At 72.3% G+C, this 55,554-nt stretch carries 59 protein-coding genes and 2 pseudogenes (2 of these 61 only partly in view); 35 read left to right on the top strand and 26 right to left on the bottom strand.

Annotated features, from left to right (window positions below; genetic code table 11):
• From AMK27_RS06580 to AMK27_RS06565, 4 genes are all read right to left on the bottom strand, one after another.
• Positions 1–1,197, bottom strand: the 5' portion of a protein-coding gene (locus tag AMK27_RS06580; RefSeq protein ID WP_073903415.1) for a cytochrome P450. 42 nt of this gene lie to the left of the window's left edge; the window shows 1,197 of its 1,239 coding nt (coding positions 1–1,197); its start codon is at positions 1,195–1,197; its stop codon lies beyond the left edge, outside the window.
• 24 nt (positions 1,198–1,221) lie between these two features.
• Positions 1,222–2,646 carry an NAD(P)/FAD-dependent oxidoreductase gene (locus AMK27_RS06575; protein WP_198955799.1) on the bottom strand — a complete coding sequence of 475 codons (1,425 nt, stop codon included), beginning with the start codon at positions 2,644–2,646 and terminating at the stop codon, positions 1,222–1,224.
• A complete protein-coding gene (locus AMK27_RS06570; protein ID WP_073904044.1) occupies positions 2,603–2,827 on the bottom strand; it encodes a ferredoxin in 225 nt (74 codons plus the stop codon). Before AMK27_RS06570 ends, AMK27_RS06575 begins: the two co-directional genes overlap by 44 nt.
• A 125-nt stretch (positions 2,828–2,952) precedes the next feature.
• Positions 2,953–4,056, bottom strand: coding sequence for a PP2C family protein-serine/threonine phosphatase (locus AMK27_RS06565; RefSeq protein ID WP_073903409.1), 1,104 nt, complete (start codon positions 4,054–4,056; stop codon positions 2,953–2,955).
• 243 nt (positions 4,057–4,299) lie between these two features.
• Here AMK27_RS06565 and AMK27_RS06560 point away from each other — a divergent pair, with 243 nt between their 5' ends.
• From AMK27_RS06560 to AMK27_RS06550, 3 genes are all read left to right on the top strand, one after another.
• Positions 4,300–4,986, top strand: coding sequence for a hypothetical protein (locus AMK27_RS06560; RefSeq protein WP_079188230.1), 687 nt, complete (start codon positions 4,300–4,302; stop codon positions 4,984–4,986).
• A gap of 152 nt (positions 4,987–5,138) precedes the next feature.
• Entirely contained in the window at positions 5,139–5,879 is a 741-nt protein-coding gene (locus tag AMK27_RS06555) for a class I SAM-dependent DNA methyltransferase (protein WP_073903406.1), read from the top strand.
• 118 nt (positions 5,880–5,997) lie between these two features.
• Positions 5,998–7,227, top strand: coding sequence for an FUSC family protein (locus AMK27_RS06550; protein WP_073903404.1), 1,230 nt, complete (start codon positions 5,998–6,000; stop codon positions 7,225–7,227).
• 27 nt (positions 7,228–7,254) lie between these two features.
• On the opposite strand, the gene AMK27_RS06545 is transcribed toward AMK27_RS06550, so the two are convergent.
• Positions 7,255–7,887: a hypothetical protein gene (locus tag AMK27_RS06545; protein ID WP_073903400.1), complete on the bottom strand. Its 633-nt coding sequence runs from the start codon at positions 7,885–7,887 to the stop codon at positions 7,255–7,257.
• Between the two features lie 99 nt (positions 7,888–7,986).
• On the opposite strand from AMK27_RS06545, the gene AMK27_RS06535 reads away from it, so the two are divergent.
• On the top strand, positions 7,987–8,796 hold the full coding sequence (locus tag AMK27_RS06535) for a hypothetical protein (RefSeq protein ID WP_198955798.1): 810 nt from the start codon (positions 7,987–7,989) through the stop codon (positions 8,794–8,796).
• A 135-nt stretch (positions 8,797–8,931) separates the two neighbouring features.
• Here AMK27_RS06535 and AMK27_RS06530 read toward each other — a convergent pair whose 3' ends face one another.
• The 3 genes from AMK27_RS06530 to mgrA form a co-directional block, all read right to left on the bottom strand.
• A complete protein-coding gene (locus AMK27_RS06530; protein ID WP_073903394.1) occupies positions 8,932–9,489 on the bottom strand; it encodes a hypothetical protein in 558 nt (185 codons plus the stop codon).
• A gap of 214 nt (positions 9,490–9,703) precedes the next feature.
• Positions 9,704–10,441 (bottom strand): VOC family protein, encoded by a 738-nt coding sequence (locus AMK27_RS06525; RefSeq protein ID WP_073903391.1) that lies wholly within the window; start codon positions 10,439–10,441, stop codon positions 9,704–9,706.
• A gap of 464 nt (positions 10,442–10,905) precedes the next feature.
• Positions 10,906–11,898, bottom strand: a complete 993-nt coding sequence (mgrA, locus tag AMK27_RS06520) for an L-glyceraldehyde 3-phosphate reductase (protein ID WP_073903388.1) — start codon at positions 11,896–11,898, stop codon at positions 10,906–10,908.
• A 145-nt stretch (positions 11,899–12,043) separates the two neighbouring features.
• On the opposite strand from mgrA, the gene AMK27_RS06515 reads away from it, so the two are divergent.
• Positions 12,044–12,931: a LysR family transcriptional regulator gene (locus AMK27_RS06515; RefSeq protein WP_073903385.1), complete on the top strand. Its 888-nt coding sequence runs from the start codon at positions 12,044–12,046 to the stop codon at positions 12,929–12,931.
• A gap of 115 nt (positions 12,932–13,046) precedes the next feature.
• Here AMK27_RS06515 and AMK27_RS06510 read toward each other — a convergent pair whose 3' ends face one another.
• Positions 13,047–13,961: a YncE family protein gene (locus AMK27_RS06510; RefSeq protein WP_241847329.1), complete on the bottom strand. Its 915-nt coding sequence runs from the start codon at positions 13,959–13,961 to the stop codon at positions 13,047–13,049.
• A 296-nt stretch (positions 13,962–14,257) separates the two neighbouring features.
• Here AMK27_RS06510 and AMK27_RS06505 point away from each other — a divergent pair, with 296 nt between their 5' ends.
• A complete protein-coding gene (locus tag AMK27_RS06505; RefSeq protein ID WP_073903379.1) occupies positions 14,258–15,169 on the top strand; it encodes a LysR family transcriptional regulator in 912 nt (303 codons plus the stop codon).
• A gap of 21 nt (positions 15,170–15,190) precedes the next feature.
• Here AMK27_RS06505 and AMK27_RS06500 read toward each other — a convergent pair whose 3' ends face one another.
• From AMK27_RS06500 to AMK27_RS06485, 4 genes are all read right to left on the bottom strand, one after another.
• The gene (locus AMK27_RS06500; protein WP_073903376.1) at positions 15,191–15,835 is read right to left on the bottom strand and encodes a dihydrofolate reductase family protein; all 645 of its coding nucleotides are present in this window, start codon (positions 15,833–15,835) and stop codon (positions 15,191–15,193) included.
• Between the two features lie 193 nt (positions 15,836–16,028).
• Complete coding sequence (locus tag AMK27_RS06495) at positions 16,029–16,985, bottom strand: endonuclease/exonuclease/phosphatase family protein (RefSeq protein WP_073903373.1); 957 nt, start codon at positions 16,983–16,985, stop codon at positions 16,029–16,031.
• Between the two features lie 295 nt (positions 16,986–17,280).
• The gene (locus tag AMK27_RS06490; RefSeq protein ID WP_073903370.1) at positions 17,281–18,558 is read right to left on the bottom strand and encodes an extracellular solute-binding protein; all 1,278 of its coding nucleotides are present in this window, start codon (positions 18,556–18,558) and stop codon (positions 17,281–17,283) included.
• Positions 18,559–18,796: 238 nt separating this feature from the next.
• The gene (locus tag AMK27_RS06485) at positions 18,797–19,189 is read right to left on the bottom strand and encodes a hypothetical protein (RefSeq protein ID WP_073903367.1); all 393 of its coding nucleotides are present in this window, start codon (positions 19,187–19,189) and stop codon (positions 18,797–18,799) included.
• Positions 19,190–19,471: 282 nt separating this feature from the next.
• Between AMK27_RS06485 and AMK27_RS06480 the strand changes: the two genes are divergently transcribed.
• The 11 genes and pseudogenes from AMK27_RS06480 to AMK27_RS06435 all read left to right on the top strand — a co-directional run bounded on the left by AMK27_RS06480 (position 19,472) and on the right by AMK27_RS06435 (position 27,855).
• Positions 19,472–19,906 (top strand): ATP-binding protein, encoded by a 435-nt coding sequence (locus tag AMK27_RS06480; protein WP_079188229.1) that lies wholly within the window; start codon positions 19,472–19,474, stop codon positions 19,904–19,906.
• Between the two features lie 161 nt (positions 19,907–20,067).
• Positions 20,068–20,634 (top strand): ECF RNA polymerase sigma factor SigK, encoded by a 567-nt coding sequence (gene sigK / locus AMK27_RS06475; protein WP_073903362.1) that lies wholly within the window; start codon positions 20,068–20,070, stop codon positions 20,632–20,634.
• Positions 20,631–21,398: an anti-sigma factor gene (locus tag AMK27_RS06470; RefSeq protein ID WP_073903359.1), complete on the top strand. Its 768-nt coding sequence runs from the start codon at positions 20,631–20,633 to the stop codon at positions 21,396–21,398. The genes sigK and AMK27_RS06470 overlap by 4 nt, the downstream gene beginning before the upstream one ends.
• 180 nt (positions 21,399–21,578) lie before the next feature.
• The gene (locus AMK27_RS42655) at positions 21,579–21,722 is read left to right on the top strand and encodes a hypothetical protein (protein WP_158076904.1); all 144 of its coding nucleotides are present in this window, start codon (positions 21,579–21,581) and stop codon (positions 21,720–21,722) included.
• A gap of 38 nt (positions 21,723–21,760) precedes the next feature.
• Positions 21,761–21,868: pseudogene (locus AMK27_RS44475) on the top strand (AraC family transcriptional regulator); the annotation flags it as partial.
• Between the two features lie 461 nt (positions 21,869–22,329).
• Positions 22,330–24,030, top strand: coding sequence for a sensor histidine kinase (locus tag AMK27_RS06460; protein WP_073903354.1), 1,701 nt, complete (start codon positions 22,330–22,332; stop codon positions 24,028–24,030).
• On the top strand, positions 24,030–24,431 hold the full coding sequence (locus tag AMK27_RS06455) for a roadblock/LC7 domain-containing protein (protein ID WP_073903351.1): 402 nt from the start codon (positions 24,030–24,032) through the stop codon (positions 24,429–24,431). The genes AMK27_RS06460 and AMK27_RS06455 overlap by 1 nt, the downstream gene beginning before the upstream one ends.
• A complete protein-coding gene (locus tag AMK27_RS06450; protein ID WP_073903349.1) occupies positions 24,428–24,781 on the top strand; it encodes a DUF742 domain-containing protein in 354 nt (117 codons plus the stop codon). Before AMK27_RS06455 ends, AMK27_RS06450 begins: the two co-directional genes overlap by 4 nt.
• Positions 24,762–25,391 carry a GTP-binding protein gene (locus AMK27_RS06445; RefSeq protein ID WP_073903346.1) on the top strand — a complete coding sequence of 210 codons (630 nt, stop codon included), beginning with the start codon at positions 24,762–24,764 and terminating at the stop codon, positions 25,389–25,391. The genes AMK27_RS06450 and AMK27_RS06445 overlap by 20 nt, the downstream gene beginning before the upstream one ends.
• Entirely contained in the window at positions 25,388–26,617 is a 1,230-nt protein-coding gene (locus AMK27_RS06440; protein WP_073903343.1) for a cytochrome P450, read from the top strand. Before AMK27_RS06445 ends, AMK27_RS06440 begins: the two co-directional genes overlap by 4 nt.
• Entirely contained in the window at positions 26,614–27,855 is a 1,242-nt protein-coding gene (locus AMK27_RS06435) for a cytochrome P450 family protein (RefSeq protein WP_073903341.1), read from the top strand. The genes AMK27_RS06440 and AMK27_RS06435 overlap by 4 nt, the downstream gene beginning before the upstream one ends.
• A gap of 177 nt (positions 27,856–28,032) precedes the next feature.
• Here the strand turns inward: AMK27_RS06435 and AMK27_RS06430 are convergent.
• Positions 28,033–28,264, bottom strand: a pseudogene (locus AMK27_RS06430) (M15 family metallopeptidase); the annotation flags it as partial.
• 213 nt (positions 28,265–28,477) lie between these two features.
• On the opposite strand from AMK27_RS06430, the gene AMK27_RS06425 reads away from it, so the two are divergent.
• From AMK27_RS06425 to AMK27_RS06400, 6 genes are all read left to right on the top strand, one after another.
• Positions 28,478–29,734, top strand: coding sequence for an NAD(P)/FAD-dependent oxidoreductase (locus tag AMK27_RS06425; RefSeq protein ID WP_073903338.1), 1,257 nt, complete (start codon positions 28,478–28,480; stop codon positions 29,732–29,734).
• A complete protein-coding gene (locus AMK27_RS06420) occupies positions 29,731–30,510 on the top strand; it encodes a DUF1365 domain-containing protein (protein ID WP_241847328.1) in 780 nt (259 codons plus the stop codon). The genes AMK27_RS06425 and AMK27_RS06420 overlap by 4 nt, the downstream gene beginning before the upstream one ends.
• Positions 30,507–31,829: an SAM-dependent methyltransferase gene (locus AMK27_RS06415; RefSeq protein ID WP_073903336.1), complete on the top strand. Its 1,323-nt coding sequence runs from the start codon at positions 30,507–30,509 to the stop codon at positions 31,827–31,829. Before AMK27_RS06420 ends, AMK27_RS06415 begins: the two co-directional genes overlap by 4 nt.
• Positions 31,830–31,885: 56 nt before the next feature.
• Complete coding sequence (locus tag AMK27_RS06410; RefSeq protein WP_079188273.1) at positions 31,886–32,641, top strand: DUF1295 domain-containing protein; 756 nt, start codon at positions 31,886–31,888, stop codon at positions 32,639–32,641.
• Positions 32,638–33,318 (top strand): alpha/beta fold hydrolase, encoded by a 681-nt coding sequence (locus tag AMK27_RS06405; RefSeq protein ID WP_073903331.1) that lies wholly within the window; start codon positions 32,638–32,640, stop codon positions 33,316–33,318. Before AMK27_RS06410 ends, AMK27_RS06405 begins: the two co-directional genes overlap by 4 nt.
• 205 nt (positions 33,319–33,523) lie before the next feature.
• Complete coding sequence (locus tag AMK27_RS06400; protein WP_079188227.1) at positions 33,524–35,602, top strand: hypothetical protein; 2,079 nt, start codon at positions 33,524–33,526, stop codon at positions 35,600–35,602.
• Between the two features lie 189 nt (positions 35,603–35,791).
• On the opposite strand, the gene AMK27_RS06395 is transcribed toward AMK27_RS06400, so the two are convergent.
• Positions 35,792–36,163, bottom strand: coding sequence for a fic family toxin-antitoxin system, toxin component (locus tag AMK27_RS06395; RefSeq protein ID WP_073903329.1), 372 nt, complete (start codon positions 36,161–36,163; stop codon positions 35,792–35,794).
• A 13-nt stretch (positions 36,164–36,176) separates the two neighbouring features.
• Positions 36,177–36,398 (bottom strand): hypothetical protein, encoded by a 222-nt coding sequence (locus AMK27_RS06390; protein WP_073903326.1) that lies wholly within the window; start codon positions 36,396–36,398, stop codon positions 36,177–36,179.
• Between the two features lie 129 nt (positions 36,399–36,527).
• Between AMK27_RS06390 and AMK27_RS06385 the strand changes: the two genes are divergently transcribed.
• The 4 genes from AMK27_RS06385 to AMK27_RS06365 all read left to right on the top strand — a co-directional run bounded on the left by AMK27_RS06385 (position 36,528) and on the right by AMK27_RS06365 (position 38,665).
• Positions 36,528–36,824, top strand: coding sequence for a hypothetical protein (locus AMK27_RS06385; protein ID WP_073903323.1), 297 nt, complete (start codon positions 36,528–36,530; stop codon positions 36,822–36,824).
• 179 nt (positions 36,825–37,003) lie between these two features.
• Positions 37,004–37,342, top strand: a complete 339-nt coding sequence (locus tag AMK27_RS06375) for a thioredoxin family protein (RefSeq protein WP_073903317.1) — start codon at positions 37,004–37,006, stop codon at positions 37,340–37,342.
• Between the two features lie 131 nt (positions 37,343–37,473).
• On the top strand, positions 37,474–38,043 hold the full coding sequence (locus AMK27_RS06370) for a HutD/Ves family protein (protein WP_073903315.1): 570 nt from the start codon (positions 37,474–37,476) through the stop codon (positions 38,041–38,043).
• A 241-nt stretch (positions 38,044–38,284) separates the two neighbouring features.
• Positions 38,285–38,665, top strand: a complete 381-nt coding sequence (locus AMK27_RS06365) for an FKBP-type peptidyl-prolyl cis-trans isomerase (protein ID WP_073903313.1) — start codon at positions 38,285–38,287, stop codon at positions 38,663–38,665.
• Between the two features lie 71 nt (positions 38,666–38,736).
• Here the strand turns inward: AMK27_RS06365 and AMK27_RS06360 are convergent, their stop codons facing one another.
• Complete coding sequence (locus AMK27_RS06360) at positions 38,737–39,093, bottom strand: hypothetical protein (RefSeq protein WP_241847327.1); 357 nt, start codon at positions 39,091–39,093, stop codon at positions 38,737–38,739.
• A gap of 485 nt (positions 39,094–39,578) precedes the next feature.
• Here AMK27_RS06360 and AMK27_RS06355 point away from each other — a divergent pair, with 485 nt between their 5' ends.
• Together AMK27_RS06355 and AMK27_RS06350 are read left to right on the top strand one after the other, a co-directional pair.
• Positions 39,579–39,935 carry a DUF805 domain-containing protein gene (locus AMK27_RS06355; RefSeq protein ID WP_073903307.1) on the top strand — a complete coding sequence of 119 codons (357 nt, stop codon included), beginning with the start codon at positions 39,579–39,581 and terminating at the stop codon, positions 39,933–39,935.
• A gap of 169 nt (positions 39,936–40,104) precedes the next feature.
• Positions 40,105–40,332, top strand: a complete 228-nt coding sequence (locus AMK27_RS06350; RefSeq protein WP_073903304.1) for a DUF5133 domain-containing protein — start codon at positions 40,105–40,107, stop codon at positions 40,330–40,332.
• A 172-nt stretch (positions 40,333–40,504) separates the two neighbouring features.
• On the opposite strand, the gene AMK27_RS06345 is transcribed toward AMK27_RS06350, so the two are convergent.
• The 3 genes from AMK27_RS06345 to AMK27_RS43475 form a co-directional block, all read right to left on the bottom strand.
• Complete coding sequence (locus AMK27_RS06345; protein WP_073903301.1) at positions 40,505–42,367, bottom strand: glycoside hydrolase family 18 chitinase; 1,863 nt, start codon at positions 42,365–42,367, stop codon at positions 40,505–40,507.
• A 230-nt stretch (positions 42,368–42,597) separates the two neighbouring features.
• Positions 42,598–43,236, bottom strand: a complete 639-nt coding sequence (locus AMK27_RS06340) for an SMI1/KNR4 family protein (RefSeq protein WP_073903298.1) — start codon at positions 43,234–43,236, stop codon at positions 42,598–42,600.
• Positions 43,229–43,507, bottom strand: coding sequence for a hypothetical protein (locus AMK27_RS43475; protein ID WP_241847326.1), 279 nt, complete (start codon positions 43,505–43,507; stop codon positions 43,229–43,231). Before AMK27_RS43475 ends, AMK27_RS06340 begins: the two co-directional genes overlap by 8 nt.
• A gap of 359 nt (positions 43,508–43,866) precedes the next feature.
• Between AMK27_RS43475 and AMK27_RS06330 the strand changes: the two genes are divergently transcribed.
• From AMK27_RS06330 to AMK27_RS06305, 5 genes are all read left to right on the top strand, one after another.
• Entirely contained in the window at positions 43,867–45,402 is a 1,536-nt protein-coding gene (locus AMK27_RS06330; protein ID WP_079188226.1) for an MFS transporter, read from the top strand.
• A gap of 604 nt (positions 45,403–46,006) precedes the next feature.
• Entirely contained in the window at positions 46,007–46,372 is a 366-nt protein-coding gene (locus AMK27_RS06320) for an antibiotic biosynthesis monooxygenase family protein (protein WP_073903293.1), read from the top strand.
• 93 nt (positions 46,373–46,465) lie between these two features.
• Complete coding sequence (locus AMK27_RS06315) at positions 46,466–46,669, top strand: hypothetical protein (RefSeq protein ID WP_143204813.1); 204 nt, start codon at positions 46,466–46,468, stop codon at positions 46,667–46,669.
• A gap of 819 nt (positions 46,670–47,488) precedes the next feature.
• A complete protein-coding gene (locus tag AMK27_RS06310) occupies positions 47,489–48,094 on the top strand; it encodes a dihydrofolate reductase family protein (protein WP_073903288.1) in 606 nt (201 codons plus the stop codon).
• 137 nt (positions 48,095–48,231) lie between these two features.
• Positions 48,232–48,822, top strand: coding sequence for a TetR/AcrR family transcriptional regulator (locus AMK27_RS06305; protein WP_073904036.1), 591 nt, complete (start codon positions 48,232–48,234; stop codon positions 48,820–48,822).
• Between the two features lie 19 nt (positions 48,823–48,841).
• Here the strand turns inward: AMK27_RS06305 and AMK27_RS06300 are convergent, their stop codons facing one another.
• Positions 48,842–49,189: a hypothetical protein gene (locus tag AMK27_RS06300; RefSeq protein ID WP_073903285.1), complete on the bottom strand. Its 348-nt coding sequence runs from the start codon at positions 49,187–49,189 to the stop codon at positions 48,842–48,844.
• A 187-nt stretch (positions 49,190–49,376) separates the two neighbouring features.
• Between AMK27_RS06300 and AMK27_RS06295 the strand changes: the two genes are divergently transcribed.
• Entirely contained in the window at positions 49,377–49,817 is a 441-nt protein-coding gene (locus AMK27_RS06295) for a VOC family protein (RefSeq protein ID WP_073903283.1), read from the top strand.
• A gap of 67 nt (positions 49,818–49,884) precedes the next feature.
• Here the strand turns inward: AMK27_RS06295 and AMK27_RS06290 are convergent, their stop codons facing one another.
• From AMK27_RS06290 to AMK27_RS41125, 5 genes are all read right to left on the bottom strand, one after another.
• Positions 49,885–51,450 carry an MFS transporter gene (locus AMK27_RS06290; RefSeq protein ID WP_073903280.1) on the bottom strand — a complete coding sequence of 522 codons (1,566 nt, stop codon included), beginning with the start codon at positions 51,448–51,450 and terminating at the stop codon, positions 49,885–49,887.
• Positions 51,447–52,304 (bottom strand): thioesterase II family protein, encoded by an 858-nt coding sequence (locus AMK27_RS06285; protein ID WP_079188224.1) that lies wholly within the window; start codon positions 52,302–52,304, stop codon positions 51,447–51,449. Before AMK27_RS06285 ends, AMK27_RS06290 begins: the two co-directional genes overlap by 4 nt.
• On the bottom strand, positions 52,301–53,470 hold the full coding sequence (locus tag AMK27_RS06280) for a class II histone deacetylase (RefSeq protein WP_073903277.1): 1,170 nt from the start codon (positions 53,468–53,470) through the stop codon (positions 52,301–52,303). Before AMK27_RS06280 ends, AMK27_RS06285 begins: the two co-directional genes overlap by 4 nt.
• Positions 53,467–53,769 (bottom strand): hypothetical protein, encoded by a 303-nt coding sequence (locus AMK27_RS06275; RefSeq protein ID WP_073903274.1) that lies wholly within the window; start codon positions 53,767–53,769, stop codon positions 53,467–53,469. The genes AMK27_RS06280 and AMK27_RS06275 overlap by 4 nt, the downstream gene beginning before the upstream one ends.
• 103 nt (positions 53,770–53,872) lie before the next feature.
• Positions 53,873–55,554, bottom strand: the end of a protein-coding gene (locus AMK27_RS41125) for a bifunctional SDR family oxidoreductase/pyridoxal phosphate-dependent aminotransferase family protein (RefSeq protein ID WP_079188223.1). Its footprint extends 2,548 nt past the window's final position; the window shows 1,682 of its 4,230 coding nt (coding positions 2,549–4,230); its start codon lies off the right edge, out of view; it ends in the stop codon at positions 53,873–53,875.

The raw sequence follows: 55,554 nt of genomic DNA, 5'->3' as shown, positions 1-55,554 counted from the left end.
TCCGCGCAGGACCGCGTTCTGGCGGTACGGGGGCGGGTCGTCGAGGAGGCGGGGGTTCTCCAGTCGCCTGGCCAGCTCGGCCAGGGCGAGTTGGGCCTCCAGCCGGGCCAGCGGTGCGCCGAAGCAGCTGTGGATGCCGCTGCCCAGGCCGAGGTGCTGGATGTCCGGGCGGTCCGGGTCGAAACGGTCCGGGTTCTCGAAACGCTGCGGGTCGCGGTTGCCGGACGCCAGGACCAGCCAGAGGGTGGAGCCCTGGGGAATGGTGACGCCCCGGACCTCGATGTCGGCGAGGGTGGTGCGCCCCGGGAGCAGTTGCACCGGCGGCTCGAAGCGGAGCAGTTCCTCCACGATGGGGACGGCCAGTCGCGGTTCGGTGCGCAGCCGCTGGAGGATGTCGGGATGCCGCAGCAGGGTCAGCATGCCGTTGGTGATGAGGTTGACCGTGGTCTCGTGCCCCGCGATCAGGAGCAGCGCCGCGGTGCTCAGCAGCTCCATCGTGGCCATCGGCCCGTCCGGGCCCTTCGCCGTGGCCAGTTGGGAGAGCATGTCGTCCCCGGGGTTCTTGCGGCGCTCCTCGATCAGGCCCGCGAGGTACATGCCCAGCTGCATCCGGGCCTCGTGCGCGGCGCCCGTGCCGCGCTCGGCGGGATCGGCGTCCGGGTCGGGGTCCAGGCTCGCGGCGAGCGTGTCCGCCCAGGTGTGGAAGCGTGCCTCGTCCTCGCGCGGGACGCCGAACAGTCGGCAGATCACCGTCACCGGGAACGGGTAGGAGAACTCCTCCACCAGGTCGATCCGGCCCGGGTCGCCCAGGCCGTCGATGAGGCCGGTGACGATGTCGTGGAGCTCAGGACGCATTCCGTCGACCCGGTGCGGGGAGTGCGGCGGGCCGAAGTGCCGGTTCGTCATGCGTCGCATCCGGTCGTGCTCCGGCGGGTCGAGCCGGAGGAAGCTCGGCGGCAGGGCGCTCTCCTCGGGCGACGCCTCCGCCAGCGGGTCGGCGCCGGCGGCCGTCTGGTTGCGGGGGTCGGAGCTGATCCGGGGATCGTGCAGCAGGCTGCGGATCTCGTAGTAGGTGCTGATCACGTACGGTCCGTCGGTCTCGTGGTGGACCGGCGTCCTCCGCAGCTCCTCGTAGATCGGGTACGGGTCGGCCCGGTTGGCGTAGTCCAGGATCTGGTGCAGCAGGGTTCGCGTCATGGCAGGTCCTCGTGGCCGGGCGGGTCAGTGCGCGGGGGTGAAGGTGATCCGGCGGTCGGCCGGCGAGTATCCGCTGAGGCTCACGGTGGGGCCGTGGCTGGGGACCGAGGGGTCGGGGAAGTCCGCGTCCATCGGGCGTTGTCCGTCCGCGTGCCGGTCGACCGTGGGGAACCGGGGCGGGAACGGCGCGGTGCGCTCGATGAGTTCCTGGTAGAACGGCAGCCACCGGCCGTGGTCGAAGGAGACGGCGCCGATGACGCGCCCCTGGTATCCGTACACGCCGACGAACCGGCGGCTGTCGAGCGTGCCCTGCGCGATGAGGATGTCCGTCGCCATCGACGGCACTCCGACCGACTTGATGTTGACGCCGAACTGGGAGGACCAGAAGGCCGGTACGTCCATGTGCGGCAGTCGGTCGACGCTCTCACTGAGCATGTTGTGGGCGGCGATCCCGGCCTGGGCGACGGCGTTGCCCCAGTGTTCGAGGGACAGGAACTGGTATCCGAACAGGGGGTGGGGGCAGCGTGCGACGTCTCCCGCGGCGTAGATGTCGTCGGTGACGATGCCGCGGATGTCGAAGGCCCGGCAGCCGGCGTCGCAGGCGATGCCGCGGGGCCCGGCGCCGAGCCCGGACCCGTGCAGCCACTCGGTGTTGCGGAGGGCGCCGAGCGAGACGACCACCACGTCCGTCTCGACGGTGGAGCCGTCGGACAGGTGCGCGGCACGCACCCGTCCGGACGCGTCGCCCTCCAGGGACGTCACCATGACCCCGCACCGCAGGTCCACGCCGTGCTCGCGCTGGAGGTCCGCGGCCACTGCGGCGATCACCCCGCCGAGCGCGCCGACGAGGGGCGCGGCACCTCGTTCGGCGACGGTGACGGGCAGCCCGCGTTCGCGGCAGGCGGAGGCGACCTCCGAGCCCGCGAACCCTCCCCCGATGACGAGGACCCGTTTCGGTCCCTCGTCGAGCCGCCGGGCGAGCGCGGCGCCCTCGTCGCGGGTCCGCAGCACGAAGACGCCGTCGAGTTCCGCCTCCTCCTCGCGCGGCCACGGCCGCGCCCGCACACCGGTGGCGATCAGCAGCCGGTCGTACGGCACCTCGTCGCCGTCGGCCAGTCGCACCGTCCTCGCGGCCATGTCCAGGCCGGTGGCGGGGACGCCGAGTCGCCAGGTCGCGTCGACGGACCGGAGCCGGGGCAGCGCGGTGCGGTCGGCGCGCGCCCTGCCCAGCAGCACGCCCTTGGACAGCGGGGGCCGGTCGTACGGTGCGCAGGGCTCGTCGCCGATCATGGTCAGCGACCCCGCGAAGCCCTTGGCGCGCAGGGTCTCGGCGGCCCGCAGGCCGGCCAGCGAGGCGCCGACGACGACGATGCGGCCCTCACGTCTGAGCTGCTCCAAGGCTCCGTCACCGGGCACCGGGCACCGCCTCTGCGGGCTCGTCGACGGCATCGACGAGGATGGCCTGCACCGGGCAGGCCGCGGCGGCCTGGGCCAGCTTCTCGCGGTGCGCGTCGTCGGGATCCGGGTCGTAGAGCAGCGCCTCGTCGCCGTGCATGGTGAAGATCTCGGGGGCGAGGAACGCGCACTGCGCGTACCCCTGGCAGCGGTTCAGGTCGACGGCGATGCTCACCACGGGATCCGGTCCTCTCCTACGGCTCGGTCGGGCCCCCCGCGTCCACTCTCGTCGGGCGGGCGGGCCGCAGCGACGGGGGACGGACCGATCGAGTGAGCGGTACGGCCCCGGGCGCGCGGGTGTCATTCCGGCCCTGAGGTGTCCAGGGTGAGGATCAGAAGGGTCACGTCGTCTTCGATCCTGGGGGCGAAGCGGCTCAGGTCGGCCCAGATCTCGTCGGGCAACGCGTCCAGGCCGACACCGGTCATGTGCTCCAGTCGCTCGACGAAGGGGTAGAAGGCGCCGGAGGCGTCCCGGGTCTCCAGGACGCCGTCCGACGCCAGGAGCAGCCGGTCCCCGGGCAGCAGCGACACCGTCGAGGCCGTTCCGGGCATGACGTCGGCGAGGCCCAGTCCCAGCGGCGGACCGGGGTCCAGTTCCAGGGTGCTGACGGCTCCGCCGCGCAGCAGGACCGGCGGCGGGTGGCCACAGGCCAGGACGCGGACCTCCCTCCCGTGCGGCGCGAAGTCGAGAAGGACGGCCGTGGCGAAGAGTTCCGCGTGCTCCGTCCGCGCCGAGTCGACCACCAGCCTGCGGTCGAGCCGCGCGGCGATCGACTCCGCGTCCACGTCGTCCAGCACGGCCTCGCGGAACGCCCCCAGGACGGAGGCGACGGTCGCGACGGCCGACAGACCGTGCCCCTGCACATCGCCGAGGACCGCGCGCACCCCGTGCGGACCGGGCCGGACGTCGAAGAAGTCGCCTCCCACCAGCGTGCCGCGCTCGGCGGCGCGGTACAGGCTCGCGCAGCGCACGGGCCCGACCCTGCGCCGTACGTTGGGGACGATGGCCCGCTGGGCCGTCTCGGCGACGGTCCGTTCCAGGTCGAGCTGCGCGTCCCGGCGCCCGCGGACGAAGGAGACGAAGACGCTCAGCGCGGCGACGAAGCCGAGGGTGACGAGATCGGTGTTGCCGGGCCTGTCCAGGTGGAAGAGGGGAATGGTCAGCAGCCCGATCGTCGCGGCACCGAGGAGGGCCGTGGCCAGCGGTCCGTAGGCCAGGACGGCCAGCGGAGGCACCGCGCCGAGCAGGAAGCCGATGTCCACCGGAACGGAGTCGGTGACGGAGGCCACCCCGACCCCGACCAGCAGCAGCACGGGCAGGACGCGCACCCAGCGGGGCGGCGGGGCCCCGCGGAGCCAGCTCCGCCGGGACGCGCCGGTCGCCGCCTTCCTTGGCTTCACCACACCACCAGGCTCCTATGCCGGAGTGCGGCGCGCACTCCACGGCCCCCACCCGGCCGGGGCGCCGACGGCTCGCCCGGTGCCCGCCACGCCCTCCGGCCGCCGGTCGGGGGCCGGCTGCTCCCGTCGTCGGGTCAGCCGGCGTCGCGCACCGCGTGTGAGATCCGACGTGCGGCCGTCGGCCCGCTATACCTACCGAGGGCAGCACAGCGCCACGCACCCGTACTCGACCGTAAGGGCCCCACCGTGACCGGACGCACCCCCGAGCCGACCGAGAGCCCGAGGCCGCCCGAGCCCGTCGGCGAGCCCCGATGGCCGATGGCGGCGGCCGTCGTCGCGGCCATGGGGCTGACCGTCCTGCTCCCCGACGACCTGCGGCTCGCGCCCCGCTGGTTCATTCCCACCGTCGAAGGTCTGCTCCTCCTGGCGCTCATCGCCGGCGACCCGGGCCGCATCGACCGGCGCTCGGCGGCCCTGCGGAGCCTGTCGGTCGCCCTGGTGGCCGTGCTGGCCCTCAGCGCCGTCTGGTCGACCGTTCAACTGGTCGACGACATCCTCCACGCGGGGAAGGAGACCAGCTCCGCCACCAGCCTGCTGCAGACCGGCGGCACGGTGTGGGCCGGTACCGTCCTCGCCTTCTCCCTGCTGTACTTCGAACTCGACAGCGGCGGACCGGCCGCCCGTGCTCACCGGGTGCCCTCCATGCCCGCGCTCGCCTTTCCGCAACACCTGGAGCCCCGGCTGAGCGGCGCCGGATGGCGGCCCCGCTACCTCGACTACCTCTACCTCGGGCTCACCAACGCCACCGCCTTCAGCCCCACCGACGTCATGCCGCTCGCGCCCTGGGCCAAGATCGCCATGGGCGTGCAGTCGCTCGTCTCCCTGCTCATCCTCGGGCTCGTGGTCGCCCGTGCCGTCAACGTGCTCGCCTGACGCCCCGCGGGCACACGCGGCGCGCCGCCGCCCACCGCCGCCGGCGCCGCCCACCGCCTCCCCCACCGGCCGTGGACGTGCCGGGGTGCGCCACGCTCGCGGCAGGTAAATGCGTCGACAGAGCCGCTCGGAACCCGGCACAGTGGCCGCCCGTGACGAGCAGTGAGCTGTGGACCCGTGCGACCGCCGACCGCTACGACACCGAGGAGGCCGAGATGTCATCGGCCGAGGCTCTCGGACCGACTCTCGCGTTCCTCGCCGAGCTCGCCGGAGACGGCCGGGCACTGGAGTTCGCCATCGGGACCGGACGCGTGGGCGTCCCGCTCCGGGAGCGCGGCGTGCCGGTCGTGGGCATCGAACTGTCCGAGCCCATGGCGGCGGTGCTGCGGCGCAAGGTCGACGAGGACACGCTCCCCGTGGTCATCGGGGACATGGCCACCACCGTCGTTCCCGGCCGGTTCACCCTGGTCTATCTCGTGTACAACACCATCACCAACCTGCTGACGCAGGACGAGCAGGTCGAGTGCTTCCGCAACGCCGCACGCCATCTGGAGCCCGGCGGCCGATTCGTCATCGAGCTGGGCGTGCCGCCGCTGCGGTTCCTGCCGCCCGGCCAGGTGGCGGTGCCGTTCGACGTCTCCGACGGGCACATCGGCTTCGACACGTTCGACCTCGTCGAGCAGGTGCTCGTCTCCCATCACCTCACCCGCGACGGTGACGACGGCCGCTACCGCCGCGACGACTCCCGGCACCGCTACGCCTGGCCGGCGGAGCTCGACCTGATGGCGCGGCTCGCCGGCCTCGAGAGGGAACGTCGCGTCGCGGACTGGGACGGGACGCCGTTCACCCAGGACTCCGCGAAGCACATCTCGGTGTGGCGCAAGCCGGTCTGAGCCCCGAAACGGTGGTGATCCCTCGTCCGCCCGGGCGTACCCCCGCTTGAACCCGGGGCCGTCCGGGCAGGCGGTCCGTCCAGAGGCGTTGCGGGGCGGCGAAGGGACGAGGTGGGGCGTGGCGCGCGGCCGAGGACGGCGGGACCGGGGCGACGGGGTGTTCGCGCGCCTCCGGCGGGACCCCTTCGCGGTCCAGACCGTACGGTCCGCGGCGGCGGCCACGCTCAGCTACGTCGTCGCCCTGCGCCTCAGCAGCGAACCGGCCCCTCTCACCGCGCCGCTCACCGCTCTCCTCGTCGTCCAGGTCACGCTCTACTCCACCGTGACCACCAGCCTGCGCCGGGTGAACTCGGTCGTCGTCGGGGTCCTGATCGCCATCGCGTTCAGCGTCGTCGTCGGCCTCTCCTGGTGGAGCCTCGCCCTCGTGATCCTCGCCTCGCTCCTCGTCGGCAGGCTCGTCAGGGTCGAGGAGTTCATCCCCGAGGTCGCCATCAGCGCCATGCTCGTCCTCGGCGTCACCCAGGTGTCGGACACCGCCTGGGACCGTGTCCTTGAGACGCTCATCGGCGCCGTCGTCGGCATGCTCTTCAACCTCCTCCTGGCACCGCCCGTCTGGGTCGACAGCGCGGGCGACTCCATCGAGGACCTCGCCCGGCGGATGCGGCTGCTGCTCCTGGACGTGGCGGACGAGTTCACCGGCGCGCCGCCCGTCGAGCGGGCGGCGACCCGGCTCCACGAGGCCCGGCGCCTGGACAACGACGTCGCCGACGTCGACGGGGCCCTGCGCACCGCGGAGGACAGCCTGCGGCTCAACCCCCGCGTCAAGGAGGGACTGCTGCACCGGGTGGTGCTGCGTACGGGCCTCGACACCCTGGAAATCTGCGCCGTCGTCCTGCGGGTCCTGGCCCGCACCCTCACCGATCTGGCGAAACACCGCAACGGGGACCCGCTGCTGCCCGAGCCGGCCGCCCTGGCCGTACGCGAGACCGCCCAGTACACGGCCGACGCGCTCGTCAGCTTCGCCGTCCTGGTCACCACGCAGGGCAGTGAGGACGCCGAAGCCGCGGAGACCCGGCTCGCGGGCGAGCTGCGGGCGGCCAGGGCCTGCAGGGACCACGCCGCCGACCGGCTCCTCGCCCTGGCTCTGGCCAATCCCGGCCGTTGGCAGCTGTACGGCGCGCTGCTGACCGAGATCGACCGGATCCTCGACGAGCTCGACCCGGAGCACCGCGGGCGACGGCTGATGGAGGAGCTCGACCGGCGGGTCCGCGAGAGCAGCGACCGCCGGCGCCGGCTCGCCCTCCGTCACCGGCGGGACGCACGACGGTCCACTCGTACCGGCGGATGACCGTTCACCGCTGAGGACCCGTACCGGTCAGTCTCCTGCGGGCGCCTGCCGGCCGGGCAGGGCGTGTGCGAGGAGGTACTCGGTCGCTCCGGCGATGGCCTCGGCGTAGGTGCGGTGGACGGGCTCGGACTCCGTTTCCCTGCCGTCCGCGCCAGTGGCGGTGTACCACCAGGCGTCGGCGTCGGCATCGTGGTGCACCGCGGCGGTACCGCCCGCGTGGTGGAACGGGATGGACTCGCTCGCGGCCTTCCTGACCACGGCGTGGGGCCACTTGAGACGCGCGGACTGGCGCTTGATGCCGCCCCAGGCGGCACCGAGCTGGGCGTAGTTCGCCCCGCTGCGGCCCGCGACGGTGGCGGCGCTCTCCGCCAGCCGTTCGACGGACTGCTTGGCTTCGTAGAGCGCGCGGAGCAGCGCCAGCTGCGCGTCGGGCGATGCCATGAGCACGGGGTCGAGGGGTTTGTCGGCGGCGCGGTAGGCCTGCGCGCGGGTCGAGATCCGTTCGGCCAGGGCGCGCACGGCGTCGTGGACCCTCTCGTCCATGGTGAAGGCGTCGCCCTGGTCGGGCTCGCTCCAGGGAGGCTCCACCAGGGCCGCGGCGGCGGTCCAGAAGTCCTCGTCGTTCCTGTCGGGGGTCGGCACTGCGGTCGCGTCCATCATGCGACAAGCGTACCTGTCACACGCGAGCTCCGACAGCTAAAACTGTCACTACTTCCCGCCGCGGTTCGGCAGGTGACCGCGGCAGCCTAGAGTTGCGCGATGCCCCTGCCTGCCGACCGGCCCGCGTTGGACCTGCTCGAAGCACACCTGGAGGCGCTGTGGGACGGAAGGGACCTGCCGCTCGTCCACGACCCGGTGGCCCCCGCGGCGGATGAGGGTGACGAGCTCGCCACCTGGGCCGTCGACCGGCTCCGACGCATCCCGCGCGAGCCGAAGGACGTCTTCGCCCGTCACATCGGCGACCTTCTGACGGAGGTCCGCTCCCGCCGCTGCCCCTGGAACGCGGCGGCGCTGCGGCTGCTCGGCGACACGTACACCTTCGCCGCCACCGGACCGCGGCGGTACGAGGACTGGGCGCGCGACGTCCTCGCCGTACTGCACCGGTCGGTCCCCGACCCGCGGGGCTGGATCCGCATCGACGGGGACCGCACGAACTCCGCCCGCCACACGGCGCCTGCCTACCCCTTCGATCCCCCGGACTCGTCGGAGTTGCCCCGCCGCCTGTACCCCCTGGAGGCGGAGGCGGCGGTCGCCGCGCTCGCCGTCATGGCCGAGGAATGGCAGTCGGAGCCCGCCCCGGTGCGATCCCGCCCGGACCTGAACGCGGTCCTGGCGGACGCCCGGACGCTGCTCGACCGGTACGGTCCCAGCGCCCGCTACTGGACCAACGCGACGGCCGCCGCGTCGGACCCGGCTCCGAACTTCGTCGCGGCAGGTCTCCAAGGGACCGGATCCCACAGCTTCCTCACGTCCGAATACCTCAAGGGGCTCGACCTTCTCGACGACCTGGGACTGATCGCGGTGAACGACGACGAGGTGGGCGTCTTCTGGTCGTTCGGGGCGTACTGACGGCGTCGGAGTCCTCGCTACGACACCGGGGACGGGGCGAGGCGCCGGACGGACCTCGGCGTTCGGGCGATCAGGCTCACCGGCCGCGGAGTTCGGGAGATCGGAGCCACCGGCCTCGGCGTTCGGGCGATGGAGTCACCGGCCTCGGCGGTTCTCCGCCCCTCGGCTTCGGCGGGCGCGCGGGGGGCGCTGGCTGCGGCGCGCGGCGGAGACGTCGTCCGCGTCGGTCGGCTGCGGGGAGGAGAAGGTGGCCTGAACCGGTGCCGGCGGCGCGGGATTGGCGGCTGCGGGAACCGGGATGCCGGGCGGCGCGACGGCGCCCGGCAGGAGGGTGGCGTTGACGATGTGCGGAGCGCAGGCCTGGCAGACCTCGGTCAGGGTCCACACGTCGCCCACGATCCGGTTGTGGATGAGGACCAGCAGGGTCCGGCCCGTGCATGTCGTCCTGGTGGTGTGGTGGCGGCAGTCGGCCGCTCCGCAGGCGCAGGTGGCGTTGGGGCGCGGAGTGGCGGAGCGTGCGTGGGCCTGGACGTGCTGCTGTGCGAAGCGGCGCAGGGCGTTGAGGTCCTTGGAGCGAGGAGGCATCCGGCACGCCGCGGTGCTGCAGGCCACGGTGGCGGAGTGGTCCGGGTGTCCGGTGAGGCGGACGGTCCAGGTTCTGCCCGGCAGGCGCGATCCGGGGAGGCTGCTCAAGTCACGGGTCCGTTCGGTCGTGGGGTGTGATGGTTTGGTCATACCCTCCCATGGCACGGGGGTCACATCGGCGCCGACGGCAGCGGCGAACGGTGGCCGGATACGGGCGCTCGACACCCGTCCGGCACCCCTGCGGGCACCCGGCCGCGCCCCCTGCGGGCGCGGCGGCCGGCTGCCGGGAGGATGCCGGGCAGCTGCCGGCCGGCGCGTCCGGTCAGCGAGGAGTGAGCAGGCAGAACTCGTTGCCTTCCGGGTCCGCCAGAACCGTCCAGGAGATCGCGGCCTGGTCGATGCCGGGATCGGTGGTGCCCAGGGCGCGCAGTCGCGCTTCCTCCGCCGCCATGTCGTCACCCGGGTAGGGGCGGACGTCGAGGTGGACGCGGTTCCACCCGCTCTTGGCGTCGGGGGTACGGAGGAACTCCAGGTAGGGGCCGACGCCTGCAGCGGACCGCAGGGACGCGTGGTCGTCGGTGACCTCGTGCAGCGTCCAGTCCATCGCCCGGTCCCAGAACCGGGCCATGCCCCGCGGGTCGGTGCAGTCGACCACCACCGCGGCGATCGGCCCGGTGTCCTGGTAGATCGGGCGGGGCTCCAGGACGCAGAACTCGTTGCCCTCCGGGTCGGCCATGACCGTCCACGGGACGTCGCCCTGGCCCACGTCGGCCAGCGTCGCACCAAGATCCCTGAGACGTGCGACCAGCTCCGCCTGATGGGCGGGCGAGGTGGTGGCGAGATCGAGGTGCACCCGGTTCTTCACCGTCTTGGGTTCCGGACGGGCGACGATGTCGATGCAGACGGCGGCGGGGTCGGGGTAGGCGAATCCCACGGGTTCGAGGTTGGTCACGCCTGGCCCCTCGCTGTCGACGGCCCAGCCGAGCGCCTCCGCCCAGAACCGGCCGAGCGCGGCATCGTCCTGGGCCTTCATGTTGATCTGCACGAGTCTTGTCGCCATGCGCAGATCCTAGAAGCTGCCGCCGGCCGATCCGCCGTGCGGCGGAGGGGCGTCGGTCACCGCCGGGGAGTCACAGGTAGCGGATGGGCGGCGGCGTGTGACCCGTCTCCGGCTCGGCCGTCTCCTCCTGCTCCTCCTGCTCCTCCTGGGCTTGTCGTACTGCCCGCCGGCACCGTCGACGTCCGTGGCGAAGCCCCTCCAGGCATACCGGTAACGCCAGTCGTCGACGGTCACCGCGGTGAGTCGGGGCGTGACCGGCGTGGGAGAGGCCGTCGGCTCGGGAGAGGACCGGCCGTCGTCGCCTCGGGCCGGGGATCGGCCGTCGTCGGCTCCGGCACGGGATCGGCCGGCGCCGACGACGGACCGGAGCCGTCCGCCGCGGCTTCCCGCGAAGCCGCGGCGGACGGCTTGGCGTCGCCCTCCTGCTCCCAGGGCCCTCGCGGTTCAAGGAGGGCCCTCGCGGTTCAGGGGCGGGTCAGCTCGTCGATCAGGGCCAGTTCCTTGCTGTCGAAGTCGAGGTTGCGGAGGGCGGCCACGCTGTCCTCCAGCTGTCCCGCGCTGCTCGCTCCCACCAGCGCGGAGGTGACCCGGCCGCCGCGCAGCACCCAGGCGAGGGCGAGCTGGGCCAGGGTCTGGCCGCGCGACGCGGCGATGTCGTCGAGGGCGCGCAGGCGGGTCACCAGGTCCTCGGTGACGGCGTCGCGGTTCAGGAAGGGACTGTCGCTCGCGGCCCTGGAGTCCTCGGGGATGCCGTTCAGGTAGCGGCCGGTGAGCAGGCCCTGCTCCAGCGGCGAGTAGGCGATGGAGCCGATCCGCAGGTCGTCGAGGGCGTCGAGCAGGCCCTCCTCCTCGGGGCGCCGGTCGAGCATCGAGTAGCGCGGCTGGTGAAGGGTGAGGGGTGTGCCGAGCTCGGCGAGGATGCGGGCCGCCTCACGGGTCTGTTCGGCGGAGTAGTTGGAGACGCCGACGTACAGGGCCTTGCCCTGCTGGACCGCGGAGTGCAGGGCGCCCATGGTCTCTTCCAGCGGGGTCTCCGGGTCGAAGCGGTGCGAGTAGAAGATGTCGACGTGGTCGAGACCGAGCCGGCGCAGGCTCTGGTCGAGCGACGACATCAGGTACTTGCGGGAGCCCCACTCGCCGTACGGGCCCGGCCACATCAGGTATCCGGCCTTGGTGGAGACGACCAGTTCGTCGCGGTAGGGCGCGAAGTCCGTGCGCAGGAAGTCACCGAGGGCGGACTCCGCTGCGCCGGGCGGGGGGCCGTAGTTGTTCGCCAGGTCGAAGTGGGTGATTCCGAGGTCGAAGGCGCGGCGGAGGATGGCGCGCTGGGTCTCCGCCGTGCGGTCGGGGCCGAAGTTGTGCCAGAGGCCCAGGGAGAGGGCGGGGAGCTTCAGGCCGCTGTGCCCGGTGCGGCGGTAGGGCATGTCGGCGTAGCGGTCGGCGTGTGCGGTGTACAACGCGGCTCCATGGCTGGTGCGGGGGCGGCGGCCCCGGCGGGCGGGGACGGCGGGGAGGTGGTCGTGCCGCCACCAATCTCCCCTCTCCCCCGGCATGAATCCAACAGGAGAATCCGATGGGATTCAGAGCGTAGGCTTCTGAGTCATGGAACTGCGGCATCTTCAGCACTTCGTCGCCGTCGCCGAGGACCGGCACTTCACGCGGGCCGCGGAGCGGCTCATGGTCTCCCAGTCCGGTCTGTCCGCGTCGATCAGGTCCCTGGAGCGGGATCTGAGGGCTCCCCTGTTCGTACGGAGCACCCGAAGGGTGACGCTGACCGAGGCCGGGCGCGCGCTGCTGGTCGAGGCGGAGCGCGTCCTGGCCCAGGTGCGGGCCGCTCACGAGGCGGTGGCGGCCGTGCAGGGCGTCGTGCGCGGCACGCTCCGCCTCGGGGCCGAGCAGTGCGTCGCCGGCGTGCCCGTGGCAGGGCTTCTGGCGGCGTTCAGGCGGCGGCACCCCGAGGTGGAGATACGGCTCCGTCAGGAGGGCGGCCTCACCCTGGCCGAGGACGTCGCCGCCGGCCGCCTCGACCTGGCCTTCGCCTACCGCACGCGGGCCGACTCCGAGCAGCTGCGCTCGGTGCCGCTGGCAGCCGAGCCGATGACGCTGCTGTGCCATCCCGAGCACCCGCTCGCCGCGGCCGGGCCGGCGCTCGCGCTCCGGGACCTCGCGCAGGAGGACTTCGTCGACTTCCACCCCGGCTGGGGGCCGCGACGGGCCACCGACGCGACCTTCGCCGGCGCGGACGTCCCGCGCACGGTGACCCTGGAGGTGAACGACGTGCACAGCCTCCTGGACCTGGTGGAGGAGGACCTCGGGGTCGCCGCCGTACCACGGCACTTCCGGCACAAGCGGGAGTCCCTGCACGCCGTCCCGCTGGCCGGCACCGGCGAGTCCGTCTACGAGACCGTGGCCCTGCTGCCCCCACCGCAGGCGACCAGCCCGGCGGCCCGCGCGCTGATGACGCTCCTGGAGCGGGGCACCACCCCCTGACGTACGAGGGAGACACTCGCGCCACTCGCGCCACGGGTGTCCCCCGGGGTGGGAGCGGTGTCCGGTAGCGGGCACGCGCGGGGCACGCATGGGGCACGCGTGACGCACTCAAGGATCAGGCCGGGCTCGGGAGGTACGCCAGGCCGTGCGCGCCGGCCTCGCCGAGCTTGGCGATGTCCAGTCGGGCCAGGCGGTCCAGCGTCTCCAGGTCGATGACGTCGACGGTGGAGGAGACGGCGCAGGCCACATAGGCGAGTCGGCCGTCGGGGGACGAGGTGATGGTGAGCGGGAAGAGCCCGACGTCGAGTGCGCCCACCGGCTTGCGGGTGTCGACGGCGAACACGGTGAGGCGGCCCGGCGCGTGGCGGCCGAGTCGCGACCCGGGATCGGGTGCCATGCGCACCTCGCCCGCGAGGAGCTTCCCCGTCGAGGTCAGATGCACCGGCAGGACGAGGTCCTCCGTGGGCAGGGTGTCGACGACGGAGGCGGTGCGGGTGTCGATGACCCGGATCCCCGTGGCCGGCCGCGCTTCGGCGGCGGGCGAGAAGTCCCCGTAGGGCCCGGCGACGAAGACCTGCGTGCCGTCGGCCGAGACGGCGAGGCCCTCGCTGCCCGGCACCGCGACCTTCGCCGTGAGGACGCCCCGTTCGAGGTCGACGACCGATACGAACGGCGCCTCCTTGTTGGTCGCATACCCCGTCCTGCCCGCCGGGTCGACGGCGAACCAGTGGGGGCCGGGCGCGTCGGTGTCGATCCTGCCTACGGGGCGGCGGGTCGCCGTGTCGATCACCACGACGCCGCCGGGCCGGTCCGCGGCGCCCTCCACGCTGACGTAGATCCGGCCGCGCGTCGGGTCGAGGGCCAGGCCGTGCGGCCCGTGTTCCGGGCCGATGTCGACGATCTCGACGATCCGGCGGGTGTCGGGGTCGATGACGGCCAGGTCGGTGCGTCGGCCGCCGTTCGCGTGGTAGTAGCCCGAGTGGTACGTCAGCGTGCACCACAGGAGCCGGTGCTCCGCGTCGAAGCACAACTCATGAGGTTCGGAGGGGACTTGTACGTGGCCGAGATGGCGGTCCGACCCGGCGTCGAAGAACGAAACGGTCGGCCCGCTCTGACTGACGACGGCCAGGACATCGCCTTCTCGACCGGTACGGGGTGACGGGTGCACAGCGGCTCCTTGAGACGGGGCGGAGGGAGGTTTGCCGCGGTGGGTTTCCCGCGGGCGTCTCCACTCTCGGGGCCGCCGAGCGCCACAACAATGCAAAGATGAGCATCCAATCATTGCCCCGGACGCAAAACTGCAGTTCAGAAGCTCAGGAGCTCGTGATGGACCTCAACCTGCTGCGTGTTCTGGACGCCTTGCTCCAGGACAACAGCGTGACCCGGGCAGCGGAACTCCTCGGCACCTCGCCCGCGGCGGTGAGCCGCACCCTGGCCCGGCTCCGCCGAGCGGTCGGCGACCCGCTGCTCGTCCGGGCCGGCCAGGGCATGGTCCCGACCCCGCGCGCCCTGGAACTCCGGGAAGAGGTGGCCGCGTTGCTGCGCGGCTGCGAGAACGTCCTGAGGCCCGGTCCCGGCTTCGACGCCGCCCACCTCCAGCGCACGTTCACGGTGCAGGCGGCCGACCTGCTCCTGGTGGGACTGGCCGCGCACCTGACCGAGCGGATCCACGCGGAGGCCCCGCAGGTGGACGTCGTCTTCCTGCCCGAGGCGGTCGAGGGCGGCCCCGGGCTGCGCCAGGGCTGGGTGGACGTCGAACTCGGCGTCCTCGGACACCTGGACCCTGAGATCCGGACCCGGCAGCTCAGGCGGATGACGCCGGTCGGCATCGCCCGCCAGGACCATCCCCTCTTCGACGGGCCGATCGACGCCCGCCGGTTCGCGGCGGCCGACCACATCGGCATCTCCCGTCTCGGGAAGCGCCTCGGGCCCATCGATCACGCGTTGGCGGAACGCGGACTGCGGCGCCGGACCGCGATCGTGGTCCCCAGCCACACGAGCGCGATGATGCTCGCCCGGGACACCGACCTCGTCGCGCTCAGCCTGGCCGACTGGCTCCCCGACACCGTCTCCGCCCTCGGACTGCGGACGTTCGCCATCCCGCTCGACCTGGCGCCCCTGGACCTCGGGATGGCCTGGCATCCGCGCAACTCGGCCGACCCGGGCCATCGTTGGTTCCGCGAGCACCTGGCCGCGTCCGTCCTCGCCCCGGCAGGACCCGGCGACGACGCGCACTGACCCCCGCAGCCCGGCCCGGCCTCAGCCGTTGCTCCCGAGACCGCGATCGGGCAGGCTCATGTCCCCCGTCGAGGGCGTGCCGTCGGCGATCCCGTAGCGCAGGAACACGGTGCCCGACGGGCCGGCCGCGGGCGGCGCGAGGAGCGTGACGTTGGTGGGCACCGCGCCGTCCTCGAACACCTTCTTCCCGACGCCGAGCACCACCGGGTGCAACCAGAGGTCGATACGGTCGAAGAGCCTCTCGCGCAGCAGGGTCTGCACGAGGTTCAGACTCCCGACGACCTTCACGTCCTCATGCCGGTCACGGATCTCGCGCACCGCGTCGGCGAGGTTCGGGCCGAGCTGCGTGGACCCTTCCCACGGCAGGTCGGGCGTACCGCGCGACGCCACGTACTTCGGGATGCTGTTGAACAGCGCGGCGATCCCGCCGTCCTCGCCGCCGCTCTGATGGGGCCAGTACCCGGCGAAGATGTCGTACGTCCGCCGGCCGAGCAGGAGGGCGTCCGTGCCCTCGTACGCGGCGCCGATCTGCGCCCCGCCGACCTCGTCCAGAAGGGGCGCCTGCCAGCCGCCGAACGGGAATCCCGCCGGGTCCTCCTCAGGGCCGCCGGGCGCCTGCCCCACGAGGTCGAGGGTCGCGAACATCTCGATGGTGATGAGGCCCATGGCTTGCTCCCGATGCGTCGGTTGTCTCCGTCAAGAGATAGCCCCTGCCGGTCGGCCGCCGTTCCACCGACGCGGCGGAACCCGGCCCGCCCGGTCGACGGTTGGGCCGTCCGGCGGAAGCGGGCGGCGGGCCGGCCGGGGCCGGACCGGCCGCCGTGGCCGTGGCTGGCCGGGGCCGGACCGCCACGGCGGCTCAGGCGGGTGGACGCAGGGTGATCCTCGCGGCGACCGGCAGATGGTCGCTGCCGGTGGCGGGCAGAGCCCGGATGTGGGCGACGGTCGCCGAGCGGGCCATGACCTGGTCGATCCGGGCCACCGGGAACGCGGCGGGGAAGCTGAAGGCGAAGCCCCGCTCCGCCGCGTTCAGACGTGAGGTCAGCGGGGCCAGCCCGCGGTCGTCGACGGTGCCGTTGAGATCGCCCAACAGGACCACTGCGCCCACCTCCTCGGCCGCCACGGCCCGGCCCAGCAGGCCGGCGCTCTCGTCACGCGGGGAGGACGCGAGGCCGCTCGCCCGGACGCGGACCGAGGGCAGGTGGGCGACATACGCGGCGATCTCCCCCCGCGGCGTGTGGACCACGGCCCTCATCCCGCGATTCCAGGGTCCGGGAACCCCCTGCGGTTTGATGTCCAGCGGCTTGACACCGGTCAGCGGATGCTTCGACCACAGCCCGACGGTGCCCCGGACCGCGTGGTACGGGTAGGCCGCGGCGAGCGTCCTCTCGTAGACCGGGAGCGCCGGGGAGACCAGTTCCTGCAGCGCGATCAGATCGGGCCCTGCGTCGGCCAGGGCACGGGCCGTGCCCGCAGGGTCGGGGTTCTCGTCGCTGACGTTGTGCTGGACCACCACCAGATCGTGCCCGCCAGGCTTCCCGCCAGGCAGGAACAGCCCGCCGAAGTGGTACGTCCAGGCCGCCGCCGGCAGCAGGAGGGCCACCAGCGCGGTGGCCGAACGGCGGAGCAGGGCCACGCCGAACAGGGCCACGACCACCAGGCCGAGCCACGGCAGGAACACCTCCAGCAGACTGCCGAGCCGGCCGACGGAGTTGGGTACCGCCCGGTGGAACGCCAGCAGTCCGGCCGTCAGCACCGCGCCTGCCGCGCAGCCCCGCCCCCGTGCCCGGACCGACCGGCCGCGCGCGGCCCTCACGCGGACCGACCTGCCTCCCGCGGCCCCTCCCCCGCCCGCACCACCCGGAAGCCGGCGTCCGACCCGACGCCGCACCCTCCACGACACCGCTGCCTTCAGCATCGATGTCACCTTCAGCATCGATGTCAGACCGCTGTCCGCCCGCTCCACCCTGGTTCCCGTCCACTCGGCTCCGTCTCCCAGGACGAGTCGCCGGGCGAATCGGTTTCCGCGTCATCTCGGCGCGTCGGCGCTGTATGCGACGCCGACGCGCCGAGATGACGCTGGCGCACCGACGCGCCGAGGTGACGTCAGGTCACGACGGGGAGGACATCTCCCGGACCTCGTCGGCTATGCCGTCCAGGACGGCTTTCGGATCGGCCGACGGCTCGACGGCCCGGCCGATGTTCCGCTTGATGGTGTTGCTCACCTGCAGCCACGACGGTTCGTTGACCGGGTAGAGCTCGGCGACACTCAGGGCGTCCAGGAACTGCTCGTTGCTGGGGTCCGCCGCGTCCTTCGATGCCAGGCTCGCGGTCACCGTCGAGGGCAGCAGGTGGTAGCGGCTGGCGAACGCGCTGAGGTTCTTGTCCTCGTAGACGAACTCCAGGAAGTCCCCCACCAGTTCGCGATTGCCGTCGCGCTTGAAGGCCATCATCCAGTCGGCGACACCGGCCGACGCCGTGGGCTGACCGTCCTTCAGCGTGTCCGACACCGGCATGCTCAGTGTGCCGACCTTGATGCCCTTCGCCCTTGCCTCATGGAGAAGCGAGGGGTAGCCGTTGAGCATGCCGACCTCACCTCGCAGGAAGGCGGCGAAGGCATCCTTCCGGTTGAGTTTGGCCGGCGGGACCGGGCCGGTCAGGCCGGGCTCGACGAGGTTCTTCTTGATCCACCGGAACGTCTGGGTGTTCCGGTCGGAGGCGATGTCGTATCCGCCGGTCTCGCCGGCGTAGCCTCCACCGTTGCTCAGCTCCCAGATCAGGGCTTCGGCATGGGCCTCCTCGGGGCCGAGCGGGAGAGCGTACGGGTAGGGCACGCTCTCCTTCTTCAGCGCCTCGGCCGCCTCTTCGAGATCGGACCAGGTCTTCGGCGGCTCCGCCCCCGCCTTTTCGAACAGCTCCTTGTTGTAGAAAAGCAGCCGGCTGCTCGCCACGAAGGGGAATCCGTAGAGCGTGTTGTCGACCGAACCCGCCTCCACGAGCGGCGGCAGGAAGTTCGATTCCACCCGCACCGGCAGCAATTCGTCCGCGCCGTAAAGCCGGCCTTGCGCCGCGAAGTCGGAGTACGCGCCCATCAGCGCCACGTCCGGGGCATTTCCTTCCTCGACGAGGCGGGTGACCTCCCGGTCGACGTCGGCCCACGGGTAGAGCGTGACCTCGACCTTCTTCCCGGGGTGGGCGGCGACGAAATCCGCGGTCAGTCTGTCCCAGTACACTTTGGAGCTGGTCTCCGGGCTGTTTCCGTACTCGGCCGCCACCAGGCGCAGTACCGTCCCGTCGCTGCTCCCGGACGAGCCGCAGGCGGTGACGAGGGAGCCGAGTAGTCCGAGTGCGGCCGCGGAGGCGGTTGCGCCGGAGAGTCTTGGTCGCACGGATCGTTCCTCTAATTCATTTGGACAGTGCGTCCGGATTCTCTCCCGGGTCGGGACCCATGGCGCCCCCTGAGGGAAGATTGTGGAAACTTCTCCAACTACGCCGATGAGGCGTGGTGCTTTCTCATAGTCCGAAAAAGAATGACGACGCGCGTAGACCGCTCCGCCGCGCGTCGAGGGCCGGGCACGAGGCCCGGCCCTCGACGGCAGGAGTTCGGGATCAGCCGTTCACCGGTGGTCACCGGTGGTGGCAGTCCCAGTGACCCTTCACCCAGTGGTGGTCCCAGTGGGCGGGGACGTAGACCCACTTGTACTGGCGGTCGTGGCTCCACGAGCCCTTGTGCCAGTCACCGTGCTTGTCGTGATGGCCGGGGTGCCACGTCTTGTGGTAGGTCCACTTCTTCTCCCAGTGGCCCTTCACCCACTTCTTCTCCCAGTGCCCCTTCTTCCACTCGCACCGGTCATGACGGTCGTGGTGGCCTTGACCGTCACCGGCCACGACGGTCGCGACGGATGTGGGCGCGGGTGCTGCGGTCGCCGTGCCGGACATGCCGAGCGCGGCGCCGCCCGCCAGCAGTCCCGCCGCTGCGGCGCTTGCCACCAGACGACGGGCGCGCATGGACGCGGTCATCAGACACACCTCCCTCGATTGGTCGACTTCCTTGAGCACGTCGAACGGCGCCGTGGAGTTCGGACGGCCCTCTCGCCGTGCGGGGTCATCAGTGATTCGGAGCCGGGCCACCGGCAGATGACGGAGCGCCGGAAAACATGCCCCGTGTCCGCGCGAGCACGGGCCTGATGCGGTCCGGGACGCCCGCTCCGCCGGGAGACGCCCGCCCCGCCGATCGGTCATCCGTGCCGGGGACGGCTACGAATCCCTCACACAGGACGTACCCGTCTCCAGGGAGCGGTCATGACTCTCACCGCATCACCCACAGCGTCCAGCACGACGCGCCTTGTCGTGGCCCTTCCCTGGGGCCTGCGGAGTCCGGCCGTGGCCCGTGGCCTCGCGGTCCGCTGGCTGGAGGCGGCCGAATGCGCCCGGACGGCGGACGCCGTCCTCGTCGTGTCCGAGCTCGTCACCAACGCCGTCCGCCACACCCGCGGCCCGTGCCTCCTGACGCTCGCCGAGGACGGCGGGTCCCTGGACATCGCCGTGAGCGACCACAGCGAGGAGCTGCCCGACGTCCACCGGCCCTTCGACGGCGACCAGCGAGGCGGTTTCGGCCTGGAGATCATGCGCCGGCTCGGCGACTCCGTCAGGGTGGTCCCCCGTATCGGCGGAAAGACGATCCATGTCGCACTGCGGGTCGACACCCCGGCGCACGACCGCGGCAGGCCGCCGTGAGGGGCCCCCGGGCCCGGGCCGGACTCACCCGGCTGGCGCGGCCACGCGGCACGACCTCGCCTCAGGCGGCAGAGTCGGACAGGTCGGGCCGCTCCGAGCAGGGCGACCCGGCGCCACACGCCCGGGCGACCGACCACCAGAGGCACGATGGGGGAAGACCATTGCCTCACGCACGTGAACCGAACGCCGATCTCGACACGCTCCTGCTCCGGGCGGCGAACGGTGACCGGGACGCGTTCGCCGGCGTCTACGACGCACTGGCCCAGTCGGTGATGGGGCTGGCCTGCCGGATCCTGCGCGACGCCGGCCAGGCCGAGGAGGTGACGCAGGACGTCATGATCGAGGTGTGGCGGACGGCGGACCGGTTCCGGCCCGACCTCGGCACGGCCAAGGCCTGGGTGCTCACCCTCGCGCACCGGCGTGCCGTGGACCGGGTGCGTTCCGTCCAGGCGAGCAAGGACCGCGAGGTGCGGGCCGGGATGCTCTCGCCGGACCGGGACATCGACCAGGTCGCCGAGACCGTCGAGAGCCTCGACGAGCGACGCCGGGTGCACCGCTGCCTTGCGGCCCTCGCCCGCCTCCAGCGGGTACCGCTGGTGCTCGCCTACTACCAGGGGATGACCTGCCTCGAGGTGGCGCGCTCGCTGTCCACTCCCGAGGGAACGGTGAAGTCCCGCATGCGGAAGGGCCTCGATCAGCTGCGCGCCTGTCTGGAGGCCGGATCATGACCACGTCGGAGGATCCGCACCTCGGTGCCGGAGCGTACGTGCTGCACGCCCTCACCCCGACGGAGGAGGCCGCCTTCGAGAACCATCTCGCCGGCTGTGAGGTCTGCCGCCGGGACGTCGCCGTGTTCGAGGCGACCGCGGCCCGGCTCGCCGCCGCCGAGACGGCTCCGGTGCCCGAGGACCTGCGGGTCCGTGTCATGGATCAGGTGTCCCGTATCCCGCAGGACCGGCGGCCGCGCACGGCCCCTTCCCGCGGCGGGTCCCTCCGCCGGAACGGGCTGCGTCTCGCGCTCGCCGCAAGCGTGGTGGCGGCGGCCGCGCTCGGCGCCCTCGCCGTCCGGGAGCACGAGGAGGCCGACGAGGCGCGGGCCCAGACGGCCCGGGCCCTGGAGCAGGCCCGCACCGCGGGCGGAGCCTTCGCTGACATCCTCACCGCCCCCGACGCCACCGTGCACACCGGTGAGCTCTCCGACGGGGCGGAGGCGGCGGTCGTCGTCTCGCGCACGGAGGCCAAGGCCGCCTTCACCGCCCGCGGCCTCCCGGCGCTGCCGAGCGACAGGGTGTACGAGCTCTGGTACGCCGGTGAGGCCGGCGACCTGCGCCCGGCGGGTCTGCTGGACGACACCGGTGACCGGGCCACGCACGTCCTCGACGGTCCCCTGGGCAAAGCGGTCGCCGTCGGCATCACGGTCGAGCCCGCGGGCGGCTCCGAGCAGCCGACCACGGAGCCCCTCGGCATCATCCCCATCAGCGCCAAGGCCTAGGGGTACGGCCCGGTACGGCGCTGTTCGGCGTGAGCGGTGGCAAGGGTCAGCCGGGGCCGCGGTGTGCCCGTGGGCGGGGAGCCCGCATCTGCTGTCGTCGCGTCCTCCCATCCATGGGTGCCGCGGCAACGAATCAAGAGTGGGCACAGCGTCGAGCGGAGGGGCCGGGAGGTGAAGGAGATGACCGAGGAGGAGTTCCGCCGGCTGATGGAACAGGCACGGCGGGAGGCTGCCAGGGGCGTCTTTCCCGCCTCCGGTTCCGAGGAGGAGTCGCCGTACGAGACCGCCGCCCGTCACGCCGAGAGCGGCGCCGCCGCGCATTGACGCCCGGGGCGCTCCGCGGCCTGCCGCACGCATCGGACGCTCCGTCGCGGTCCGTCGCCGCTCAGGTGGGCCGCACCTCCGAGTTCGCCTTCGCCAACGCGTTCACACGCACCCATGACATGGCACCCGGCACGTACCGGCGGACCAGCTGGACGCGCACGACGGGACGGCTGTCCGGTCTCGTACACGTGGGGCGCGAACGGAGGGTGGGCCTCCTCTCCTACGCCGCCAGCCCGCCGCCTTCCCTCTCCCCGCGCACGCGGCTGAGCCCTGAGGGCGGCACCCTGTCTGCGCGTTCGCAAAGGTCACTCATGGTGACCGCCACCGAGCGGGCAGCCGTGCGCTCCGCCCGCTCAGGGGCCAACCTCCGCTCCAGCGCGCCCCGTACGGCGGAGGAGCGGACCGAGGGAAGGTCAGGAAGCGCTTACCCCGCGGGAGTTCCTGGAGGACCAGCAAGTTCGGACCTTCCTCGATCCAGTACCGGAAAAATATGCCCAGTGTTGGATGCCGATCCGATCACGCGAGTTCCGAACTGATCAACAACAGCTCTATAGTGCCGTCGTTGCGACTCCCTATCCCCGCGTGCCCGCTCCCGAGAGTCTGGTTGATGTCGGCGTCACCCTCCCCCTTCCGTCCTGCCCTGACCGCCTCGCTGCTGACCGCCGCCGCAGGTGGTGCGCTCGCGGTGGCATCCGTCGCCGCGGCGCCGGGCGGAGTCCGCGCCCCGCTCGGCTGGTTCGCCGTCTGCGGCGTCCTGCTGCTCTCGGCCTCCGCCTTCGCCGTGACCTGGTACGGGCGAACCTCACGCCTCCTGGCCCGGCGGGCCGAGGCCCTCGCCGCCGAAGTCGCCTCCAAGGATGCGTACGCCGCCCGGTTCGCGGCCGCCGCCGAGCGCGAGACGAGCACCGTCGCGGACCGCCACGAGGCGGAGACCGCCGCCGTCCGAGCGGCCCACGCGGCCCGGACCGAGGAGATCGAGCGGTCCCACGCGGCCGAGATCGCCGTACTGGTCAGGGAACACGCCGCCGAGACCGCGCGGCTCGAAACCCGGCTGCGCGGCGCCGAGTCCGGCCGGTCCGCCGCCATGGCGGCCGCGGCCAACGCCGCCGGCCGTATGCAGGCCCTCGCCACGAGCATGCTCGCCGACCTCCGGGAGATGGAGCACCGGCACGCCGACGAGGACGTCCTGACCGACCTGCTCCACCTCGACCACCGCACCGCGCAGGCCGGCCGCCTCGCCGACTCCGTCGCCGTACTCAGCGGGGCCAGGTCCGGACGGCGCTGGGCCCGCCCCATCGTCATGGAGTCGATCCTCCGCGGCGCCATGGGCCGGATCAGCGGCTACCAGCGGGTGCGGCTGCACTCCAGCAGCGACGCGGCCGTCGCCGGACACGCGGCCGAGGGCGTCATGCACGCCCTGGCCGAACTCATGGACAACGCGGCGAACTTCTCGCCGCCCACCGCCGAGGTGCACGTCTACGTCGAGGAGGTCCCGGCCGGCGTCATCATCGCCATCGAGGACAGCGGCCTCGTGATGAGCGACGTGCAGCAGCGCCGCGCGGAGGCCGCCGTCGGCTCCGCGCCGCAGGACCTGGCCGGCCTCTCCGGCACCCGCCTCGGCCTCGCGGTCGTCGGCCGGCTGGCACGCAAGCACGGGCTCACCGTGTCGTTCCGGCCCTCCGCCCGCGGTGGCACCGGGGCCCTGCTGATGCTGCCGCAGGAGCTGATCAGCCACGCACCCGCGGAGCCGGCGGCCGCACCCGCCGCCACGCTGCCGCCGGTCGCCGGCCGCGGCCTGTCCACACCCGCCGCACCCGCCGCACCCGCCGCGACCGGCACCCCGGCCGCGGCCCGCGAGCCCGAGACCGTCCACGACAGCCCGGCGGAGAGCACCGGCGAGCACCCGCGGTTCGGCGAGAGCGGCCTGCCCCAGCGCCGCCGCGGCCGGGCCATGGCCGCCGCCCACCCGGAGGGGCCGCAGGCCGCCGAGAAGGCGCGCGCCGAAGGACCGCGCACCGGCGCGGCCGCCGGCGCGGCGAACCGGTTCGGCACGTTCCGGCGCGCGGTCCGCGGCAGCACCGCGCGACCGGACGGCGAGCCCGAGAACGGGCCCGTGCCGGAGACCGCGCCCACCCCGGCGGTCCCCCACGCGACGGCCGGCGACGACCGCCCCGGCTCCCCCGCCGGCTCGGCCGCCGACGACCGCCCCACCTCTCCCTCCGTACCCACCGACCCGGCCGGCCCGGCGTCCGCCCCGCGGACGCCGTCGCCGACCTCGAACCCCCCGTACTCGGAAGGCACCTCGTAATGACCGGCTCCACCACCGACGAGAAGCTCAGCTGGCTCCTCGAGGGCCTGCTGGAACGCACCCCGGGCACCCGGCACGCCCTGGTGCTCTCCCGTGACGGCCTCAAGCTCTGCCGCACCCCCGAGCTCTCCGTCGACCAGGCCGACCAGCTCGCCGCGATCGCCGCCGGCATCCAGAGCCTGTCGCACGGTGCCTCCGTGGAGTTCGGCGACGGCACCGGCGGGGTCCGCTCCGCGATCGCCGAGTTCTACGGCGGCATCCTCTTCATCGTGGAGGCCGGCGAGGGCGCCCACCTGGCGGTCGTCGCCGACGAGGACGCCGACGCCGGCCTCGTGGGCCACAACATGTCCGAGCTGGTGGAGCAGTTGAGCGAGCACCTGGTCGCGAGGCCCCGGGGATGAGCCGCGGCAGGCCGGGCCGGGACGACTCCCCCGACCGGCTCTACACCCTGACCGGCGGCCGCAGCCGCGCCGGATCGGACTCGTTCGACCTGGTGACCCTGGTGGTCTCCGAGAGCGACCCGGTCCCCGGCATGCAGTCGGAGCACGCCGCGATCCTGCGCATGTGCCGCTTCCCCACCGCTGTGGTGGAGGTCGCGGCCGGGCTCGGACTGCCGGTGTCGATCACCCGGATCCTCCTGGCCGATCTGCACGACACCGGCCGGATCAGCGCCCGGCATCCCCGTGCGTCGTACCGCCTTCCCGATCACGACATCCTGGAGCAGGTGCTCGTTGGACTCCGTAACCTCTGAACAGCGCCAGACCCTGCACAGCTCGGCCGACAACGGACTGAAGATCGTCGTCGTCGGCGGATTCGGAGTCGGCAAGACCACCCTCGTCCGCTCGGTCAGCGAGATCCGTCCGCTGAACACCGAGGAGACGATGACCCAGGCGGGCGAGGGCGTCGACGACACCGCCGGGGTCGCCGCCAAGTCCGCCACCACGGTGGCCTTCGACTTCGGCCGGATCTCGCTCGACACCCACAACGTCCTGTACCTGTTCGGGGCGCCCGGGCAGGAGCGGTTCTGGTTCCTGTGGGACCGGCTGTTCTCCGGGACGCTCGGCGCGGTGGTGCTCGTCGACACCCGCCGGCTCGCCGACTCCTGGTACGCCATCGACCGCCTGGAGCACCACGGGACACCGTTCGTCGTCGCCTGCAACGACTTCGGCGGTCCCGCCCACACCCCCGCCCAGATCCGCGGGGCCCTCGACCTCGCCGACGAGGTTCCGCTGGTCTTCTGCGACGCCCGGTCGCGCGAGTCCAGCAAGCAGGTCCTCATCTCGCTCGTCGAGCACCTGCGGACCGTCGTCGCCCCGGCCACGCCGCCGGTCCCGCAGCCGATCCCGGAGCCCACCCCGTGACCCTCCCCGAGCACCCGCCCGTCCCCCTGAGCGGGCCGCGCTTCCAGACCGACCCGACCGAGCTGTACCGGCAGATCCGGCGCGAGCACGGGGCCGTCGCCCCGGTCGTGCTGGACGGCGGCATACCGGCCTGGCTGGTCCTCGGCTACCGCGAGCTCCACCAGGTCACCAGCGACCCGGCCCTCTTCTCCCGCGATTCCGACCTGTGGAACCAGTGGGACAACATTCCGGCGGACTGGCCGCTGCTGCCGATGATCGGCCGCAAGCAGCCGTCGATCCTCTACACCGTCGGCGAGCGGCACCGCGAGCGCGCGAACGTCATCTCCTCCGCCCTGGAGGGGATCGACCCGTTCGTGCTGAAGGAGCGGGCCGAGCGCTTCGCCGACGAGCTGATCGACGCGCTGTGCGGCAAGGGGTCCTGCGACATCATCGCCGAGTACGCGATGCTGCTGCCGGTCCGCGTCCTCGCCAGCGTCTACGGCTTCTCCGAAGAGCAGGGGCCGGGGCTCGTCACCGCCCTCAACGACATGATCAACGGCCAGGAGGGCGCGCTGGAGGGCCAGCGCCACCTGGCGGAGTCCATGTTCGCCCTGCTCGCCGCGAAGGCGGAGGCACCGGGCGACGACGTGGCCTCCCGGATGGTGGGCAACACCGCCGGTTTCACGGTCGAGGAGATCGCCCAGGACCTCATGGTGATGATGGCCGCCGGCCACCAGCCCACCGCCGACTGGATCGGCAACTCGCTGCGGCTGATGCTCACCGACGACCGGTTCGCCGCCTCGCTGTCCGGCGGCCGGCACAGCGTCGGCGAGGCCATGAACGAGGTCCTGTGGGAGGACACCCCCACCCAGAACGTCGCCGGCCGCTGGGCCTCGCGCGACACCCACCTCGGCGGGCGCCGGATCGGCAGCGGCGACCTGCTGCTCCTCGGCCTGGCCGCCGCCAACTCCGACCCGCACGTGCGCGCCGACGCGGGCCGGCTCACCGGCGGCAACAACGCCTACCTCTCCTTCGGCCACGGCGAGCACCGCTGCCCCTTCCCCGCGCAGGAGGTCGCCGAGACCATCGCGCGCACGGGGATCGAGGTGCTCCTCGACCGGCTGCCGGACGTCGATCTCGCGGTGCCCGCGGCCGACCTCGCCCGCCGGCCCTCGCCCTGGCTGCGCGGCCTCTCCGCGCTCCCCGTGACCTACACCCCGACCCCCGCCCTTGGAGCCCTCGGATGACCTGCCCGCACGCCCACGCCGCGTCCGCCTCCGACGCCATCGCCCTGGACCCGTTCGTCGCCGACCTCGACGGCGAGAGCGCCCGGCTGCGGGCCGCCGGCCCGCTGGCCCGTGTCGTCCTGCCCGGTGGGGTGGCCTGCTGGGCCGTCACCCACCACGCGGAGGCGCGGCGGCTGCTCACCGACGCCCGTCTGGTCAAGGACATCGACGTCTGGGGTGCCTGGCAGCGCGGCGAGATACCCATGGACTGGCCGCTGATCGGCCTCGCGAACCCCGGCAAGTCGATGCTGACGGTCGACGGCAACGAGCACCGGCGGCTGCGCACGCTGGTCGCGCAGGCGCTGACGGCGCGCCGGGTGGAGCGCCTGCGGGAGGGCATCGAGGCCCTGACGACGGGCATGCTGGACCGGCTGGCGGAGCGGCCCGCGGGTGAGACCGTCGATCTGAAGGCCGAGTTCGCGTACCCGCTGCCGATGAACGTGGTCAGCGACCTCATGGGCGTCGACCCGGTCGACCACCCGCGGATGAAGGCCCTGTTCGAGAAGTTCTTCTCGACGCAGACGCCGCCCGAGGAGGTGCCGCAGATGATGGCGGACCTGGGCACGCTGTTCGCGGGGATCGTGGCGTCCAAGGTCGAGAAGCCCGGTGACGACCTGACGAGCGCGCTGATCGAGGCGTCCGAGGGCGGTGACCGGCTGACCACGGAGGAGATCACCAACACCCTCCAGCTGATGGTGGCGGCCGGGCACGAGACGACGATCAGCCTCATCGTGAACGCCGTCGTGGCCCTGGAGACCCACCCCGAGCAGCGTGCCCTGGTCCTCTCCGGGGAGGTGCCGTGGGCGAACGTGATCGAGGAGACGCTGCGCTGGTCGACGCCGACCTCGCACGTCCTGATCCGCTTCGCCACCGAGGACATCGAGGTGGGCGACCGTGTCCTGCCCCAGGGCGAGGCACTGATCGTGTCGTTCGGCGCGATCGGCCGGGACGAGGAGCAGCACGGCCCGACGGCGGGCTCGTTCGACGTGACCCGTACGCCGAACCGTCACATCTCCTTCGGTCACGGCCCTCACGTCTGCCCGGGTGCGGCGCTCTCCCGCCTGGAGGCGTCGGTCGCCCTGCCCGCCCTGTACGCGCGCTTCCCGGGGCTGCGTCTCGCCGTCGCGCCCGAGGAGCTCCGCAACAAGCCGGTCGTCACGCAGAACGACCTGTTCGACCTCCCTGTCGTGCTGGCCTGACGGCCGTACGGAGGAGAGGGAGCCCGGCGACCCAGCGGCCGGGCTCCCTCCCCGGCGCGGAGAACGCAGCGTTCTCCGCGCCGGGGCTTGCTCGTAGGGCAGTCCTCGGGGTACGCAGAGGACTCACGCCCGCACGAAGGCAGCCACCCACGGACCGGCCGTTCGTGAGGTGTGCCGTCAGCCCAGTTCCCCGGGCCCGTAGAGCGCGGCCGCCGCTCCTGTCCGCAGAGCCCGGTAGCGGTCTCCACGACCAGTGCCGCCACTCCGTGGGGTACTTGACCAGGCCCGCCGCGGACAGCGCGGTGCTCAGCATGTCCCGGTGGCGGCGAGCATCGACGCCGATGGTGTCCGCCTGTGTGGAGCAGGCGCCCGCGCTCTCCTCCGGAGAGGCGTTCATCCGGGTACCCATGCACTCATGAAGTGATCTTCCCCTGCCGCGAATCCCCAGCGGTAACGACGCATAAACGTTGCGTCTTGAGGTGCCACCTCCCTTCGCCGGAGCCTTAACGGGCAATCGGAATTCCGTATCCGCACCCATCCGAACGCACCACGGCACCGAACCACCCATGGGGACGCTCCGCACAGCCCGTGCGCCGACGCCCCGTGACACGAGGGGGAACGAATGAACCGGCGGACCGTCGCGGTCGTCGGGTCCGGCGTCGCCGGCCTGACAGCCGCTCATGTGCTGTCGCGGACCTACGACGTGGTGCTCTACGAGGCGGACGCCCGCCTGGGCGGACACGCGCACACCCACGAGCTGCCGACCCGCGAGGGCGGCATCGTGTGCGTGGACACCGGCTTCATCGTCCACAACGAGCGCACCTACCCGCACCTCCTGCGGCTCTTCCGCGAGCTCGGCGTCGCCACCCAGGACGCCGAGATGAGCATGTCCGTCCGCTGCGACGGCTGCGGCCTCGCCTACGCGGGAGCCCGTGGCGCCCGCGGTCTGCTGGGCGGCGGCAACCTGCGCCGAGGCCGCCACCTGAGGATGCTCGCCGACGTGCCGCGCTTCCACCGGGCGGCCCGCCGCCTGCTCGCCACCGCGGACGACAGCCTGACCTTCGGCGCGTTCCTGGAACGCGGCGGGTTCTCGCCGTACTTCGTCGGCCACTTCGCCATCCCGCTCGTCTCCGCCGTCTGGTCCTGCGCCCCCGACACCGCACTCCTGTACCCGGCGGTCTACCTCTTCCGGTTCCTGGACCACCACGGGCTCCTCTCCACCACCGGATCGCCGCAGTGGCGGACCGTCACGGGCGGCTCCGGCGCGTACGTCGAGAAGGTGGCCAAGCAGCTCGCCGCCGTCCGCACCGCCACCCCGGTCCGCGCGATCGAACGCGGCACGGACCAGGTCCGCATCACCACCGAGGACGGCGAGCGCGAGACTCACGCGGCCGTCGTCGTCGCCGTCCACCCGGACCAGGCGCTGCGGATGCTCGCCGATGCCACGCCCGACGAGCGCCGGGTCCTCGGCGCGTTCACGTACTCCCGCAACCCCACCGTGCTGCACCGCGACACCAGCGTGCTGCCGGCCGGGCCGCACGCCCGGGCCTCGTGGAACTACTGGCTCCCGTCCTGCGACGCGCGCCCGGGGGCGGTCAAGGTCAGCTACGACATGAACCGGCTCCAGCGCCTCCCGGTGGACGAGCCGCACCTCGTGACCCTCAACGCGGACGGCCGCGTCGACGAGAGCGCCGTGCTCGCCCGCATGGTGTACGAGCATCCCGTCTACACGCCCCGCTCGGTCGCCGCACAGCGCGAACTGCCGGGCCTCGCCACCTCCGTGACCGCCTTCGCCGGCGCGTACCACGGCTGGGGGTTCCACGAGGACGGCTGCCGCTCCGGCGTCGAGGCGGCCCGCGCCCTGGGGGTGGCCTGGTGACCACCACCCGGGACATACCCACGGCGGCGGTCACGCCGACCTCGCCGGTCGTGCCGGCGCTCTACCTCTGCGAGGTCGCCCACACGCGTGTCCAGCCCGTGCGCCACAGCCTGCGGCAGCGCACGTACCAGTGGCTGGTCGACCTCGACGCCCTGCCCCGGCTGCCCCTCCCGCTGCGCCCCCTCGCCCGGTTCGACGCCCGTGACCACTTCGGCGGCCGGGCCCCCACCCTGCGCGCGGGCCTCGACGCCTACCTCGCGTCCCAGGGCGTACGGAACGCCGACGGCCGGGTCCTGATGCTCGCCCACGCGCGCGTGCTCGGGCATGTCTTCAACCCGCTCACCCTGTACTGGTGCCACGACCGGGCCGGCAGCCTCGTCTGCGTCGTCGCCGAGGTCCACAACACGTACGGCGGTCGGCACTGCTACCTCCTGCGGCCCGACGCCGCCGGGCGGGCCGACGTCGACAAGGACTTCTACGTCTCCCCGTTCTTCGACGTCGAAGGCTCCTACCGCATGCGGCTGCCGCTGCCCGGCGAACGCCTCGACCTCACCATCCAGCTGCGGCACGGCGACGGGAGCAGACCGCTCACCGCCACCGTCCGCGGCCACCGCCGCCCGGCCGGCACGCGCGGGCTGCTCACCGCGGCGCTGCGCCACCCGTGGTCCACCGCCGCCGTCAGTGCCGGCATCCGGTGGCACGGGATCCGCCTGTACCTCAAGGGACTTCCCGTCCGTCCCCGTCCTGTCCCGTCCACCCGAGAAGGCATGCTGTGACCGTCTCCGTCCCGCCGGCCGCCCCCAGCGTCACGGCCCTCGGCCACCTCCCCGTCGATCCGGAACGCTGGCCCGACGTCGCCCGCCTCCCGCGCGCCTCGACCCTGCGCACGGCCATCGCCAGGCAGATCCTCGCCCGTGCCTTCGCCCGGCTGCCGCTGCGCACGCACCACGGCGGGCCCGGAGCCTCGGTACCCCGACCCGCGAGCGGCGAGGCCGGCACCCCGCAGGTCGGCCCGCCCACCCTCACGCTGCACGACCCGACCGCCTTCCACCGGCGGATCGGCGCCGACGGGCTGATCGGCTTCGGCGAGTCGTACATGGCCGGCGAGTGGGACAGCGACGACCTCGTGGGCCTCCTCACCGTGCTCGCCACCCACGTGGACGACCTCGTACCGGCACCGCTGCGCAGGCTCCGGAGCGCCTGGGTCCGCCGTCGCCCGGCGCACGACCGCAACACACTCGAAGGCGCCCGCGACAACATCCAGCGGCACTACGACCTGTCGAACGACCTGTTCGCCCGCTTCCTCGACCCGAGCATGTCCTACTCGTCGGCCGTCTTCGACACCCTCCCGGCCGCGCCCGGCGCGTTCACCGCGGCGCAGCACCGCAAGATCGACGCCCTGCTCGACCTGGCCGGCGTCCGCGAGGGCACCCGGCTCCTGGAGATCGGCACGGGGTGGGGCGAACTCGCGATACGCGCCGCTTCCCGAGGCGCCGACGTCCTGACCGTCACACTCTCCGAGGAGCAGCGCGCACTCGCCCTGCGCCGGATCGCCGAGGCGGGCCTGTCGCACCGCGTGCGCGTCGAACTGTGCGACTACCGGAAGGTCGAGGGCCAGTACGACGCCGTGGTCAGCGTCGAGATGATCGAGGCCGTCGGCGCCGAGTACTGGCCCACGTACTTCGCCACCCTTCACCGCCTCCTCGCGCCCGGCGGCGCCGTCGCCCTCCAGAGCATCACGATGCCGCACGAGCGGATGCTCCACACCGCCCGTACCCACACCTGGATCAGCAAGTACGTGTTCCCCGGCGGCCTCATCCCGTCGCCCGACGCCCTCGTCCGCGAGAGCTCCACCGCCGGTCTGCGCATCACCCACGACACCGGCTACGGGGAGCACTACGCCGAGACGCTCCGACTCTGGCGGGAGACGTTCGTCCGGGAGTCGGCGGCGGTCGGCGCGCTCGGCTTCGACCGGGTGTTCCAGCGCATGTGGGAGCTGTACCTGGCCTACTCCGAGGCGGGTTTCCGCGCCCGCTACCTGGACGTCCGCCAGCTCCGCCTGGTCGCCGCCGACGCCCCGGGAACGTCCCTGTGAACGCGTCCGCGCTGGCGGTCAACCTGGCCGCGTCGGCCGGGGCGGCCCTCGCCGTCATGCTGGTGACCTTCGCGATCGCCTCGGTGAAGGGCCTCCACCGGATCGTCGACGTCGCCTGGGGGATCGCGTTCGCCGCCGTCGCCGTCGTCACCTGGGCGCTCTCCGCCGGGTACGGGGACGACGGGCGGAGGCTCGCCGTCACCCTCGCGACGTGCGTGTGGGGGTTGCGGCTCGCCTTCCACATCGCCCGCCGGGGCCGTGGCCACGGCGAAGACCCCCGCTACGCGAAGATGCTCGCCCGGGCCCCCGGCCATCCGGCGCTCTACGCGCTGCGCACCGTCTACCTCCTCCAGGGGGGCCTCGTCTGGCTCGTCTCCCTGCCCGTCCAGGTGGCGGCCTACCTGCCCGACGGACCGGACCCGCTGCTCGTGCTCGGCCTCGTCCTGTGGGCCGCGGGCCTCACCTTCGAGGCGGTCGGGGACCACCAGCTCGCCCGCTTCAAGTCCGACCCGGCGAACCGGGGACGGATCATGGACCGGGGACTCTGGAGCTGGACCCGGCACCCCAACTACTTCGGCGACTTCCTGGTCTGGTGGGGCCTCTACCTGACCGCGTGCGCGGACTGGCGGACCGCGCTCCTCGCCCTGGTGTCACCCCTGGTGATGAGCGGGCTGCTGATCTGGGGCAGCGGCAAGCGGCTCCTGGAGGCCCACATGGCGCAGCGTCCCGGATACGCGGACTACGTCGCCCGTACGAGCGGCTTCCTGCCGCGCCCGCCCCGCCGACCCGCACAGCGGACCGAAGCCCGATGACACCCGACGCGGCCCGGAGGGATCGGGTGGCGACCTGGCGCGGCGAAGCAGACAGGCTCATCGTGCGCAGCGCGCCGGCCGTTCCCGCCGCGGCCGTGCTCCTGCTGCACGGGGGCCGCTCCGAGGGCCTCGGGCCGCCGCCGCTCGTCAACCTACCCGCCCTGCGCATGCGCCCGTTCGCGACCGCCGTCGCCCGTGCGCTCGCCGACCGGGACGTACTCGTCGCGGAGGTCCGCTACCGGCACCGGGGCTGGAACGGCTCCCGCCGCGACGCGGCCCTGGACGCGGCGGCGGCTCTCGTGCGGCTGCGGGAGCGGGCCGGGCAGATCCCCGTCGTCCTCGTGGGCCACTCGATGGGCGGCCGCGCCGCGCTCAGCGCCGCCGGCGACCCGATGGTGCGCGGTGTGGTGGCCCTGGCGCCCTGGTGTCCACCGGGCGAACCCGTCGAGCACCTCGCGGGCCGCGCGATCCACGTCCTGCACGACGAGGCCGACCGGATCACCTCGGCCCGGGAGTCCTGGGACTTCGTGCGCAGGGCCCGGGCGGCGGGCGCCGACGCGGTCGGAATCCCGATGCCGACCGGAGGGCACGCGATGCTCCGCGGCGCCGCCGCCTGGCACCGCCGTACCGCCGCACTCACCGCCGCGCTGCTGCCGAGGACTCAGCCAGGGCCTTGAGACCGGCGGGACGGCACGGCCGGGGACGGAACCTGCGGGGGGGGCGCGGGACCGGCAGGAGACGTCGGGGGCGGGGCGCGGGAGTACTCGGGCGGACGCGGGCACCAGGCGCTGCACGAACGATGCGAGCGCAAGGCCCGGTCCGGGGGACCTCCAGAGCACGCGTCCGAGGTGACCGCTCCGCGTGCCTCTCGTTTGCATAGGCATGCAGTCCCACGACACCTTCCCGAGCACCGACATACCGCACGCCCACGCGTCGCAGCGCCCCGGCCGGAACGAAGCCGAGGCGGCGCTCGTCGAGCACTATCCACGGCTCGTCCGGCTCGCCCACCTGATCCTTCCGCCCGCTCTCGGCAGACACCGCCGTGTGCTCGCCGCGCACGCGCTCGTGCAGAAGTCGCTCTCTTCGGCCGCGCCTTCCCGCCCCGCCGACGCGGCGGCCGGGCCGACGGTTCCCGCGCAGCGCGGCGAGCCGGGACCGGTCCTCGCCTGGCTGCGGCAGCACGTCGTGTCCGCCGCGCTGCGGGCGGCCGGCCGGCCCCGGTGGTCCCTCGGGCGGACCCCGTTCCCCACCGTCCTGGGACTGCGGCTCTTCCCCGGGGCCGGCGGCGACGACGAGCTGGTGCTGGAATCCACCTTGGCCACGGTGACCCCGGAGGTACGGGCCGCCTTCGCCCTGCGCGTCCTCGAAGGACTCACCGCGCAGTCCTCCGCCCTCCTCCTCGCAGCGGCGGGCGTGTCCGCGCCGGAAGAGGTGCTCCGCGTTGCCGAACGCATCCGCTCGACGGTCGGCCGCGATGCCGAATCGCTCCTGCACGGAGCGGAGTTCGACCCCTGCACGGTGCAGGCGCGGCCGACGGATCTGCTGCGCCGCCGCCACCGCACGCGGCTCACGGCCCTCGCCGCCGCCGTACTGCTCGCCGCGTCCACGACCGCCGTGCTCGCGCTGCGGCCCGAGGCGCCCGCGCGACCCGCGCCGTCGTCGCCCGCCACGGCCCTCGCCGCCGCGTCCGCCCGTGCGGCCGACCCCGGACTCCTGCTGCGTACCCCCGCCGACCGATGGTCCGACACCGCCCGTGTCGACCTCACCCAGTGGCCCGCCCGGGGGGCCGGGACCGGCGACACGGCCCTGCTGACCCGCGCCCTCACCGCGTGGGCGCAGGTGACCGGTGACCGTTCCGGCGACCGCACCGGCGTCCGGCTGACGGTCACGCCGGACACTCCGGCATCCCCGCCCGCCGCACCGGCCCGACTGCTCTTCGCCGGCCCGGTCGACGGCTCCGCCGTCGTCCTCCTGCACGACGGCGAACGGATCATCCGATACGCCGAGCCGCTCAGCGACCGGGGCGAGGCGGCGGTCGGCGACGCGGCAGTCGGCGATCCGGCGGTCGGCGAGCCGGCGGTCGAACTGGCCCGGGCCGACGACGCGGACGTGACCACCGGCGCCGCTGTGGCGCTGAGCCGTACGCCGCGCGGCGTACGGTTCCTGCTCGCCCCCTGGATCGACGAGAGCGCGGTGCGCGACCTCCGGCGGCCCGACGTGCCCGCCCAGCGGCTGGCCGCGTCCGAGTTCGGCGTCACCGACCCCGTACCGCAGGCGCCGAACGACTGCGGCCGCGTTCCCGCGCTGCAGGTGCGCTCCTCCACCCGGATCGTCGAGGACCATTCGTTCCTCCTCGCGGACCTCGGGGAGCTCAGCCCCACGCACCTGACCTGGACCCCCGCGCCGGGGACCGGCGCCCCGGCGCGCCAGCCGCGCGAGGCGACGTCGGCGGCGGGCCTCGCCGCCTGGGCCCGTTCGGCCTGCGCGCTGCAGGAGCTGCGCGGCACCGGGGTACGCGCCGTGAACCGATGGGAGTTCGCCCAACAGACCCTCCCGGAGCGGGCCGGACGCGCCATCTGGACGTGCACGCGCGCGGAGAGCTGGGACGGCCGCGGTCGCGTGGCGGTGGCGTGGGAGGGGCCGGACGCACGGAGCCGACCGGTAACGGTGCCGGGCCCGGAGCCCGAGGACACGGCGGCGTGCAGCCGCTTCGGCCAGCACCTGTTGGCGGGCACGTACTGGACGGCACCGTCCGGAGCCCGCTACTACCTCGCCGCCGGCAGCCGCGCGGTGACCGCGATCACGGCCCGTGGCCCCGTCTCCGCCACCGTACGGGGACCGGTACTGGCGGTCAGGGCGAACACGACCGGGAGCGTCCGTCTCACCGGCACGGTGCCTGGTTCGGGTTCGGGTGAACTGCGGGGCTGGGGAGAGGAGGAGATGAACCCGGGTGGATCGTGACGCAAGACGAGAACCGGGTGGAGGGGCGACGGATCGCGGCCGAGGCGGACCTCCGGGATCGCGCCGGCCCCGGAAGGATGCGCGTCGTCCCTCCCGAGGCGGATCGTCCTTCCTGAGGCGACCGACTTCCCGAGGCGACCGAGGAGAACCGGGCCGGACCGGTCCGGTTCCTGCCCGTCGAGGGCTCGGTCAGCGCACCCATTCCTTGAGGACGGCGGCAACCTGCCGGACGTCGATCCGCCCTTCGGCCACCCGCTCGACGAGGTCGATCGCCGCCTCCGCCGTCACCTCGACCGGATACCCGCAGGCATGGAGGTAGGCGGCCGCGACGACGATGCCGTACAGCTCGTTGGAGTGCTCCAGGGCCGGGACGCGGACGAGCTGTTCCAGCAGTGCGGCCGCACGGTGGTGCGGGCGCTCGTAGACCGGTACGTCCATGACGCGGAAGGCGTGGCGCGCGCGGGCGGCTTCGAGCGAGCCCCAGTCGGCGATCTCCGGGTCGCCGGGGATCTCCTGCTGGGCCACGTCGAGCAGCCAGGAGAGATCGACCGTGAGAATCACGCGGAGTCCGGACTCAGGCCGCGTCGGCGCCGGCGGGGCGACCGAAGTGCTTCGCGAAGGCCTGGCCGTGCTGGACGACGAAGGACCGGGCCCCCTCGACGAAGCGCGCGCGGGTCAGGTCGGCGTCCAGCACCCGGCCCGCGTAGTCCTCGGCGGGCACGTGCTTCTCGGCTGCGACACGCTCCAGCGCCTCGTACGCCTCGTCGCTGATCTCGATCCTGATTTCCCGCGCCATGAGGACCACGGTAGCGGCTGGCGGCCCGGCGCGGCAGAGGAAGCGTCGCACTCGTCCGCCACCGACGCCGACCCCTTCTGTTCACCTGGAATCTCAGGAGCCGTAAGGAACCGACGTTAGCGTGCCACCGTGGACATACCCGACTGGTTCGTGTGGATCTTTCTCGGCATCATCGTCCTCCAGGCCCTCGGCCTCGTTCCCACCGTCCGCCGGATGCGCGGAACCGATCCGGCGGCGCGCTCCGCGGCGCCCGCGGACCTCCTCGACATCGTCGGCGCCCTGCTCGCGTCCGGCGGCCTTCTGCTGAGCCTCGTGGTGGCGGAGTCCTGGTTCCGGCTCGCCGTCGTCGGCTTCGCGCTCATCGCCGCCGCGTACGCCCTCAAGGGTGTCCGCCTGCTGCGCGCCCGCCGCCGCCCGGCTGCCTGACCCTCACCACCACCGGCAGCCGGTCGGCCGAGGTCGGAACCGGGACCGGGAGCATGCCCAGGACCGGGATCGGGACCGGGACCGGGACCAGCGGTGGGGGCTCGGCGACCTGGTCGGCCCCTCGCATCTCGCGGGAGATGATGGAGGCGGAACGACGGAACACGAGGTCAGGAGCTTCCATGGCGAAGCGGGTTCACCAGCCCCGTGAGGACGCGGAGTTCGACTTCATCCTCAGGATGAGCGCGCTCCCGGTACTCGCGTACTTCACCGGGACATGGCCCAAGGCCATCGAGCCCTGCCGGGCGATGGACCTCGTCGTCGGTGTCATCGCCGACGAGTACGCGGACCGCCTCACGGCCGTCCGGACCGACATCACACGCTGTCCGGCGGCAACCGAGCGGTACGACATCACCGGAGCCGCGTCCTATGTCCTGCTGAAGGACGGCGAGCCGGTGGCGCACGGCACCGGGCCCTCGACCACCGTCGAGCTCCGGGAGTTGCTCGACAGCCATCTCTGACACGCGTACACCCCACCCAGGCAACACCAGTTCGGGCGCCGGTCGACGCCGCAGGGCCGCATACACTGCGTAGGCGGGCCCCGGCGCCAACGGCTCGCCCCCCACACCGCACGCAGCTCAGGAGCCCGCCCATGCACCACTTCGATGTCGAGACACTGAAGCCGGGCCGGTGGCGGAACGGCGGCGGTGCGACCAGGGAAATCGCCTCCCGGCCCGCTGGCGCCGAGAGTTTCGGGTGGCGCGCGAGTGTCGCCGACATCGACCGGGAGGGGCCGTTCTCGGCGTTCGGCGGAGTCGACCGGACGCTCACCCTGCTGGCGGGCGACAGTGTCCTGCTGACCTCTCCCGGAGTGTTCGAGCGGCTTCCGGCACGCACGGGCGAACCGGTCACGTTCTCGGGTGACCTCGCGCTCTCCGCCGAACTCCCCGGTGGCGGCTGCCGGGTCCTGAACATCATGGTGCGGCGCGGGGACTGGAGTGCCCGTGTACGGCGGGTCGCGGGTCGGGTCGCGCCGCCGTCGGGGCATGCCGGGGTGTTCTACGTCCTGAGCGGCAGCTGGCAGACCGGCGAGAACGCGCACGTCCTGGCGCCGGGCCAGGGCGTGTGGTGGGACGAGGACGACAGCGCGCCGGAGGAGGGGATCCCACCGCTCTCGCCCGATGCCGTGGCCCTGTGGGCTGATCTCACGTCGACGGGATGACAAGCTGCCGGCTCGCCGGTGGTTCATCGCCGTCGGCGATGGGCGCCGGACGGGCGGACGGGCGAAGTGGTCCATCGAGCGGAATGCCTGCACGGAATGCCTGCTCAGAGCCGTGCACGGTGGAATTCGCAGTGCTCCACGGGACCGGCATTCTCGGTAACGTGGCCATCCACCGCGTGGAGCGCCCATGCGGCCCGGCCGGTCCGTACCAGGGCCTCCGGCGGAGAGTAGCGAGGCCGCGATGAGTGAACCAACGAAGCCCCGGATCGACGTTCCGGAAGGCGCTCCTCCCACCGAGCTGACCGTCCGGGACCTCGTCGTCGGGGAAGGCCCCGAGGCGAAGCCGGGCAACGTCGTCCAGGTTCACTACGTCGGAGTCACCTTCGCGTCCGGAAAGGAATTCGACGCCTCCTGGGACCGCGGACAGCCCTTCAAATTCGCCGTGGGCGGCGGAAGGGTCATCAAGGGCTGGGACCGGGGGATCAGGGGAATGAGGGTCGGCGGACGGCGCGAGATCATCGTTCCCCCGCGCCTCGGCTACGGCAAGCAGTCGCCGTCACCACTGATCCCGGCCGGCTCGACTCTCGTCTTCGTCGTCGACCTCCTGACGGTCACGGCCTGAACGATCTCTGTACTCCCCGCGCCTTCCACTCCGACCTGAGGGCGTGGAAGCTGACCGAGCGGCCCTGTGCGCTACTCGCTCGGTAGCCTTCCGTAGTAGGGGCTGACGATCCGCGCCAGTTTCCGCTGGATCACCCGCAGCACCCTGATCGTCGCCTCGTCGTCGCGCCCCGTGGTTGTTTGCCATTCAACACCCGAGCCGGCGAGGTCGCTGACGAAGACGATCTCTGTAGCAAGAAGTGTCCGTGCCCAGTCTGCTGCGCCAAGGGGGGCGTCCACACGGAGTGCGTTCCGGAGCCTTCGGCATTGGTCGAGCAGATCCTGCTCGCCGGCGAAGCCCATGCCTACGGCAAGTTGATCACTGCAGCGTGCGGGGCCACCCCATTCCAGGAGCGCACGGCGCAGCAGTTCGACCTCGGACTCGGTCACCAACTCGCTCGCTCTCACCATTCCGTGCGACACAGGCCGCCCTTTCCCTAGCCCGCCGATGCGACTCGATGTTCTCGGCTGATCACGCTACCTGCCGCTTGTACGGCGCCACTGTCTGTCAGCCGACCCTCAAGGCCGAGCAGATCGAGCCGTTCAGACGGCCGAACCGGAGGTGGAGTGCGCGGGTAAACGTGCCGCCGCACTCCTCCTACGAACGGGTTTTTGCCGACAAAGCGCCGTCGCATTCCTACCGATGTTCGTGCAGGGTTCGGCGTCCCTCACTCCGTACATCGCGCCGTTCGAAGACATGAGTGGTGTCGCAGGCGACGGCACGACCCCGGAGTCCCAAACTGCCGTCCCTGCCTGGCTGGTTACTGCTCCACCGCGTTCGAGCGCTCCCTACGCTTCGCAGCGCTGTACCGCACCTGCAGGAATGTCGCGCGGGGACGGGCTTCCGCTCGCCACACCTAGTCGATGGGGGACAAATGAACTGGTATCTCGAAGTTCTCAAGAAGTACGTGGTGTTCAGCGGCCGCGCGCGCCGCAAGGAACACTGGATGTTCTTCCTGTTCAACATCCTCGCGGTGGTAATCGTCGCGACGGTCGATCTCGCGATCGGCACCTTCCCGCTGCTCTACCCGATCTACTTCCTGGCCGTGCTCCTGCCGCACCTGGGCGTGACCGTCCGCCGCCTGCACGACACCGGCCGCTCCGGCTGGTCGGTCCTCTTCGGTCTGATACCCGTGGTCGGCGGCATCATCCTGATCGTCTTCCTCGCCGCCGAAGGCGAGCAGCACCAGAACGCCTACGGCCCGAGCCCGAAGCCTGCTGCGGCCTTCTGACAGATTCCTTCCGGGGGCACTGCGGCGCTCCGCGGACAGCCGACTATTCGGTTGTCCGTGCGTGATGTGTCAGAGACACGCCGCCGGAGGTCGGCATGCGCCCCGGAAACCGGGGTAGGCGCGGCTTCGAGCCGGGCAACCGGCACCCAGGCGGCGAGGAGAGATCACTGTGCTGATGGCCCATCCCGTGGTACTGAGCAAGCTGGTCGAGGAGTACGAGGCACTGAGCCTGCTGAACGCGGAGGACGGGGGCCACGAGGTGCGTATCCGCATGGAAGACCTCGCCTACACACTGTGTATATCCACCGGAACCCGGGACGTCGACGCCGCGCTGATCGCCGCCCGCTACCGACTGCCCGGAGCGCGCCCCGAGGACGACTCGGTCCTGATGGCCTGAACCGGCCCGGCCAGGTCCGCGCCCCTCCACTCTGCCACCCGCTGGGCTCGATGGTCCGGCCGCGCCATGTGGCAGCCGTGACACAGCCTGCCCGCCCCTGGTCGGGGCGGGCAGGCTGTGTGGTCTCCCCCGTGGTCGTACGCGTGGCTACTTCAGGCCGTCGTACGTGGGGCTACTTCAGGCCGTTGCTGATCGCGTTCACGAGTTCGCCGTTGGCGGTGTCGCCGTTGAACTCCCAGAAGAACGCGCCGCCCAGGCTCTGGCTCTTGGCCCACGCCATCTTGGTGCCGACCGTCGCGGGGGTGTCGTAGCTCCACCAGTCGGTGCCGCAGTGCGCGTATGCCGTGCCTGCGATCGTGCCGGTGGCCGGGCAGGTGGTCTTCAGGACCTTGTAGTACTGGTTGCCCGGCTCGACGCCGGCCGCCGGGCCGGTGGCGCTGCCGCCGGGGGCGGACTGGGTGACGCCGGTCCAGCCGCGCCCGTAGAAGCCGATGCCGAGCAGCAGCTTGGAGGCCGGGACGCCCTTGGCCTTCAGCTTGGCGATCGCGTCCGCCGAGTTGAAGCCCTGCGCGGGAATGCCGGGGTACGAGGTCAGCGGGGAGTGCGGGGCCGTCGGACCCTGCGCGGCCCAGGTGCCGAAGTAGTCGTACGTCATCACGTCGTACCAGTTGATGTACTGCGCCGCGCCGCCGTAGTCGGCCGCGTCGAGCCGGCCGCCGTTGGAGCCGTCGGCGGTGATGGCCGCGGTGAGCAGGTTGTTCGGACCGAACTTGGCACGCATGGCCTGCATCATGTTCTTGATCGAGGCCGGGCCGCTGGTGTCGCAGGTGAGACCGCAGGAGTTGGGGTACTCCCAGTCCAGGTCGATGCCGTCGAAGACGTCGGCCCAGCGCGGGTCCTCGACCAGGTCGTAGCAGGACTGCGCGAAGGCGGTCGGGTTCTGCACGGCCTGGCCGAAGCCGCCGGACCAGGTCCAGCCGCCGAAGGACCAGAGGACCTTGATGTGCGGGTACTGCGCCTTGAGCTTGCGCAGCTGGTTGAAGTGACCGCTCAGCGGCTGGTCCCAGGTGTCGGCGACACCGTCGACGGACTGGGCGGCGGTGTAGGACTTCTGGTAGTCCTCGTAGGGGTCGCCGATGGTGCACTTGCCGTTCTGCACGTTGCCGAAGGCGTAGTTGATGTGCGTGATCTTCGAGGCGGAGCCCGAGGTCACCAGGTTCTTCACCGTGTAGGAGCCCCAGTTGGTGAAGTAGCCCAGGTTGATCTTGCCGCTGCCGCCGGGGTTCTCGCCGCCACCGCCGCCGGTGGTGCGGACCGCCGTGGCGGCGGAGGCCGGGCCGGTCTGGTCGGCGGTGTCGCGGGCGACCACGGTGTAGCTGTAGTCGGTGCCGGCGGTCAGGCCGGTGTTGGTGTAGGTGAGGCCGGTGACGGTGGCGACGGTGGTGCCGTTCCGCTTGACGTCGTAGTTCTTGACGCCCTTGTCGTCCGTGGCGGCCGTCCAGGACAGCTTCACCGAGGTGTCGGTGAGCTCGCTCGCGGTGGGCGCGCCCGGAGCGGAGGGGGCGCTGTCACCAGGGGTGGTGCCGCCGTCGCAGGCGGCGCCGTTGAGCTTGCAGCCGGTGGGGGCGCCGGTGCCGCTGCCGTTGAAGCCGAAGGAGACGGAGGCGCCGGGGGCGAGGGTGCCGTTCCAGCCGAGGTTCTTGGCGGTCCAGTGGTCCGCGGAGTTGGTGACGGTGGCGTCCCAGGCCGACGTGACCTTGGTGCCCGCGGGGAAGTCCCACTCGACGGTCCAGGAGTTGAGCGTCGTGGTACCGGTGTTCTTCACCGTCCACTTGCCCTCGAAGCCCGATCCCCAGTCGGAGGCCTTGGCGAAGGTGGCGGTGGCCGAGGCGGCGGCTTCTGCGGGGGCGGCGAGGCCGACCATGGCGGCCAACGGGAGGAGCAGCGCGGTGGCGCCCGCGAGGGCCTTGGACCGCTTGTTCAGGTTGATGCTCTGTGCCGATCTGATGCGGCGCCGCCGCGTTGGGGTACTCAAGGAAACTCCTCGGGTGAGGTTCGGCGGGCAGGGGTGGTCCCCGGCCTGTCAACCCTGCGTGTCCCTGAGTGCGTGGTGTCCTTCCTCGGCACCCACCGCAGTGTCCCCGTGACCCTAGGAAGGACTAGACCAATCGTCAAGAGGTCTGGACCAAAAGGCCGTTGAGGGCCACACTCCACGACCACCGACCCCGTCGCACCCCGGCCATGTAAAGCGGTCCCCAGGAGGCTCTAGCCCGCTGCCCAAGGCTCGGCACGCCAGCCCGGCAGTTCCTTGTCCAGCCACTCCTCGACGGTCCGCCGCCAAGGGTCGGTGGAGTCACTGTCGACGACATCCGCCCACGCGTCTTCGGCGAAGTCCGGATCGATCACAAGGCTGTCGAGGTAAGTGTCGAAGCTGTCAGCAACGTGGGCGAAGACCCCCTTAGACAGGTAGCCCGGGTGGGGGATGCCATGCACGCACGCATGGAGCTGGCCATGGGTGGCCGGGTTCAGGTCCAGGAACAGGGTGTCGCTACCGCCATTGCGGGCGACCGGAAGCAGGCCGGCCAAGGAGATCTCGCGGGCGAGCCCCCCATCACGGCTGCGGCGGTACTCGCCCAGCAGGGTGCCCCAGCCGTACTCGCCAGCGTCGTCACGGCCGAGCTGGTAGAGGTCGTCGAAACTCTGAAACGGCTCCGGTTCACAGGCCTGCAAACGGACCGAGTATGTGAGGCTCTTCCCGCCCGCCGCTTCCAGGAACGAGCGATAGGAAGACGGCAACGGCAGCCCGATCTCCCGTTCGAGAGCTTCAACCTCACCTGCCTCGAACGGCCTGAACGGCCCCACGACCAGGCGGCCTCGATACCAGCGCGACAACTCGTCAGACACGGCCAGATTGTCGCACTCCGTAGCACCCCGGAGTCCTCCAAGCCTCCGCGTTACCGGACGTCGGGCTGAGCCTGTTTCTTGTACAGCAGTCGACGCCGACGTCACGGCCGGAGGTGCCGCAGGAGCCGATGATCAGCGGGACCTGGAGCTGCTCGCGGGCGCGGAGCAGCAGGCGCAGATCGCGTGTGACGGCCTGGGCGGAGAGTTTGGGGGTGCCGGAGCCGAGGGCGGCGGGGCCGGATTCGGTGGAGCCGGCGTCGTCTGCCGCCACGACGCCGGCCCGCCGTATGGAGTGCCCCCGGCGAGCCGCTCCTCGTGCTCGCCGCGGTGCTGTTCGCACCGCCGCGACCCGCAGTCCTATCACCCGACGCCGCCAGGCAGTCCCGGCACGCTCCGACGCCTCCGACGCCTGCCCCAAAGAGGAGCCGGCCCCACCCGCTGACCGGCGGGAGGCGAGGCCTCTTCCTTCCGTTCCTGCTCCGGCTCTCCGTGTCCCCCCGCGCTCCCCCGGCACTCGTGTGCGGTGGCGCACCGCGTCCGGGGGCCTTGTGATCGACAGGGACAGGCGGCATACCGGCCCCCGCGACGCCCTCGGCCCGCGCGGAGGCCTTGAGGAAGGCAGGTGTCACGATGCCCGGTGCACGGACCACGGTCGCGGACGGTACGGCCGGACACGACGAAGGGCGTCGGCGGTGGGCGGTTCTGGGCGTGGTCGCGCTCGCCCAGCTGATGGTCGTCCTGGACGCGACGATCGTGAACATCGCCCTCCCCTCCGCGCAGCAGGACCTCGGCTTCACCGACGGCAACCGCCAGTGGGTCGTCACCGCCTACTCCCTGGCGTTCGGCTCACTGCTGCTGCTCGGCGGCCGCATCTCCGACCTGGTCGGCCGCAAGCGCACCTTCCTCATCGGCCTGGTCGGCTTCGCCGCCGCCTCGGCCCTCGGCGGCGCGTCCGTCGGCTTCCCGATGCTGGTCGGCGCCCGCGCACTCCAGGGCGCCTGCGGGGCCCTCCTCGCACCCTCCGCGCTGTCGCTGCTCACCACCACGTTCACCCGGCCGGACGAGCGGGCCAAGGCGTTCGGGATCTACGGGGCCGTAGCAGGAGCAGGCGGCGCGGTCGGCCTCCTGCTGGGCGGCATTCTCACCGAATACCTCGACTGGCGCTGGTGCCTGTACGTGAACCTGTTCTTCGCGGCGATCGCCTTCACCGCCGGAAGCCGGGTGCTGTCCGCGGGCGCTCCCGCCCAGCGCCCGAAGCTGGACGTACCCGGAACACTGCTGGTGTGCGCGGGCCTGTTCGGAATCGTCTACGGCTTCTCCAACGCCGAGCAGCACGGCTGGGCCGCACCGGCGACGTGGGGGTGCCTCCTGGGCGGCGCGGTCCTCCTCCTCGTGTTCGCCGTATGGCAGACGCGCACGCCGCATCCGCTGCTGCCGCCGCGCGTGGTCGCGGACCGCAACCGCGGCGCCTCGTACCTGGCGGTGCTGATCGCCGGCGCGGGCATGTTCGGCGTCTTCCTGTTCCTCACCTACTACCTGCAGCAGTCCCTGGGCTACTCCCCGGTGAAGACCGGCCTGGCGTTCCTGCCGATGGTCGCGATGATGGTGGCCACCTCGATGACCGCCCAGAACATCCTCGTCCCCCGCTTCGGCCCGCGCCCGATCGTGCCGCTCGGCATGGGCCTGGCTGCGGCCGCGATGGCCTGGCTGACCACCCTCGACCTGAGCAGCACCTATGCCGCCCACGTCCTGCCGCCGCTCATGGTCAGCGGCGTCGGTCTCGGACTGGTCATGGCCCCCGCGATCGCCGTCGCCACAGCGGGCGTGCTCAGCACGGAGGCAGGGGTTGCCTCGGCCATGGTGAACACCAGCCAGCAGGTGGGCGGCTCGATCGGCACCTCCGTCCTCAACACCCTGGCCACCAGCGCCACCACGGCCTATCTGCACGGAAGGCCCCCGAACGAAGCCAACGTCGCCCAGGCGCAGCTTCACGGATACGACACCGCCTACTGGTGGTCGGCCGCGTTCTTCGCCGCAGGCCTGCTCATCACCGCAGTCCTCTACCGCAGCGGCCCACCCGCCGGCGGGACCTCGGCCACCGCGTCCGCCGCCGCCGGCCGGCAGGGGGCGGCCACCGGTGCCTCCCCGGACGGCCCGGGGCACTGATCCGGATGCGATGCGGTGCCCGTTCGCGCTGCCTCGCGCGGGGGGCGATGTCCGGCAGGGGCGGTGCCGAGGAACCCGAGCAGGTCGACGTCGCCTTCGAGTTCGAAAGCGGTTCGGCTTGTACGCAGACGAGCAGGGCGTGGCGTGGGTCAGGAGGCTCGTCGAAGGCGCGGTGACCTCACGGGGCGCACGGATCACCGGAAGCGCACTGACGACCACTGACGCGTACGACTTCCTGGTCCGGCAATGGGCCGTGGAGCATCCCGCCCAGAACAGCGGCGCGCGACAACCGAGCAAGCTGCGGGTTCACTTGAAGTGCTCCCTGCGGACGCGACGGGCGATCCGCAAGGCTGTGATCACGAGCCTGTGCCCGGAAGGCACGGCCCCTCACTCGTGCCGCGTTCCATGGATGGCAGCAGCCTGAGATGGTCCAAGTCCCCCAGGAACGACCAGTACCGTCGGCGTCGCTGTCAGCCGATGCGCCCGCTTCGCCCTCCGCCTGCGGTCTCACCCGTGCGCCCTTGACCTCAATCACGCTTGAGGTAGCAAGATCGTGTGCAGCGGGGAACACCCGCCTCACGGACAACGGCAACAGGAGCGCGTCATGAGCGGTAGCACGACGGAGTTCGTCTCGATCATCGACTACACCGTGGAGGGCGGGTCACAGGCCCAGGACGAACTGGTGGCGGCGTTCGCCCCGCTTCTGAAGAAGTGGGTGGCGTTCTACCCCGGTTACGTCTCGGCCCGCTTCCACGTGAGCACGGACGGCACCCGCGTCTACAACGTGGTCACCTGGCAGAGCGAGGCGGACTACCGCAACTTCGTCGAGAACTCCGACACCGACGGCCGCATGGCAGCCATCGGTTCGGCCCTGGAGAGCCTCACCTCGGGAAAGGCGGAACCCAGGATGACGGGTGCACCTACGTACCGCATGGTGCGCCAGGTCGGGCCTTCGGCCTCCCGCGGATGACGCAGGGAGTCCCGGCTCACGTTCTGATGCCGGAGGCCTGTCGACGGCGCGGATCCTTTCAGCCGGGGCCTCGACAGGCCAATATCAACCTCCATGAAGACTGCTGAGCCGATGACCGGCGACCACACGGAGACCGAAGACCCCCGCCTGCCTCTGCTGACCACCTCGGAAGTACTGCAGACCATCGGTTACCTGCAGAGACTGGTGTCCCTCGACACCACGCATCACGGGTACGCGGCCAGCCGGCTTGCCGCAGACCTTGCCAAGCGAGTGTCCCAGCACACCGTAGGCAGCTGAACGCCGCCGGCTGAGCCAGGCGCTCCCTCTCGTCCGGGTCCGCGCCCCCGGCGCCCCGCCTCGGACGCCGAGGGCCCGGGCACCGCGAGCCACCGGGGCGCGAAGTCCATGACCTTTCGGCACAGGCCGCCTCGCGCTCCGGAGGAGAGGCCGTCGTCAGGTGATCGGCTCCGGTGCCGGTACCGGACCAGGCAGTGGGCCGGGGTGGGGGCCCGGGTCCGGTCGCGGATCGCCCGGCTGGGGATCCGGCTCGGGCTGCGGCGGGGCCGGCGGCACCGGGTCAGGGCCTCCCGGCCCGGGTACCGGACCGGGCAAGGGGCCCGGCTGCGGGCCCGGGCCGGGACCCGGGGTCGGGGTGGGACTTGGCGGGACCGGATCGTTGGGCGGAGTCCCCATGGTCGCTCCCGGTCGGCTGCGCTCGAGACCCGGCGGCCGTGCCGGTGCAGATGCCGGAGGAACCGGATGCGTACGGAACCCCGGCTGCGGCTCCGACGAGCTCAGCCCGGTCGGAGGATCGATCTCTACCTCGCTTGCCACCACCACACCACCTCACTGAGTCGGGAGGGATCCGTCTCCCTCCCTCACTCGGGTGCCCGGGATGATCCCTTTCATACCGCGAGCAGCAGGTGCGTACGGAGGGCTGAGGTGTACCGGACCCGCGACGGACGGCTCCAGGTGCCCGCCGTCGGTGGTCGTCGGTCCTCGCGCTGGACCGATCGGCTGCAGCCTCAGGTGTTTCTCGGGGTTTCGCCGCGCGGCCGATGAGTTCCTGTCGCCCGGCCGGTCCAAGCTCATGACAACCCTAGGAAGGACATCGCCATGTCAGAGCTTCTCGTCGACTTCATCACCTCCCTCGACGGCTACGCCTCGGGCGAGGGATGGCCCGGGTTCTGGGGTCTTGAGGGGCCGGAGTACCTCGCGTGGCTCGAGGAGCAGCCCGAGGTCACCTATCTGATGGGGGCGAACACCTACCGTCTGATGTCGGGCTTCGCCGCCGGCAAGGTCCCGGAGGGGCAGGACGAGTTCCGGCCCGAGGAGGAGGCGTCCGTCGACGAGCTCACCCAAGCCTCCAAAGTGGTGTTCTCCTCTTCACTGGAGGCGCCGCTGACGTGGGCCAACTCGACGCTCGTCAGGGACGATGCCGTCGAGGCGGTGCGGGCCATGAAGTCGAGTGGTTCGGGACTCCTCAGCACGATCGGCAGCCTCGCCCTGTCCCGGTCCCTGCTGCGGGCCGGGCTCGTCGACCGGTTCCGGGTCGTGCTGTTCCCGGTGATCACCGGGGCCACCGGCGAAGAACGCATCTACGACGGCTATCCGGATGTCGCCCTCGAGATGACCGAGCACCGCACCTTCGACGGTCGCATCCAGCTCGTCGAGTACAAGCCCCGTGTGCTCGAGCACCCTCCGCTGAGCATCCCCGGCTGACGACGTCACGGGAGCAGCACATCCGCGTCTTGCGTCTGCGGCCGGGCCCAGCCCTCGTGGCCATCTGCCTCCTCGCGCGGTCACGAAGTACCGTATGGGCAAGCTTTCGGCTAGTCAGGCGGGAAATAGGGGGCATGATGGGAAGTGGGGTCCGGGCGCTGCAGCGCGAGCAGACGCGGCACACCCTGTTGAGCGAGAGCAGACGGCTGTTCTCGACGCACGGGTACGCCGCCGTCAACCTGTCGCAGGTCGTCGAGGCGGCCGGCGTGACCAAGGGTGCGCTCTACCACCACTTCGAAAGCAAGAGCGCCCTCTTCCAGGCCGTATTGGAAGAGGTCCAGGAGGAGGTGGCCGCGTACGTCGCGGCGACGGCGGACGCCGAGAAGGACTCCTGGAGCCAACTCGCCTCGGGCTGCCAGGCGTTCCTCGACGCCACCACGAATCCTTCGGTCCAGCGCGTGATGCTGGTGGACGGACCGGCGGTGCTCGGCTGGCCGAGCTGGCGGGCGATGACCGCGGCCACCTCGGGCCGGCACCTCGCCGACGCCCTCGAGACCCTGATCGCCGAGGGCGTCATCCCGGCGCAGCCCGCGGCGCCGCTGACGCATCTGCTCTCGGGAGCGATGAACGAGGCCGCGTTGTGGCTGGCTTCCTCGGAGGACTCCGCCGATCTGGAGGCCACCCGGCACGCGCTGACGCGGCTTCTGGAGGCGCTGCGGGCGACGTGACGGCCGGTCAGGTCGCCGGTCAGGCCACCTGGATGTCGATCCGGACGCCGTTGGGGTCGATCAGGGAGCCGTGCCGCAGGTCGTCGGCCCGTACGGCTCCGTCGGCGGTGAGGCTCTCCCACAGCCCGGGGCGGTCCTCCACGTCGAGGGTGATCCGGACCGCGCGCATCGGCGTGCGGAACGCCTCGGGCAGGGCGGGGTGGGTGTGGTCGAGGAGGGCGAGCGTGGGGCGCCTCTCCCCCGTCCGGGCCAGCGCGGTGTACCAGGGGGTCGCGTAGGCGACGGTGAGTCCGAAGAGTCTTCCGTAGAAGCTGCGGGTCTGGTCCATGCGCGACGTGCAGATCACCGGACACAGGCTGGTTATCATCGAGACGGCTCCGCTCACATACCAACGGTAGGTCAAATGACGCTAAGGGCGTACCGCAGGTATGTCAACGCGCCCTTGAGAGGGGCAACGAGCGGGCGGCGCCCAGGACACGCCCCGGCGTGACGCCGGGGGGCGAGGGTCGTTGAGGAACCGAACGGACGTATCTCGCGATCGGAACGGTGCCACGATGACCTCCTCGACCCTGACCAGCTTCTATCCGGTGATCTGCACCGAAGCCCTCGAAGAGGCCGTGGCCTTCTACCGCACGCACTTCGGCTTCGAGACGACCTATACGAGTGACTGGTACGTCAGCCTGCGCCGGCCCGAACCGCCCTTCCACGAACTGGCCCTGGTCTCCGCCGACCACCCCACGATTCCCGAGGGGCACCGCCGTCCGGCCGGCGGTCTCCTCCTCAACTTCGAGGTGACGGACGTGGACGCCGAGTACGACCGGCTGGTGCGGCGCGCGGGGCTCCGGGTCGCTCTGGAGCTGCGGAGCGAGGACTTCGGGCAGCGCCACTTCATCGTCGCCGCCCCCGACGGCGTCCTGGTGGACGTCATCACCCCCATCCCTCCCACGGCCGACTACGCCGACGCGTACGCGGCCGGCTCCAGCACCGGGGCATGACAGTTCGGCCCGCGTCCAGGAGGACGCGGGCCGAACTCGGTCCGCCCTTGAGGGGCGGGACGTGCTCTTACTTCTCCGCGGCCACGACCGGCGCGGCTTCCGCCGCACCGTCCGACTCGTCGGCCTGGCCACCCGTGGCGGGCAGCTTCACGACGGCGGCCACGAGTACGGCGGAGGCGACCGCGACAGCGGCCCCGATGCCGCCGATGACGTTCAGGCCGTCGGTGAACGCCTCACGCGCGGAGGCCAGCAGCCCGGAGGCCGCCTCGGCGGACAGGCCCTGCGCGGCGTCGACCGCCCCGGCCAGCGAGTCACCGGCGTAGTCCGGCGCCCCTTCCGGGACCTTGACGCCCGCGTGGTAGAGGGCGGCGCCGAGGCTGCCGAGGATCGCGACGCCCAGCGCCATGCCGAGCTCGGTGCTCGTCTCCGAGAGGGCCGCGGCCCCGCCGGCCCGCTCCGGCGGGGCGGCCCCGACCACGATGTCCGTGCCCAGTGCGATCAGCGGGCCGCCGCCGGCGTACACGAAGGCGAAGCCGGTCACCACCTGGGCGATGCCCGAGGTGCTGTCGGCCATGCTCAGCATCAGGTGGCCGACCCCCGAGACGAGGAGGCCGACCGCCACCACGTACGCGGGGCGGAAGCGGCTCGCCGCCATCGGGGAGACCACCGCGGTGACGATCAGCGCGAACGCCGCCGGCAGCAGGTACAGGCCCGCCTTCATCGGGCTCAGGCCGCCGACGAGCTGCAGGAACTGGGTCACCATCAGGTACGTGCCGCCCGCCACCAGCATGCTGAGCAGCAGGGTCACGAGCGCGGTGCGGAAGGTGGCGGTCCTGAACAGCGCCAGGTCCATCAGCGGGTTCTCCAGGGTCCGCTGGCGGCGGACGAAGAGGACACCGACGACCAGGCCCACGACGAGGGCGGCGACGGGCACAGCGCCGAAGCCGTCGTTGGCGATCTCCTTGAGGCCGTAGATCACCGGGAGGATGGCGGCGAGCGACAGGGCCACGCTCGTCAGGTCGAGGCTGCCGGCCTCCTCGTCACGGTACTCCGGCAGCAGCATCGGGCCGGCCACCAGGAGCAGCGCCATGATCGGCACACCGAGCAGGAAGACCGAACCCCACCAGAAGTACTCCAGCATGGCGCCGCCCACCACCGGGCCGAGCGCGATGCCCACGGAGAACATCGTGACCCAGACCGCGATGGCCACACCGCGCTGCCGCGCGTCCTGGAACATGTTGATGATCAGGGCCAGCGTGGAGGGCATCAGCGTGGCCCCGGCGAGGCCCATCGCCGCCCGCGCCACGATCAGGGAGACCGGGCCGTCGGCGTAGACCGCCGCCAGTGAGGCGAGGCCGAACGCGGCCGCGCCGATCAGCAGCAGCTTGCGGCGGCCGATGCGGTCTCCCAGGGTTCCCATGGTCACCAGGAAGCCGGCGATCAGGAAGCCGTAGATGTCGATGATCCACAGCATCTGGGAGGCGGAGGGGTCCAGGGCCGCGCTGATGTGCGGCACGGCGAGGTGCAGCACGCTCACGTCGATGGAGAGCAGCAGGGTCGGCAGGGCCAGGACGGCCAGACCCAGCCACTCACGTGGCGTGGCCTGTGCGGGGGTGTCGACGTCGGTGGTCAACGGTGTTCCTTTCGGGGACGTACTTGTCGCTGTCCGGCGCGGGCGCCGGGCAGAGGCATGAGGGGCGCCGCCGGAGGCGGCGGGGTCGAGGCGGGCAGCAGAAGCGCCGTGACGGCGGCCGCGTTGGCAGGGGTGTAGAGGTAGAAGTGGCCTCCTGTGAAGGTGCGGTACGCGAAGGAGCCGGAGGTCTCCAGCGACCACAGGTGCATCCGGTCGCCGATCACCACCGGGTCGTCGACGGCGCCGAGGGCGAGGATCGGGGAGGCGACCCCGGACCGGGGGCGCCGGTAGGTCTCCATCGCCTCCAGGTCGGCGCGGATCGCCCGGAGCGACGGGCCGATCAGGTCGGCGCGGTCCCTCACCCCCGGGGACATCCCGCCGATGTCCGTCAGGTGCGTCAGCAGCTCCTCGTCGGTTCTGAGGTGGGCGAAGGGCGGCTCGCTGGGGAAGCACGGCGGCTGCCGCGCGGACACCGCGAGACGGGCCGGAGGCAGGCCCTTGGCCTCCATCGCGCGGGTGAGCTCGAAGCCGAGCACGCTGCCGAAGCTGTGCCCGACGACCGCGTAGGGCAGCGGTTCCAGCTCGGCGAGTTCGCCGGCGAGCGCCTCGATCATCGGCTCCACCCGGTTCATGGGCGGCTCGGCGATGCGCGCGCCCCGGCCGGGCAGCTGGGCCACGACGCACTCGACGTCCTCCGACAGCACCTGCCACCAGGAGCGGAAGGCGGAGGGCCACCCCCCGGCGTGCGGGAGCGCCACCAGCCGGAACCGCGGGCGGACCCGGGGCGCGTACCCCGGGCCGCTCACGGCGGTACGGCGGGCGCCGCTGCCGACCTTCATCCACCAGCCGCTCATCCCGGCCCCGCGTCCCCGGACACGGCGTGTCCGGCCGTCACGGGCAGCCCGGCCGGCGCGCCGCCGGCCAGCAGCGGGTGGTGCTTCTCCAGGTGCAGGATCACCCGCTCCTGGTGGCGCTGGAGGCGCTGCCCCGGAAGGTGCTCCAGGGAGTGCAGGAACGGGTCCTCGGGCGTCGGCAGACCGGCGATCCCGGTGGCGGTGCCGAGCACCAGCATCGGCTGGTACCACGCCGAGTAGCCGCCCTCGTGGGCGAACACGACCCGGCCGCCCGTCAGTTCGTCGGCGAGCCGGACCATGGCCGAGGCCATGGCGTGGAAGGTCCGGCTGGTGCACATCATCCGGCCCATCGGGTCGTGGCCTCCCGCGTCCACGCCCGCCGCCACCAGGATCAGGTCCGGGCCGAAGGCGCGGGCCGCCGGCTCCACGATCCGCTCCATGACCGCGAGGTAGGCGCCGTGGCCCGACCCGGCCGGCAGCGGCACGTTGAGCGTGCTGCCCGTTCCCTCGCCGGCGCCGGTCTCCATGACGAGACCGGACGCGGCGGGGAACAGCCCGTCCTGGTGGACGGAGATGTACAGGACTTCGGGGTCCTCGTAGAAGGTGCGCTGGATGCCGTTGCCGTGGTGCACGTCCCAGTCGAGGATCAGCACCCGCCGTGCCCCGTGGCACTGTGCCGCGCGGGCCGCCACCGCCAGGTTGTTGTAGAGGCACAGCGCCATCGCCCGGTCGGGCTCGGCGTGGTGGCCGGGCGGTCGCACCAGGCAGTAGGCGCGGTCGAACCTGCCGTCCAGGACGCCCGTCGCGGCCTGGACACAGGCGCCGGCGGCGAGCCTGGCCGCCCGCGCGCTGTGGTAGTTGACGTGCGCGTACACGCCGGCGTCGCCGGCACCGGCTGCCGAGGCGGCCTCGACCCGGTCGATGTGGCCGGGGACGTGGACGAGGAGCAGTTCCTCGTCCGTGGCGGGCGCCGGGGTGTGGGCCGAGTAGTGGTCCATCACCCCGGTCGCCTTGACCAGGCCCTCGGCACGCCGTAGGTCCGGGTCGACCGCGAACTGCCGCAGCGGTTCGACGCCGGGCCCGACCGGTACGTATCCCGAGCCGGCGCCGGGGTCGTGCCAGAAGCAGATCTCGTGGCTGAACCACGCGAGTCGGGAGCCGCTCACCAGCCGGACACTCCCAGCGAGGCGCGGCTGACGCCGGACACCTTCTCGATGTACTGGAGGTAGTACTCGCGCTCCTCGTCGGGTGTGCGCTTGGTGCTCAGCGTCGTCTCCAGCAGACGGAGGATCTCCTCGGCCTCGGCAGGGGTCAGTCCCCTCTCGCCGATCTCCTTCTCCAACGCGCGGATGCGCGCCGCCGGCTCCGCGACTCCGGACGCGAACGCCGCCGGGTCACTGTCGTGGTTGCGGGTCGAGGCGATGGTCTTCAGAACCGCTCCGAAGAACGCCGTGGTGTCGGTCATGGTCGGATCCCCCTTGCTCGCGGTGCATCGGTCGGTGCGTCGGTCGGTGCGGGTGCGCGGTGGTCCCCCGTGCCGGGGAGCGGTGCCGCGCGGGTGTGGTCGGTCAGTGGATGAGGCCGCAGGCGCGGCCGGCCTTCTCGAGCGTGACGACCGCCGCGTCCAGGTCGGCCTCGGTGTGGCTGAGGTTGACGATGGTCCGCAGCCGGGGAAGGGTCCGCGGCACGGCCGGGTACACGATCGGCTGGACGAAGAGCCCGTCCAGCTGGCACAGCCGCGCCATCTCCACGGCCTGGTCGGCGCTGGAGCAGATCAGGGGTACGACGGGCGTCTCGCTGGCGAGCGTGTCGAAGCCCAGGGCGTGCAGCTGGTCCCGGTACCGGGTGGTCCTGGCCCGGAGTTCACGCGGGAGGGACGGCGCGGCGGCCATCACGTCGACGGCGGCCTTGGCCGCGGCCACCTGGGCGGGCGTGGCCGCCGCGGAGAACATCCAGCCGCGTGCGTTGTTCTTCAGCGCGAAGATCAGGTCACGGGAGCCGGCGACGTAACCACCGGCGCTCGGGACGGTCTTGGAGAGCGTGCCCATCTTGACGTGGACGCGGTCCGGGTCGATGCCGAAGTGCTCGGTGATGCCGCGCCCTGTGTCGCCCAGCACGCCGAGGCTGTGCGCCTCGTCGACCATCAGCGGAGCGTCGTACCGCTCGCACAGCTCCAGGATGCCGGGCAGGTCGGCCACGTCGCCGTCCATGCTGAACACCGCGTCGGTGACCACGAGGCGCCCGCCGTCGCCCGCCTTGCGCAGGGCCCGTTCGAGGTCGGCGAGGTCGTTGTGGGCGTAGGTGACGACCTTGGCGTTGGACAGCCGGTACCCGTCCAGGATGCTGGCGTGGTTGTAGACGTCGCCGATCACGGTGTCGCCCGGGCCGACGAGGGCGCCGACCGTGGCCACGTTCGCCATGTAGCCGCTGGAGAACACGATGGCGTCCTCCGCGCCGAGGAAGCGGGCGAGGGCCAGCTCCAGCTCGCGGTGCAGGTGCAGGGTGCCGGCGAGGAGTCGTACGCCGTGGGCGCCGGTCCCGTGCTGCTCGACGGCGCGCAGCGCCTGCTCGTCGATGTACGGGTGCCCGATCAGGCCGAGGTAGCTGTACGAGGCGAAGTTCAGGAACCAGCGTCCGTCGAACTTGATGCGGGAGCCCGACGCCTCCTCGATCACGGGCTCGTAGAAGTACTCGCCCCGGGCGACGATCCCGCGATCGTCGCCGGACAGCGCGTCGATACGGCGGTCGAGGAAGGTGCCCTGCGGCGCGTCGGCCAGCCGGCCGGGGAGGGTACGGCGGGGAACGCGGGGCCCGGCGGCGGGCGTCGTACCGGGGGTGGGCGTGACGGCGGGGTGAGGCAGGGCGGCGGGGTGGGGCACGGTCGCCTGGTGGGGCAGGGCGGCGGGGACGGAGGTCGTGGCGGGGCCCGTGCGCGGGGAGAACGGGCGGGCGGGCGTGGGGGTCGGAGTCGGCGCGGAGGCCGGTGTCGGCGCGGGGGTCGGGGCCGTCCGGGCCGCGGGGGCCGCCGGGGCGGGCTCCGTCTGACGGAAGCGGTCCCAGTCGGGTACGAAGCCGTTGGAGGCCTGGGCGGGAGCCGGCTCCGGTGCGGGCGGCAGACCCTGCGTCCGTACGACGGGCGTCGGGGCCTGCGGGGCCGGAGAGGCGGGAACCGCGGGGGCCTCGTAGGGCGACTCACGGAGCGCGGGTATGGGCGGGTGCGGCGCCTGGACGGCGGCGCGAGGGAGCGACT

It is taken from the genome of Streptomyces sp. CB02009 (genome assembly GCF_001905825.1).
Lineage (GTDB): Bacteria > Actinomycetota > Actinomycetes > Streptomycetales > Streptomycetaceae > Streptomyces.
The sequence above is the reverse complement of the archived record's forward strand: the minus strand, read 5'-3'. Positions and strand labels throughout refer to the sequence as shown.

Bases quoted from the DNA above. Each gene is read 5' to 3' on its own strand.
- AMK27_RS06575 (WP_198955799.1), bottom strand. From the start codon at position 2,646: ATGCCGTCGACGAGCCCGCAGAGGCGGTGCCCGGTGCCCGGTGACGGA.
- AMK27_RS06545 (WP_073903400.1), bottom strand. From the start codon at position 7,887: ATGATGGACGCGACCGCAGTGCCGACCCCCGACAGGAACGACGAGGAC.
- AMK27_RS06535 (WP_198955798.1), top strand. From the start codon at position 7,987: ATGCCCCTGCCTGCCGACCGGCCCGCGTTGGACCTGCTCGAAGCACAC.
- AMK27_RS06525 (WP_073903391.1), bottom strand. From the start codon at position 10,441: ATGGCGACAAGACTCGTGCAGATCAACATGAAGGCCCAGGACGATGCC.
- AMK27_RS06515 (WP_073903385.1), top strand. From the start codon at position 12,044: ATGGAACTGCGGCATCTTCAGCACTTCGTCGCCGTCGCCGAGGACCGG.
- AMK27_RS06505 (WP_073903379.1), top strand. From the start codon at position 14,258: ATGGACCTCAACCTGCTGCGTGTTCTGGACGCCTTGCTCCAGGACAAC.
- AMK27_RS06500 (WP_073903376.1), bottom strand. From the start codon at position 15,835: ATGGGCCTCATCACCATCGAGATGTTCGCGACCCTCGACCTCGTGGGG.
- AMK27_RS06485 (WP_073903367.1), bottom strand. From the start codon at position 19,189: ATGACCGCGTCCATGCGCGCCCGTCGTCTGGTGGCAAGCGCCGCAGCG.
- AMK27_RS06480 (WP_079188229.1), top strand. From the start codon at position 19,472: ATGACTCTCACCGCATCACCCACAGCGTCCAGCACGACGCGCCTTGTC.
- AMK27_RS06470 (WP_073903359.1), top strand. From the start codon at position 20,631: ATGACCACGTCGGAGGATCCGCACCTCGGTGCCGGAGCGTACGTGCTG.
- AMK27_RS42655 (WP_158076904.1), top strand. From the start codon at position 21,579: ATGACCGAGGAGGAGTTCCGCCGGCTGATGGAACAGGCACGGCGGGAG.
- AMK27_RS06460 (WP_073903354.1), top strand. From the start codon at position 22,330: ATGTCGGCGTCACCCTCCCCCTTCCGTCCTGCCCTGACCGCCTCGCTG.
- AMK27_RS06455 (WP_073903351.1), top strand. From the start codon at position 24,030: ATGACCGGCTCCACCACCGACGAGAAGCTCAGCTGGCTCCTCGAGGGC.
- AMK27_RS06450 (WP_073903349.1), top strand. From the start codon at position 24,428: ATGAGCCGCGGCAGGCCGGGCCGGGACGACTCCCCCGACCGGCTCTAC.
- AMK27_RS06435 (WP_073903341.1), top strand. From the start codon at position 26,614: ATGACCTGCCCGCACGCCCACGCCGCGTCCGCCTCCGACGCCATCGCC.
- AMK27_RS06425 (WP_073903338.1), top strand. From the start codon at position 28,478: ATGAACCGGCGGACCGTCGCGGTCGTCGGGTCCGGCGTCGCCGGCCTG.
- AMK27_RS06410 (WP_079188273.1), top strand. From the start codon at position 31,886: ATGCTGGTGACCTTCGCGATCGCCTCGGTGAAGGGCCTCCACCGGATC.
- AMK27_RS06405 (WP_073903331.1), top strand. From the start codon at position 32,638: ATGACACCCGACGCGGCCCGGAGGGATCGGGTGGCGACCTGGCGCGGC.
- AMK27_RS06400 (WP_079188227.1), top strand. From the start codon at position 33,524: ATGCAGTCCCACGACACCTTCCCGAGCACCGACATACCGCACGCCCAC.
- AMK27_RS06390 (WP_073903326.1), bottom strand. From the start codon at position 36,398: ATGGCGCGGGAAATCAGGATCGAGATCAGCGACGAGGCGTACGAGGCG.
- AMK27_RS06375 (WP_073903317.1), top strand. From the start codon at position 37,004: ATGGCGAAGCGGGTTCACCAGCCCCGTGAGGACGCGGAGTTCGACTTC.
- AMK27_RS06370 (WP_073903315.1), top strand. From the start codon at position 37,474: ATGCACCACTTCGATGTCGAGACACTGAAGCCGGGCCGGTGGCGGAAC.
- AMK27_RS06365 (WP_073903313.1), top strand. From the start codon at position 38,285: ATGAGTGAACCAACGAAGCCCCGGATCGACGTTCCGGAAGGCGCTCCT.
- AMK27_RS06355 (WP_073903307.1), top strand. From the start codon at position 39,579: ATGAACTGGTATCTCGAAGTTCTCAAGAAGTACGTGGTGTTCAGCGGC.
- AMK27_RS06330 (WP_079188226.1), top strand. From the start codon at position 43,867: ATGCCCGGTGCACGGACCACGGTCGCGGACGGTACGGCCGGACACGAC.
- AMK27_RS06320 (WP_073903293.1), top strand. From the start codon at position 46,007: ATGAGCGGTAGCACGACGGAGTTCGTCTCGATCATCGACTACACCGTG.
- AMK27_RS06315 (WP_143204813.1), top strand. From the start codon at position 46,466: ATGAAGACTGCTGAGCCGATGACCGGCGACCACACGGAGACCGAAGAC.
- AMK27_RS06310 (WP_073903288.1), top strand. From the start codon at position 47,489: ATGTCAGAGCTTCTCGTCGACTTCATCACCTCCCTCGACGGCTACGCC.
- AMK27_RS06305 (WP_073904036.1), top strand. From the start codon at position 48,232: ATGGGAAGTGGGGTCCGGGCGCTGCAGCGCGAGCAGACGCGGCACACC.
- AMK27_RS06300 (WP_073903285.1), bottom strand. From the start codon at position 49,189: ATGATAACCAGCCTGTGTCCGGTGATCTGCACGTCGCGCATGGACCAG.
- AMK27_RS06295 (WP_073903283.1), top strand. From the start codon at position 49,377: ATGACCTCCTCGACCCTGACCAGCTTCTATCCGGTGATCTGCACCGAA.
- AMK27_RS06285 (WP_079188224.1), bottom strand. From the start codon at position 52,304: ATGAGCGGCTGGTGGATGAAGGTCGGCAGCGGCGCCCGCCGTACCGCC.
- AMK27_RS06275 (WP_073903274.1), bottom strand. From the start codon at position 53,769: ATGACCGACACCACGGCGTTCTTCGGAGCGGTTCTGAAGACCATCGCC.